General features: G+C 66.5%; 47 protein-coding genes and 1 pseudogene (2 of these 48 cut by a window edge). 30 read left to right on the top strand and 18 right to left on the bottom strand.

The genetic code is table 11. The features are described from left to right. A protein-coding gene (locus C1O66_RS16805) for a helix-turn-helix transcriptional regulator (protein WP_102768940.1) crosses the window boundary here: on the bottom strand, window positions 1-543 show its 5' portion. Its footprint begins 276 nt before the window's first position; the window shows 543 of its 819 coding nt (coding positions 1-543); it begins with the start codon at window positions 541-543; its stop codon lies beyond the left edge, outside the window. Between the two features lie 207 nt (window positions 544-750). Here C1O66_RS16805 and C1O66_RS16795 point away from each other — a divergent pair, with 207 nt between their 5' ends. Then, window positions 751-1,695 (top strand): amino acid ABC transporter substrate-binding protein, encoded by a 945-nt coding sequence (locus C1O66_RS16795; protein WP_243392834.1) that lies wholly within the window; start codon window positions 751-753, stop codon window positions 1,693-1,695. A 48-nt stretch (window positions 1,696-1,743) separates the two neighbouring features. Here the strand turns inward: C1O66_RS16795 and C1O66_RS16790 are convergent, their stop codons facing one another. From C1O66_RS16790 to C1O66_RS16780, 3 genes are all read right to left on the bottom strand, one after another. Further along, on the bottom strand, window positions 1,744-2,754 hold the full coding sequence (locus C1O66_RS16790; protein ID WP_102768937.1) for a PEP-CTERM sorting domain-containing protein: 1,011 nt from the start codon (window positions 2,752-2,754) through the stop codon (window positions 1,744-1,746). A 69-nt stretch (window positions 2,755-2,823) separates the two neighbouring features. After that, on the bottom strand, window positions 2,824-3,876 hold the full coding sequence (locus tag C1O66_RS16785) for a hypothetical protein (protein WP_102768936.1): 1,053 nt from the start codon (window positions 3,874-3,876) through the stop codon (window positions 2,824-2,826). Window positions 3,877-4,179: 303 nt separating this feature from the next. Continuing rightward, window positions 4,180-5,151, bottom strand: coding sequence for an MBL fold metallo-hydrolase (locus C1O66_RS16780; protein WP_102768935.1), 972 nt, complete (start codon window positions 5,149-5,151; stop codon window positions 4,180-4,182). Between the two features lie 178 nt (window positions 5,152-5,329). Here C1O66_RS16780 and C1O66_RS16775 point away from each other — a divergent pair, with 178 nt between their 5' ends. The 6 genes from C1O66_RS16775 to C1O66_RS16750 all read left to right on the top strand — a co-directional run bounded on the left by C1O66_RS16775 (window position 5,330) and on the right by C1O66_RS16750 (window position 11,543). Then, window positions 5,330-5,710 (top strand): SirB2 family protein, encoded by a 381-nt coding sequence (locus C1O66_RS16775; RefSeq protein WP_102768934.1) that lies wholly within the window; start codon window positions 5,330-5,332, stop codon window positions 5,708-5,710. 28 nt (window positions 5,711-5,738) lie between these two features. Next, window positions 5,739-6,725, top strand: coding sequence for a helix-turn-helix transcriptional regulator (locus C1O66_RS16770; protein WP_102768933.1), 987 nt, complete (start codon window positions 5,739-5,741; stop codon window positions 6,723-6,725). 97 nt (window positions 6,726-6,822) lie between these two features. Beyond that, the gene (locus tag C1O66_RS16765; protein WP_133155258.1) at window positions 6,823-7,458 is read left to right on the top strand and encodes a hypothetical protein; all 636 of its coding nucleotides are present in this window, start codon (window positions 6,823-6,825) and stop codon (window positions 7,456-7,458) included. A 141-nt stretch (window positions 7,459-7,599) separates the two neighbouring features. Next, complete coding sequence (gene gbpA, locus C1O66_RS16760) at window positions 7,600-9,006, top strand: N-acetylglucosamine-binding protein GbpA (RefSeq protein WP_102768931.1); 1,407 nt, start codon at window positions 7,600-7,602, stop codon at window positions 9,004-9,006. 129 nt (window positions 9,007-9,135) lie between these two features. After that, a complete protein-coding gene (locus C1O66_RS16755; protein WP_102768930.1) occupies window positions 9,136-10,842 on the top strand; it encodes a phosphoethanolamine transferase in 1,707 nt (568 codons plus the stop codon). Beyond that, window positions 10,839-11,543, top strand: a complete 705-nt coding sequence (locus C1O66_RS16750; RefSeq protein ID WP_102768929.1) for a phosphatase PAP2 family protein — start codon at window positions 10,839-10,841, stop codon at window positions 11,541-11,543. The genes C1O66_RS16755 and C1O66_RS16750 overlap by 4 nt, the downstream gene beginning before the upstream one ends. Before the next feature lie 7 nt (window positions 11,544-11,550). Here the strand turns inward: C1O66_RS16750 and C1O66_RS16745 are convergent, their stop codons facing one another. Both C1O66_RS16745 and C1O66_RS16740 read right to left on the bottom strand, forming a co-directional pair. Continuing rightward, window positions 11,551-12,678: an HD-GYP domain-containing protein gene (locus tag C1O66_RS16745; RefSeq protein ID WP_102768928.1), complete on the bottom strand. Its 1,128-nt coding sequence runs from the start codon at window positions 12,676-12,678 to the stop codon at window positions 11,551-11,553. Between the two features lie 75 nt (window positions 12,679-12,753). After that, window positions 12,754-13,671: a DMT family transporter gene (locus C1O66_RS16740; RefSeq protein ID WP_207795974.1), complete on the bottom strand. Its 918-nt coding sequence runs from the start codon at window positions 13,669-13,671 to the stop codon at window positions 12,754-12,756. A gap of 123 nt (window positions 13,672-13,794) precedes the next feature. Here C1O66_RS16740 and C1O66_RS16735 point away from each other — a divergent pair, with 123 nt between their 5' ends. The 6 genes from C1O66_RS16735 to C1O66_RS16705 all read left to right on the top strand — a co-directional run bounded on the left by C1O66_RS16735 (window position 13,795) and on the right by C1O66_RS16705 (window position 25,357). After that, the gene (locus tag C1O66_RS16735) at window positions 13,795-14,751 is read left to right on the top strand and encodes a helix-turn-helix transcriptional regulator (RefSeq protein WP_102768927.1); all 957 of its coding nucleotides are present in this window, start codon (window positions 13,795-13,797) and stop codon (window positions 14,749-14,751) included. Window positions 14,752-14,863: 112 nt separating this feature from the next. Then, window positions 14,864-15,565, top strand: coding sequence for a hypothetical protein (locus C1O66_RS16730; RefSeq protein ID WP_133155257.1), 702 nt, complete (start codon window positions 14,864-14,866; stop codon window positions 15,563-15,565). A gap of 1,182 nt (window positions 15,566-16,747) precedes the next feature. Continuing rightward, a complete protein-coding gene (locus C1O66_RS16720) occupies window positions 16,748-19,177 on the top strand; it encodes an Ig-like domain-containing protein (RefSeq protein WP_102768924.1) in 2,430 nt (809 codons plus the stop codon). A 473-nt stretch (window positions 19,178-19,650) separates the two neighbouring features. Continuing rightward, complete coding sequence (locus tag C1O66_RS16715) at window positions 19,651-21,312, top strand: hypothetical protein (protein WP_133155256.1); 1,662 nt, start codon at window positions 19,651-19,653, stop codon at window positions 21,310-21,312. A gap of 77 nt (window positions 21,313-21,389) precedes the next feature. Further along, on the top strand, window positions 21,390-22,268 hold the full coding sequence (locus C1O66_RS16710; protein WP_102768922.1) for a hypothetical protein: 879 nt from the start codon (window positions 21,390-21,392) through the stop codon (window positions 22,266-22,268). 401 nt (window positions 22,269-22,669) lie between these two features. Then, on the top strand, window positions 22,670-25,357 hold the full coding sequence (locus C1O66_RS16705) for a TonB-dependent receptor plug domain-containing protein (RefSeq protein WP_102768921.1): 2,688 nt from the start codon (window positions 22,670-22,672) through the stop codon (window positions 25,355-25,357). Between the two features lie 179 nt (window positions 25,358-25,536). Here C1O66_RS16705 and C1O66_RS16700 read toward each other — a convergent pair whose 3' ends face one another. After that, window positions 25,537-26,067 carry an outer membrane beta-barrel protein gene (locus C1O66_RS16700; RefSeq protein ID WP_102768920.1) on the bottom strand — a complete coding sequence of 177 codons (531 nt, stop codon included), beginning with the start codon at window positions 26,065-26,067 and terminating at the stop codon, window positions 25,537-25,539. A gap of 102 nt (window positions 26,068-26,169) precedes the next feature. Beyond that, window positions 26,170-27,042, bottom strand: a complete 873-nt coding sequence (locus C1O66_RS16695; RefSeq protein ID WP_102768919.1) for a helix-turn-helix domain-containing protein — start codon at window positions 27,040-27,042, stop codon at window positions 26,170-26,172. 107 nt (window positions 27,043-27,149) lie between these two features. On the opposite strand from C1O66_RS16695, the gene C1O66_RS16690 reads away from it, so the two are divergent. Beyond that, a complete protein-coding gene (locus C1O66_RS16690; protein ID WP_102768918.1) occupies window positions 27,150-28,598 on the top strand; it encodes a cytochrome P450 in 1,449 nt (482 codons plus the stop codon). A 33-nt stretch (window positions 28,599-28,631) separates the two neighbouring features. On the opposite strand, the gene C1O66_RS16685 is transcribed toward C1O66_RS16690, so the two are convergent. The 7 genes from C1O66_RS16685 to C1O66_RS16655 all read right to left on the bottom strand — a co-directional run bounded on the left by C1O66_RS16685 (window position 28,632) and on the right by C1O66_RS16655 (window position 35,912). Next, a complete protein-coding gene (locus tag C1O66_RS16685; protein ID WP_102768917.1) occupies window positions 28,632-30,437 on the bottom strand; it encodes a serine hydrolase in 1,806 nt (601 codons plus the stop codon). Window positions 30,438-30,440: 3 nt separating this feature from the next. Then, a complete protein-coding gene (locus tag C1O66_RS16680) occupies window positions 30,441-30,932 on the bottom strand; it encodes a hypothetical protein (RefSeq protein WP_102768916.1) in 492 nt (163 codons plus the stop codon). 46 nt (window positions 30,933-30,978) lie between these two features. Next, complete coding sequence (locus tag C1O66_RS16675) at window positions 30,979-32,160, bottom strand: metallophosphoesterase (RefSeq protein ID WP_102768915.1); 1,182 nt, start codon at window positions 32,158-32,160, stop codon at window positions 30,979-30,981. A gap of 157 nt (window positions 32,161-32,317) precedes the next feature. After that, window positions 32,318-32,833 carry an HAAS signaling domain-containing protein gene (locus tag C1O66_RS16670; protein WP_133155255.1) on the bottom strand — a complete coding sequence of 172 codons (516 nt, stop codon included), beginning with the start codon at window positions 32,831-32,833 and terminating at the stop codon, window positions 32,318-32,320. A gap of 40 nt (window positions 32,834-32,873) precedes the next feature. Continuing rightward, on the bottom strand, window positions 32,874-33,248 hold the full coding sequence (locus C1O66_RS16665; protein ID WP_223696618.1) for a PadR family transcriptional regulator: 375 nt from the start codon (window positions 33,246-33,248) through the stop codon (window positions 32,874-32,876). Between the two features lie 306 nt (window positions 33,249-33,554). Next, complete coding sequence (locus C1O66_RS16660) at window positions 33,555-35,219, bottom strand: phosphoethanolamine transferase (RefSeq protein WP_243392833.1); 1,665 nt, start codon at window positions 35,217-35,219, stop codon at window positions 33,555-33,557. Window positions 35,220-35,333: 114 nt separating this feature from the next. Continuing rightward, window positions 35,334-35,912 carry a hypothetical protein gene (locus C1O66_RS16655; protein ID WP_102768912.1) on the bottom strand — a complete coding sequence of 193 codons (579 nt, stop codon included), beginning with the start codon at window positions 35,910-35,912 and terminating at the stop codon, window positions 35,334-35,336. Window positions 35,913-36,090: 178 nt separating this feature from the next. Between C1O66_RS16655 and C1O66_RS23955 the strand changes: the two are divergent. After that, window positions 36,091-36,615: pseudogene (locus tag C1O66_RS23955) on the top strand (ABC transporter substrate-binding protein); the annotation flags it as partial. Between the two features lie 333 nt (window positions 36,616-36,948). Here the strand turns inward: C1O66_RS23955 and C1O66_RS16645 are convergent. After that, on the bottom strand, window positions 36,949-37,887 hold the full coding sequence (locus tag C1O66_RS16645) for an alpha/beta hydrolase (RefSeq protein ID WP_207795973.1): 939 nt from the start codon (window positions 37,885-37,887) through the stop codon (window positions 36,949-36,951). A gap of 212 nt (window positions 37,888-38,099) precedes the next feature. Between C1O66_RS16645 and C1O66_RS16640 the strand changes: the two genes are divergently transcribed. Continuing rightward, entirely contained in the window at window positions 38,100-39,428 is a 1,329-nt protein-coding gene (locus C1O66_RS16640) for an anthrax toxin-like adenylyl cyclase domain-containing protein (RefSeq protein WP_102768909.1), read from the top strand. Window positions 39,429-39,473: 45 nt separating this feature from the next. On the opposite strand, the gene C1O66_RS16635 is transcribed toward C1O66_RS16640, so the two are convergent. Next, a complete protein-coding gene (locus tag C1O66_RS16635) occupies window positions 39,474-40,232 on the bottom strand; it encodes an Lcl domain-containing protein (RefSeq protein WP_165794648.1) in 759 nt (252 codons plus the stop codon). 643 nt (window positions 40,233-40,875) lie between these two features. On the opposite strand from C1O66_RS16635, the gene C1O66_RS16630 reads away from it, so the two are divergent. The 14 genes from C1O66_RS16630 to C1O66_RS16565 all read left to right on the top strand — a co-directional run bounded on the left by C1O66_RS16630 (window position 40,876) and on the right by C1O66_RS16565 (window position 57,239). Continuing rightward, window positions 40,876-43,134, top strand: coding sequence for a TonB-dependent receptor (locus C1O66_RS16630; protein WP_102768907.1), 2,259 nt, complete (start codon window positions 40,876-40,878; stop codon window positions 43,132-43,134). A gap of 195 nt (window positions 43,135-43,329) precedes the next feature. Next, a complete protein-coding gene (locus C1O66_RS16625) occupies window positions 43,330-44,850 on the top strand; it encodes a sigma-54 interaction domain-containing protein (RefSeq protein WP_102769701.1) in 1,521 nt (506 codons plus the stop codon). A gap of 359 nt (window positions 44,851-45,209) precedes the next feature. Continuing rightward, window positions 45,210-46,460, top strand: a complete 1,251-nt coding sequence (locus tag C1O66_RS16620) for a substrate-binding domain-containing protein (RefSeq protein ID WP_102768906.1) — start codon at window positions 45,210-45,212, stop codon at window positions 46,458-46,460. Between the two features lie 476 nt (window positions 46,461-46,936). Further along, window positions 46,937-47,710, top strand: coding sequence for an ABC transporter ATP-binding protein (locus tag C1O66_RS16615; RefSeq protein WP_102768905.1), 774 nt, complete (start codon window positions 46,937-46,939; stop codon window positions 47,708-47,710). Next, on the top strand, window positions 47,707-48,504 hold the full coding sequence (locus C1O66_RS16610) for an ABC transporter ATP-binding protein (protein WP_102768904.1): 798 nt from the start codon (window positions 47,707-47,709) through the stop codon (window positions 48,502-48,504). The genes C1O66_RS16615 and C1O66_RS16610 overlap by 4 nt, the downstream gene beginning before the upstream one ends. A 100-nt stretch (window positions 48,505-48,604) precedes the next feature. Then, window positions 48,605-49,567 (top strand): branched-chain amino acid ABC transporter permease, encoded by a 963-nt coding sequence (locus C1O66_RS16605; protein WP_243392889.1) that lies wholly within the window; start codon window positions 48,605-48,607, stop codon window positions 49,565-49,567. 20 nt (window positions 49,568-49,587) lie between these two features. Next, entirely contained in the window at window positions 49,588-50,712 is a 1,125-nt protein-coding gene (locus C1O66_RS16600) for a branched-chain amino acid ABC transporter permease (protein ID WP_102768902.1), read from the top strand. Beyond that, window positions 50,709-51,560, top strand: coding sequence for an alpha/beta fold hydrolase (locus C1O66_RS16595; RefSeq protein WP_102768901.1), 852 nt, complete (start codon window positions 50,709-50,711; stop codon window positions 51,558-51,560). Before C1O66_RS16600 ends, C1O66_RS16595 begins: the two co-directional genes overlap by 4 nt. Before the next feature lie 120 nt (window positions 51,561-51,680). Then, entirely contained in the window at window positions 51,681-52,451 is a 771-nt protein-coding gene (locus C1O66_RS16590; protein WP_102768900.1) for an ABC transporter ATP-binding protein, read from the top strand. Window positions 52,452-52,554: 103 nt separating this feature from the next. Beyond that, window positions 52,555-53,262, top strand: a complete 708-nt coding sequence (locus C1O66_RS16585; protein ID WP_102768899.1) for an ABC transporter ATP-binding protein — start codon at window positions 52,555-52,557, stop codon at window positions 53,260-53,262. 41 nt (window positions 53,263-53,303) lie between these two features. Beyond that, window positions 53,304-54,512 (top strand): ABC transporter substrate-binding protein, encoded by a 1,209-nt coding sequence (locus C1O66_RS16580; RefSeq protein WP_207795972.1) that lies wholly within the window; start codon window positions 53,304-53,306, stop codon window positions 54,510-54,512. Between the two features lie 42 nt (window positions 54,513-54,554). Beyond that, window positions 54,555-55,442, top strand: a complete 888-nt coding sequence (locus C1O66_RS16575; RefSeq protein WP_102768898.1) for a branched-chain amino acid ABC transporter permease — start codon at window positions 54,555-54,557, stop codon at window positions 55,440-55,442. A 127-nt stretch (window positions 55,443-55,569) separates the two neighbouring features. Next, window positions 55,570-56,562 (top strand): branched-chain amino acid ABC transporter permease, encoded by a 993-nt coding sequence (locus C1O66_RS16570; protein WP_102769699.1) that lies wholly within the window; start codon window positions 55,570-55,572, stop codon window positions 56,560-56,562. Window positions 56,563-56,660: 98 nt separating this feature from the next. Then, window positions 56,661-57,239, top strand: a complete 579-nt coding sequence (locus C1O66_RS16565) for a PEP-CTERM sorting domain-containing protein (protein WP_102768897.1) — start codon at window positions 56,661-56,663, stop codon at window positions 57,237-57,239. Between the two features lie 38 nt (window positions 57,240-57,277). Here the strand turns inward: C1O66_RS16565 and C1O66_RS16560 are convergent, their stop codons facing one another. Further along, window positions 57,278-57,671: the final stretch of a hypothetical protein gene (locus tag C1O66_RS16560; RefSeq protein WP_102768896.1), read on the bottom strand. Its footprint extends 701 nt past the window's final position; the window shows 394 of its 1,095 coding nt (coding positions 702-1,095); its start codon lies beyond the right edge, outside the window — the gene reads right to left on this strand; its stop codon occupies window positions 57,278-57,280.

Below are 57,671 nucleotides of genomic sequence, written 5' to 3'. Positions count from 1 at the left end.
CGCCATGCGCTCACGCAGCGCTTCGACCAAATCTTCCTGCCGACGCTGGCTGCGGCGCGCAGGCGCCCGCTCCGCGGCGGCTGGGCGCTGCAAGCGCAGGATGAGGGCCAGCACACGCCAGCCGGCCTCGTCGCGTGCCAGGGCATCGGGCGCTGCGCCCAGGGCATGCACGGCCAGGGCCAGCTCCGGGCTGCTGGGCAGCAGGCCGCTGACCAGATCGGGAGCCCAGGCCTGCAAGAGCGGGGCCGGCAGTTGCAGGCAGCGGCTGCGGCGCCGCTGTGCCGTGGGTGAGGCCAGTTCAAAGCCCTCGCCCGCGGCCAGCAAAAACACCTGGCTGGGGTCGATGACGCGCGGCCGAGCGCCGGCCAGGCGCCGCAGGTCCATGCCCTCGAGCATGAACTCGATCTGGAAGCGCGGCAGCTGTTCCTCGCGCCAGGCACTGACCCGCCCGGGGCAGTGCCATTCACTCCAGCCCAGGCGCGCCTGATCCTCGGGCATGACCTGGCCCTGGTCTTCGCTCCAATCGGGAAATCTTGCCGCCATGCTGATCTTGATGTCACCGAGCCGCCGCCCGCGGCCGGCATGCTAGCAGTACGGGGTTTGAACCTGGCGCCGCTCTGTTATGGTTTGAGCTCACGCACGATGGGCGGACAGAACCTGAGTCTGGCCTGCCCGTGACCCCACCACCCCGCCTGGGTTCCGCCGCCTTCGGGCCGGATCAGGACATCGTCGCCGCACAGCCTCCACACCATGCCAAGCAATCGCATCTCCTGCCCCCAACCCCTGCGGCGCAAGACCTGGCCCTTGCCGCTGATCCTCGGCGCCATGACTACCGCGGCTCTCACCCTGCCGGCAAAGGCCGGCCAAGGCAGCCTGGACAGCATCCGCAGCAGCGGCGAGCTGGTGATCGGCTACCGCGCCGATGCCGTGCCCTTTTCCTACGACCTGCCCGGCGGCAAGCAGCCGGTCGGTTATGCCATCGAGATCTGCAAGCAGATCGCCGAGGCGATGAAGAAGGAGCTCAAGCTCAAGGAACTGACCCTGCGCTACAAGGCGGTGGACAGCAAGCAGCGCTTCCCGGCCGTGGCCGAGGGCCAGGTGGACCTGGAATGCGCCAACACCACCAACAATCGCGAGCGCCGCGACAAGCTGGGCATGGCCTTCACCATCCCGCACTACATCGCCGGCACGCGCATGCTGGTGCGCAAGGATTCCAAGATCGAACGGGTGGAAGACCTGGGCGGCAAACGCGTCATCACGACCAAGGGCACGACTTCGGCGCCGCTGATCAAGAGCAAGAGTCAAGACCTGGGCCTCAAGCTGACCCTGCTCGAGTGCGACGACGACCAGCAATGCTTCAACGCCGTGGACAAGCGCCAGGCCGATGCCTATCTGATGGACGACATCCTGCTCTACAGCTTCCGCGCCAGCGCGCCCAAGCCCGAGGATTTCGCCGTGGTCGGCAAGCTGCTGTCCATCGAGCCGCTGTCACTGATGATGAGCAAGAAGGACCCGGCGCTGAAGAAGTTTGTCGACGCCGAGATGGGCCGTCTGATCCGCGGCGGCGAGGTGGCCAAGCTCTACAAGCAGTGGTTCGAGTCGCCGATCCCGCCCAAGAACGCCAACCTCAATGTGCCGATGAACTACCTGATGCGGGATTCGCTCAAGTTCCCGACCGACCAGGTCGGGGACTGAACGAAGCCAGCGGCGGCCTCCCGGTCGCCGCTGCCTGCGGCCGAGGGCTCAGCGCTCCTGCTTGCGCATGCTGCGGCGCCACTTGAGGCCGCCGATGGCCAGCAGGCCGAGACCGAGCAAGGCCGCGCGGCCCGGTTCGGGTACCGGGGTGGTGATCACCGGCAAGGCCTGGCCGGGATCGAAGCTGAGGCTGGTGCCTTCGGCCACGCGAATGGCATCGATGGCCAGGCTGTGCGAGAAATCTGCGACACCGCCGTTCTCGGCCGCGGTAAAGAGGAAAAGGTGAAACTGCAGGTAGTAACTGCCGCACAACGGTGAGACCACACCCGCGGGGCAATCGTACCGGGTCGAATCGGCCGTGACACTGAAGTGCTGGTCCACCTCGGCGCTGCGGTTCAGGCTGTTGGTCTGCACGCCCACGGTCTGCAGATTGCGCTGCGCCGTTGTAGGCCAGTGCGCCAGTTGGTTCAGCAGAGCCTCGCCCTCCAGGTTCGGGTCGATGCCGATGTTGGCAAACAGACGCTGATAGCCACCTTCGTTGACATCACTGGGCGAGCCCAGGCCATAGGCTGCCACCACGGCGCGCGAAGGATCGACGCCGGTGGCGGCGCGGTCGCCCAGGGTCTGCAGACTGCCCGTCAGATGCAGGTCCAGCGTCACCGGGGCGGCATTGCTCAAGAACGCGGAGAAGCTGATCATGGAGTAGCCATGAGCCAGGCTGATCGTGGCGTCCGGGTCCAGCGCCTGGAACGCGCCGCTGAAGCTGCCGATGCGGCCGGCGGCCACGGAGTTGCGCGCCTCGGCCGAACGGCCGTCCAGGGTCAGTCGAGCCTGGCTGTCTTCGGCCAGCAGCCCGTCACCGTAAATGTGACGATGGAAATCGTTCTGCAACCGGCCATCGATCAGGGCCACGGCCGAGGTCTTGCTCTCCATCACATACCAGCGATTGAGCTCAGGCGTGCCGCTCGCCAGCACGCTGCTGGCGGCCAGAGCCAGGACACTGGCCACCAGCGCATGGGGGCGGAAAGAGGGGCGATTCAGTACTTCGGAAACAGTCATGGGGGAGGCAGTCAAAGAAACGAAAAATCAGTCATCCATCCGAGCAGCAATGTGAACGCAAGGCCGGCCTCAGGGCACGACCGGCGAACGCTCGAAGCGACGGCCCAGCATGGCCGACCAGCCCCGTGCCAGCAGACCGCCGGCCCCACGCGGCTCAGGCTCGCGCAGCCCGTGCACGGGCAGCTCGGCGCCGGGCTCAAAACTCAGGGCGCAGTCCTCGGGCAGGTGCAGCGCCTCCAGGCTCAAACCCGGTGAAAAATCGGCCACGGCGCCGTTCTGTGCTTCGGCAAACAAAAACAACTCGAAGCACAGGCGGTGGCGGCCGTGAAGCGCCGGGTCCACACCGTCCTCGGGGCCAAGGCAATGGCTGTCAGCCTGCACCGACAGCTGCTGCTCGATCACCAGATCCTGCATGTGCGCGCTGGCGCGGGCACCAAAGGTCTGCAGCTGGGGCTGGCTGCTGCAGGGCCAGGCGCGCAGCTGATCCAGCAAGGCCTCGCCCTCCAGCTCATGCCCCAGACCCAGCTGGCGGAACAAGCGGGCACGCCCGGCTTGCTCGCCATCGGCCGTGGAGCCCAGGGCAAAGGCCGCCACTGCGGCCCGCGAAGGCAAGGGCAGCACCCCCGAGCGCGGACCGCTGACACGCAAAGTGCCGCTCAAATGCAGATCCAGCACGGCCGAGACCGGGCGCTTGAAATCAATGCAGAAACTGAGGCTGCTGTGACTGTGCCCCTGGCTGAGGCTGAGACCGGGATCGGCAGCCTGCTGCGAGGAGGCATAGCAGCCAGCATGATGAGGCGCCACGGTGGCAAAGCTCAACACCGAACGACCTTCGCCAGCCACCGATGCCTCGCTGTCCAGGGCCAGCCCGCTTTCAGAGAAATCGGCCCGATCCTGCTCGCTGAGGGCCGCGCTGTCGATCGCAGCGGCCGCCTGGGTGTGGCTGTGCTGCGGCTGCCAACGCTGCCAGGCCGCCTGAGCCGACAAAGGCATCCAACGCACACCGGCACGACGCGCCAGCTGACGCAAGGACAAGCCCGGCTGCGGCCAGGCCGACCGGGCACCCGCAGCCAGGGCTGCAGGGGCAGACATCAAAAACTGCTCGGCGGCGGACAGGGCCATGACGACAACAACTCCCGGGCTCGTTCGAAGCCGGGGCCGGGCGCCCGCCCATCGAGAGCAGGGCCTGAACAGGGCCAATCCAGAATCGAAACCGACAACAAGGACAACACGCAAGGTTCACGCCCGCGGCGAACGGCCTTCAGGCACGGTCACCGGAGCACTCCAACACACGGCACAGAAGCACCGCGAAACCGCCGGCATTCTGTGCGAGGCCCCGCACCGTTCGTGAATTACTTACGCTTTGTTTCCTCGTCGTCCCTAGAACTTGGGGGGAGGGCGGCCCTGCGCCTCCCCGGTTCAAGTTCAGGGCTTGCTGCTGTAGTTGGTGGGTACCCAGATGTAGCCCTTGCCATCGGCGCGCAAGCGGCCAATGCCGGGGAAGGCCACATGGGCCACACCGACGTAATAGCCATGCTTGGCGGCATCGGCGTAGGCTTTCTCGCGCTGCGGGCGGGCGGCCTTGGAGTCGCTGTCGAACTGGATGGTCACCGAGGGATCGGGGAACTGCACCGCGGCCACATGCATCAGATCGCCCCAGATGGCCAGCTTCTGGCCCTTGCTCTCGGCCACGTACACCGTGTGGCCGGGCGTGTGGCCGTAGGTGGACACCGCGCGGACGCCGGGCACCAGTTCCACACCTTGGACCGAGCCCTCGAAGGGCTTGAAGCGACCGGCCTCCTGGTAGGGCTTGATCGACATCATGGCGCCCTTGAAACCGCCTTGCGCGGCCTCGGGGGCCTTGGCCATATTGGCCTCGCTGAGCCAGTGGTCGGCCTCGCGCTGGTCGATGCGCACCACAGCGTTGGGAAATGCGGGCTTGCCCTCGCTGAGCAGGCCGCCGACATGGTCGCCGTGCAGATGGGTGATGTAGATCTCGTCGACCTGCTCGGGCTGGTAACCGGCCGCCTTGAGATGGCCGAGCAGCTTGCCCAGCGTGGGGCCGAACAGGCTGGCGGCGCCGGTGTCGACCAGCACCAGTTTGCTGCCGGTGTTGATCAGATAGCCATTGACCGAGGTCTCCAAGGGCACGCCGAGGTAGGCATGCTGCAAGGCACGCGCCACCTGGCCCGGCTTGGCGCCGGTGAGCAGCTTGTCCATGGGCAGGTCGACGGTGCCGTCGTTCAGGGCCGTGACTTCGAAATCCCCCAGCATCATGCGGTAGTAGCCCGGCGCCTGGGTTTTGACCTGGGGCGCGGCAGCCTCGGCGCTGAGCGGGAGGGCGCCAGCCAGCAGTGCGGCGGCCAAGGCAAGACTCGTGCGGACATGTGAGGACATGGGGTGTTTCCTTGAGCTGAAGAGGACGCGAAGGGTCTGGCGGTGCCAGGTCTTGCGCAGCATAGCAAGCCGGCCCGCCCCCGTCTGACGCGGGTGACAATGCCCGAGAACGCCAGACTTCTTGACAACAGCCTGCCGTCGGACGACGCTGGCCGCGCGAACGCCAAAGACCCACACCATGTATTCCTTCGACCTGCAGATGAGCGAGATCCATGTGCTGCTGGCCTGGTGCAGCGTGGCGCTGTTTCTGGTGCGCGGCCTGGCCTTCCAGCTGGGCGGTCAGTGGGCGCTGGACAGCCGCTTGAGCGTGCTGGTCTTCGGCATCGATCTGCTGATGACCATCACCGGCCTGAGCCTCTGGGTGCTGCTGTTCATGAACCCCTTTCTGCGCGACAGCTGGCTGCTGGCCAAGCTGATCGCTCTGGTGGTCTACACGGTCTGCGCGCACTGGGCCATGGGCCAGGGCGAGTTCCGCAGCCTGGGCTATCTGCTGGCCTTGCTGGCCCTGGCCTATATGCTGGGCTGCTCGATCACGCGCAGCCCCTGGCTGGGGCTGTGAGCCTTGGCCACGGCGCCGGCCTGAGTCCATGCAATCCAGCCGCCTGCTGGCCATCCTGCTGCGCCTGCAGGCCCAGGGCCGGGTCAGCGCGCAGGCGCTGGCCGAGGCGCTGGAGGTGTCGGTGCGCACCGTTTACCGCGACATCGACGCGCTCAGCGCCGCCGGCGTGCCCGTCTATGCCGAGAAGGGCCGGCGCGGCGGTTTTGTGCTGCGCGAGGGTTACCGCACCCGGCTGACCGGCCTGGACCGGCCCGAGGCCGAAACCCTGTTCTTCGCCGGTGCGCCCTTTGCCGCCGAGCAGCTGGGCCTGGGCGCGGTGCTGGAGACCACGCGGCTCAAGCTGCTGGCCGCCCTGCCCGAGGCCATGCAGCAGGACGCCCAGCGCGTGGCCTCGCGCTTTCACCTCGACCCGGTGGCCTGGTTCCAGGGCCCGGAGGCGCAAGGCCTGCTGCCCGAGCTGGCCACGGCGGTCTGGACCGGGCGCATGCTGCAGCTGCACTACCGGCGCTGGCAGGGCGAGGTCGAGCGCCGCGTGGCACCCCTGGGCCTGGTGCTCAAGGCCGGGCTTTGGTACCTGGTGGCGGCGGCGGGCAGCCAAGTGCGCAGCTACCGCGTCAGCGCGATTCTGGCGATGACGGTGGAGGACGAACTGGCGCCGGCCCTGCCCGGCTTTGAGCTGCAGCGCTACTGGCAGCAGTTCTGCGCCGACTACGAAGCCCGCATGGCCAGTGGCCGGGCCCGCGTGCGGGTGCACCCCGCCGCGCTGCGGCGCCTGTCTGAGCTCAGTCTGGCCGTGGCCCGGGCCGTGGCCGACGCGACACCACCGGCCGCGGCCGAGGCCTGGTGGGAGTTGGAGATCCCGATCGAATCCATCCCGGCCGCCGTGGGCGAGCTGCTGCGCCTGGGCCCCCAGGTGCAAGCCCTGGAGCCACCCGAGCTGCGGCAGGCCCTGGCCGAGGCGGTGCTGCGCCTGCAGGCGATTTACCCGCCGAGGGTCAATTCTGAGAATAGCTGACACGCCTTGTCAGTGTTTGGCACCGAGACTGAAGGTGTCGGTCGGCGCCGTCGCCCACAGCGCGCTGGCCTCCATCCATGAACTTCAGGAGACCCCCATGACCCTGCCTCAAACTCAGCTCCCCAGCGCGACCCGCCACCCCGCACCGCATGAGCTGCAACGCCGACATCTGCTGCAGCTGGGCGCAGGCCTGGCAGCCGCCGGCAGCGGCGGCTGCGCGATGGCCAGCGCCAGCAGCGCCGGCCGCCAGGATCAGGGCGACAGCCCCAAGCCGCCCTCGCCCACCGGCCGCCCCGGCGATTTCGACTTCCTGCGCGGCGAATGGCGCATCCAGAACCGCCAGCTCGACAAGCACGGCGTCTGGCAGCAGTTCGAGGGCGAGGCCACGGTCTACGCCATCCTGGCCGGCATTGGCAGCGTCGAGGAGCTGCGCATCCCCTCGCGCCAGTTCAGCGGCATGGGCCTGCGCCTGCTCGATGTCGAACGCAAGCTCTGGGCCGACCACTGGGTCAATGCCCGAAGCGGCGTGCTGACACCGCCCCCGGCCTGGGGCAGCTTTGTCGACGGCGTGGGTATCTGGGACAGCCAGGAGCAGGACGGCGACTCCCTCATCATCGACCGCGGCATCTGGGACCAGATCACGCCGCAGAGCTGCCGCTGGACACAGACCCGCTCGCGCGATGGCGGGCGCAGCTGGCAGGACAACTGGGTCATGCACTGGCAACGCCGCTGAACACATCGCCTCACCGGCGTACACCGGCGGTTTCATAAGTTACTGCAAACCAATATAAAACCAGATAAACCCCAATCCAAAACCACTTGTGCGCGATGTGCGCACTGCGCAGAATCGTCCGACCCCAACAAGGAGGACGTTATGCGCATCAGAACCCTCGCTCTGGGCCTGCTGGCCGCCACTCTGCCGGCCCTGGCCACCGCCCACGGTTACATCAGCGCGCCCGAGTCGCGCAGCCTGCTTTGCAGCAAGGGCGGCAACAGCAACTGCGGGCCCATCCAGTACGAGCCGCAAAGCCTGGAAGGCCCCTCGGGCTACCCGTCCGGCGGGCCGGCCGATGGTCGGCTTGCCAGCGCCGGCCTGACCCAGTTCGGCAGCATGGACGAACAGACCAGCACCCGCTGGACCAAGCGCGCCATCAAGGCCGGTGCCCAGACCTTCTCCTGGACTTTCACCGCCAACCATGCCACACGCAACTGGCGCTACTACATCACCCGCGCTGACTGGAACCCCAACACCAAGCTCAGCCGGGCCTCCTTCGAGACCCAGCCCTTCTGCACGGTGGACGGCGGCAACAGACAGCCGCCCAAGACCGTCAACCACACGTGCACCGTGCCGGCACGCAGCGGCTACCAGATCATCCTGGGTGTATGGGAGATTGCCGACACGCCCAACAGCTTCTACAACATGGTGGACGTCAGCTTCGACGGCACTCCACCCGTCACCACCTGGAACCCCAAGGGCACCATCTACCCCTCGGTGGACCTGGCCGCCGGTGACAAGGTCGCCACCCGGGTGTTCGACACCAAGGGCGAGCGCCCCGAGTTCCAGACCCGCATCGCCATCGCCAATGCCACGGATGGCCAGCGCAACACCTGGCCCTTCCTGCTGGCCAGCCGCATCAATGCCGAGCAAAGCCAGCTCAAGGCCGGCCAGAAGGCTGCCGACGGCAGCATCAGCCCGGCCTATGGCCAGAACGAGGTCTTCGTGCGCAGCGACAGCGGGCTCGACCGGGTGGAGATCCAGATCGACAAGGCGCCGCCGCCCAATGTCGACCTGCTGGTCAACGGCGTGGCCGCCGAGTACACCGCGCCGACCAGCGGGCCGCTGAACCTCAGCTTCAGCGTGACCGCCGTGGGCGAGCTGGACGTGACCGCCACCTTGTTTGACGCCGCCGGCAACAGCAAGGCCCAGGCCAGTGTCTCGCTGAACAACAGCGGCCAGACCCTGAACCTGGCGCTCAACCCCGCCACCGCCGGCGCCTACAACCTGGTGGTCAAAGGCAGCCCCAAGGCCGGCGGCAATGTGCTGCAGAAGACCTATGCCATCACCGTCAAGCCGGCCGGCACGAGCACCTACGACTATGTGTTCCCGAACAGCCTGGCCAGCTACAAGGGCGGCACCAAGGTGCTGCAGCCCAAGAACGGCAAGGTCTACGAGTGCAAGCCCTTCCCCTACGAGGGCTGGTGCCGGCAGTGGAGCAGCAACGCCACCGCCTACGAGCCCGGCGTGGGCGCCCACTGGAGCGATGCCTGGATCGCGCGCTGATCACGCCCGCCGGCGCTGAGCCTCAGGCTGCCGCCTGAAGGTGCTGAAATCTGCCCCCGTCCTGCCGAAATGGTGGGGCGGGGGCAAGTCCTTAAGGGCGGCTTCATCGGCATCGGTTCCAATGTGGGGATGATCGCCTTTGCCTCCTCCCGGACCTCCACTCCCCCCCCCGCACGACCTCGCTTCACGCTGGCCCTCAGCGTCGAACAGCTGCTGCTGATTTCCAGCCTGTTCTGGCTGTTCAGCGCCAACCGATTGTTCTTTGCCGCGGCGCTCAAGGACCGCCTCGCCAGCGACGCCAGCAGCTGGGGCTTCGGCCTGGCCATCGGCGTGATGGTGCTGGCCCTGCATGTCTTTCTGGTCGGCCTGGTGGCCCACCGCTGGACCATCAAGCCGGTGCTCAGCGTGCTGCTGATCGGCACCGCCTGCGCCACCTTCTACATGCAGACCTACGGCGTCTACCTCGACCCGACCATGCTGCGCAACACCTTGCGCACCGACCCGGCCGAGGCCTCGGAGCTGCTCTCCCTGCGCATGGCCGGCCATGTGCTGCTCTGGGCCGGCCTGCCCCTGCTGGCGCTGTGGCGGGTGGAGATCGTGCGCCGCCGCAGCTGGCAACGTGCGCTGGGGGTGCGCCTGGGCGTGCTGCTGCTGGCCCTGGCCACGGCGGTGGCGGCCATCATGGCGGTGTTCCAGCCCTTCTCCTCGCTGATGCGCAACAACAAGGAGATCCGCTACCTGATCACCCCGGCCAACTACATCTGGTCCCTGGGCTCGGTGATCGCGCAAGACCTGAAAGGTGCGGCCAAGCCGCGCCAGCCTCTGGGCCTGGACGCGAAACCGGGCGCGCAGATGAGCGCCCGCGCCAAGCCCCTGGTGCTGGTGCTGGTGGTGGGTGAAACCGCACGCGCGGCCAACTGGGGCCTGAACGGCTATGCCCGCCAGACCACGCCGCAGCTGGCACAAGTGCCGGAACTGATCAGCCTGCCGCCGGTCGAGGCCTGCGGCACCAACACCGAGACCTCCCTGCCCTGCATGTTCGCGCCCATTGGCCGGCGCGATTACGACGAAGCCCGCATCCGCGGCAGCGAGTCTCTGCTGCACCTGCTGGCCCGCGCCGGCGTGCAAGTGCACTGGCGCGACAACCAGAGCGGCTGCAAAGGCGTCTGCGACGGCCTGCCCAATGACTTTGTCGATGACCAGAACGCCCCCGGCCTGTGCGACGGCAAGCGCTGCCTGGACGAGGGCCTGATCGCCGACCTGGACGCCCGCCTGGCGGCGGCCAAGAGCCAGTCCGCCTCCACCCACCTCTGGGTCATGCATCAGCTGGGCAACCACGGTCCGTCCTATTTCCGTCGCTACCCCGAGGCCTTCGAGCGCTTCAAGCCGGCCTGCCAGAAGGACGATCTGCGCCTGTGCAGCAAGGAAGAGATCGTCAACGCCTACGACAACGCCCTGCTCTACACCGACCATCTGCTGGCCGAGCTGGTCAAGAAGCTCAAGGCCCGCTCGGATGAGGTGGACACGGCCCTGATCTACGTCTCCGACCATGGCGAATCGCTGGGCGAAAACGGTCTGTTCCTGCATGGCATCCCCTACGCCATCGCCCCCAAGCAGCAGACGCAGGTGCCCATGCTGATGTGGGCCAGCCCGGGCTTCGGTGCCAATGCCGGCCTGGACATGGCCTGCCTGCGCCAGCGCGCCAGCCAGACCGAACCCGCGCCTCGCCATGACCACCTCTTCCACACCGTGATGGGCCTGCTCGATGTGCACAGCAGCGTCTTCGCGCCGGAATGGAATCTGGCCCAGAACTGCAAGACCGGGGCGGCCCGATGAACGCCATCCTGCCCGCCGCGGCGCCAGCCTGGCGCCGGGATCTGCTCCTCTCCCTGATTGCCCTGGCCTTGCTGGCCGCCTGGGAGTGGAGCGGCCTGGACCTGAGCATCTCGCGCCTCTACGGTGATGCCAGCGGCTTTCGCTGGCGCGAGGCCTGGCTGACCGCCGGCCTGGGCCACCAGGGCGGCCGCACACTGGCCTGGTTGATCTTCATCGGCCTGATCATCGATGCGATCCGGCCCTGGATCGCCCGCCCCGACCGCTCACCCCTGCCCAGCCCGGCGCGCAGCGAGCGGCGCTTCTGGCTGCTGGTGACCCTGGCCTGCCTGATCGCCATTCCCGCGCTCAAGCAGGTCAGCCAGACCAGCTGCCCCTGGGATCTGCAAGAGTTCGGCGGCAGCGCGCCCTATGTGCCGCATTGGCTGCTGGGTGTGAAGGACGGCGGCGGCGGCCACTGCTTCCCCTCGGGCCATGCGATTGCGGCCTTTGCGTTCTTCAGCCAGTTCTTCCTCTGGCGCCAGGACAGGCCGGCCATCGCCCGGCTCTGGCTGGCCGGCGTGCTGGTCTTCGGCACCTTGTTCGGCTGGGCCCAGCTGGCGCGTGGCGCCCACTATGTGAGCCACACCATGTGGTCGGCCTGGATCTGCTGGGCGATCTGCGTGGCGGCTGCGGCCTGGCGGGCGCGCCGCTCGCAAGCCTGACAAGGCTTCAGTCCGCCAGACGGCGGCGGATGTCGGCGCGCGCGACCTCGGCCGCGGCCAGGGCGGCGACGCAGTCGGCATCCAGCCGCCCCGCCGCCACCTCGCGCTGCAGCTCGGCCAGGCAGTCGGCCTCGCTCCAACGCGGCTTGTAGGGCCGCTCGGTGGAGAGCGCGTCGTAGACATCGGCCACGGCAATGATGCGAGAGACCAGCGGAATCTCCGCCAGGCGCAGTCCCAGGGGATAGCCCGAGCCATCGCCGCGCTCATGGTGGCCGCCCACCACCTCACGCATGACCTGGGCCGCCGGGTCGCCCTGCAGGCCCAGATCGGCCACCATGTGCTCGACCAGATCGAGGCCGATCTGCACATGGCGCTTCATGTGGGCAAATTCCTCGGCGTCCAGCCGGCCCGGCTTGAGCAGGATGCGATCAGGGATGCCGACCTTGCCGATGTCGTGCAAGGGCGCGAACAGGTGCACATACTCGACCTGCTCGTCGCTGAGGCCATGGCTGGGCGCCAGCGCCTTGGCGATCAGGCGCGCGTAAGCCGCCATGCGCTCAAGGTGGCGGCCGGTCTCGACATCGCGGATGCGGGCCAGGCCGGTGGCGATGTCCACCGCACCCACCAAGGTGTTCACCGCCGCCAGGCGCAGCAGATAGAGCTGGCTGACGATGTCGGCAAAGATGTCCAGAAAGCCCGTGACCTCGGGTCCGAAGGCGTTCGCCTCCTTGGCATCGAAGAACAGAAACGCCGCCAGCTCATGGCCGCTGAAGATGGGCAGGGTGTAGCTGCTGCGGTACTGCTGCTCACGCAGCCAGGCCGTGTGGGCGCTGGAGTGGGCAAAGCTGGCCTCGATGTCCTGCACCACCCGTGTGCGGCGCTCGTTCTTCAGCTGCAGCAGCGAGGGCACCTCGGCCAGCACCGCCTCATAACGCTGCAGCGCCTCGCCATCCTCGTTGCTGCTGGCAAAGGTCTTGAGCGCATCGCTGACCGGGTCATACAGCGCCAGCGCCATGCGGCCGATGGCTGGAAAACGCGCCTGGATGATGCTGTGCAGGCTGCGCAAACGCCCGGCCAGGCCGGACTTCTCGACTTCCAGCTGGTGCAGGGCCCAGGTGGACGGTGGCAGGTTCATATCGGGCACTCCCGGGCCGTCTGCCTCCCAGGTCAGCGGCCGCCTGCGACCATCCTAGCCCGCCTTGCCCCGGGCTCAAGCCGCGGATTGGCGGGGATTTGCGGCCGAAATGGGCAGAGGCGGCGCCTTTTTGCGGAACACCAACACATTGCCCGCCATCACGCAGGCCAGGCCCAGCAGGGCCGGCAGCGTCCAGCGGTAGCCTTCGAACAGCGCCGAGACATTCAGCGCCACCACCGGGAAGAGCACCGTGCTGTAAGCCGCCCGCTCGGGGCCGAGGCGGCCGACCAGGGTCAGGTAGGCGGTGAAGCCGATCACCGAGCCCGGGATCGCCAGGTACAGCAGCGCGCTGCTGTAGCGCCAGCCCGGCTCGTAGGCAAAGGGCACACCTTGCAGCAGGCAGTAACTGAGCAGCAGCAGGGTGCCGACCAGCATGCCCCAGGCGTTCGTCTGCGCCGGCTTCAGGCCCTGGCCCTGCAGTGCGGCCGAGAGCAGATTGCCGGTCGAGAAGCACAGCGTGCCGCCCAGCGCCCAGGCGAGGCCTTGCAAGGTGCTGACGCCGGCGCCCTGGGCGCTGCGAATCTCGGGCCAGAAGAGCAGCAGCAAGCCGACCAAGCCCAGCCCGCCGCCGGCCATCACCTGGGGCGCCAGGCGCCGGCCATGGACCAGGCGCGCCAGCAGCGCATTCCAGAGCGTGGCGCTGGAGAACACCACGGCCACCAGGCCGCTGTGGATCAGGGCGCTGGCATTCAGGAAGCAGACGAAGTTGAAGCAAAACAGGCACAGGCCCTGGCCCAGCACCCACAGGCCCGCACGGCCCCGCGGCCGCTGCAGCTGGCCGCGCCAGGCCAGCCAGGCGAACAGGATCAAGGCCGCCAGGCCGAAGCGGTAGGCGATCGACAAGGGGATGGGCACCACGCCCAGCTGCCACTTCAGGGCGATCCAGGTCGTGCCCCAGATCAGCACCACCAGGGCGTACAGCATGGCATTCACAAACACAGCTCCTCGGAATCAGGGCTGCAGCATGCCGGCCCCGCCCTGCCGGAGATTGCACAATCCTGCGCTTTTTGCGCGCCGGCTGGGCCGCGGCAGCTCGGCAGCGCTGAAAATCCGGCCATGTCCACGGCCTCCGCACCGCCCAGCCCCGCCGCCAGCGCCGCCCCAGCACCCCAGGTGTTCGCGGTGCTGAGCCAGTCGCGCGCGCAGCTGGAGCGCCAGGCGGACCTGGGCGGTGCCCTGCGCCTGGCCCAGTGGCGCAACCGTGAAGATCACACCGGCTACGAGCGTCCCGGCCACCACACCCTGTCGGTTTACCTGCACGGCGGCCAGGATGTGCGCGTGGTCGGCGAGCGCAGCCCGCAGGACGCGCCGCATGGCGAGCCGGGCACGTTTTGCATCCTGCCTGCCGAGCATGAATCGCAGTGGCAGATTGCCGGCCCGCTGCGCTTTGTGCACCTGTATCTGTCCGACAGCGCCTGGGCCCAGCGCATCGTCCGCCTGCTCGACGCCGAGCCGCGCGCTTACACCCTGGCCCCGCGCATCTTCGGCCAGGACCCGGCCCTGGCCCGCTGGGGCCGAAAGGTCAGCGCGCTCGACTGGGGCGACACAGCGCAACGCCTGCAGGCCCACGAGCTCAGCGAAGCTGCGCTGGACCACCTGGTGCTGATGGCCGCCCAGCCCCATGCACGAGAACGCGCCCTGCACCTGGCCAAGGGCGGCCTGGCCCCGGCCGCACGCCGCCGCGTGCTGGACCAGATCGAGGCGCAATTGGCCGCCGGCCAGACCGAGGGCCTGAGCCTGGCCGAACTGGCGGCCGAGGCGAACCTGTCCGAGTTCCACTTCGCGCGCATGTTCCGCCACAGCCTGGGCTGCAGCGTGCACGGCTGGATCAGCCAGCGCCGCAGCGCCCGCGCCCTGGCCCTGCTGCGCGAACGCCCCAGCCTGAGCCTGGCCCAGGTCGCCGCCCACTGCGGCTACGCCAGCGCCAGCCACCTGAGCCGCAGCCTGAGGGTGGATCTGGGGGCGACGGCGGGGGAGTGGCGCAGGGCAGCCCCGGCAGCGTCTTCGGCTTGATGCCGGAAGACACGCTGGCGCACGCGGATCGTTGAAGGAACGTCGAGGCTCGATGGCCGCGGCCCCAAGAGATTCGGCGCTTCACCCAAATTCCCCTCCTGGATGTGCTCACATGAAACAACCCATCCGCAATCGGCAAGGCGGCCACTCGCCAAGCCGCCGCGCACTGGTCGTCACAAGCCTGGCCCTGCTTCCTATCGGGATGGGCATTCAGGCCCGTGCGGCCACCAGAGGCGGTGGCGAGATCCACGCCAGCGTCGACGCTTATGCCAAGGCCTGCTTCCAGGGCTCTGAAGTCCAGCACTTGTCCACCGACGAAGACTCCCCATCCTTGCATCGCGTTTTCGGCATTGCTCTCGGGCAGGAAGGCCGTGGCCGTCAGGCCTTGATCTTTGTGCTGGAACGCGACCCTGGCAGCGGGGGCCTGCGGGAACTTGCACGATCCCGGCCCTTCGACTTTTCGGACGCCAGCGGCCGAACCGACTTCGAAATCATCGAGGCCCAGTCGGAGCGCCGCTTTTCGCTGCAGATCAACGCCAGGTCGGCCTGCGGCGTCCATGTCACGATCTACCGCTTCGCGCAGCATGAGAAAGGCACTTGGGTGCTGGCCGGGATGGACACCCGCCAACCCCGCTGTGGCGAGAACGGTGATCTGGAACTGGCAGCCACGAGCTCGACCAATTTCCTGACCGGAAGACGCGTCGACCAGGCCTACCGCAACGACAGGCCGACAAGATCCAGCAGCCGCCAGCTGAGCTTCCCCTCATTCCCTTTGGCCGAGTTCGAACCATTCGATAGCCGGCACCACCCTTAAGGTGCAAGCGGCGCACCGGGACACCGAATGCTGCAGCAGCCAGCAGCGTATACAGTACCCCCCGCGCCCTTGGCATCACCCTGGCAATCATGGCTCGACTGCTCTATGAGGCACTCCAGCAAACGCTCAACCTCAGCGGCACCTCGATGGCCACTGCTCAAGCCAGCAAGCCTTGCCCCTTGCGGAGTGCGCTTGAGCGCTTTGAACAGCACGGTTCGGTCGAGCCTTCTGCACACTTTCGCCCCTCTTTTGGGGCTCGCACCGAATCATCGCCAGGGGGACGATTCCGTGGAACGCCAGGGGGTCAGGTCTTGCCTTCAGGTTTGAGGTCTGACCCTCTTGCCGACCCAGGTCGCCGCCCACTGCGGCTACGCCAGCGCCAGCCACCTGAACCGCAGCCTGAGGGCGGATCTGGAGGCGACGGCGGGGGAGTGGCGTAGGGCGGGGCGGTGACGAGCGAGCCGCTCGTGGGCTAGCTCAGGCTACTGAGGGTGCCCTCGCCGTAGCTGGTGGTGGTCGGTTGATTGATGGGGTCATAGCTATAGCAGAGGGTCAGGTCTTGCCTTCAGGTTTAAGGTCTGACCCTCTTGACCCTCCTCTTGACCCTCCTCTTGACCCTCCTGTTGACCCTCCTCTTGACCCGACCCTCTTGACCCTGGTCTTGCATCACCCCGGCATCGCGGTTCACCAGGGGCAGGCCGCGCAGGTTTTGCGTCTGGCTGTGAATGATGCCGTTACCCAGGGCATTGGGCAGGAGGGTACGTTCCAGCTTCGATGCCAGAGAAAGGGCCAGGACTTTGTGCAGAGCTTGCATGCAACCGGGCAAAGGCATGGCCACAGGAACGCTGTAGCACCTGTCCGGGTTTGCTGAGATGACGCTCGAAGCCATGTTCCTTGGCGCTCATGGCAGCGCAGATATTGCATTGGCGCCGCCATCTTTGGATGCCGGACTGGTGTGCGCGCCACTGCAGACCTCAGAAGCCAGGACAACAGATGCTGACCCCAGGGCTTTCCCTCCCCCGCACTTCAGTGCCTGAGGTTTCTCCGGCCGCCCACTCTCACCTCATAAGCCCGCCACAGCGGTGGGCAGCCTTTCAGGCATGGGTCCATGCCGAGCCTTGTTTGTAAGTTGAGCTGCACATGCATCCGAAACTGTCGCCCCGTCTTTCTCAACGTCCTCTCGTGGCCCCGCCGCGACCGGCCCGCCTGGGCCTGTCGGCGGCGCTGTCGCCGCTATCGCTGCTGTTGCTTTCCGCCTGTGGCGGCGGTGGAGGCGAGAGCCCCACGCCTGCCCCAGCGCCCGCACCGATTGCGCTGTCCCTGAGCGCCGACGAGGCCAGCCTGCCCTGGAACAAGGCGTTTGTGCTCAAGCCCCTGGCCAATGACAGTGCCAGCAAGGGCAGCCTGAGCTTGGCGGCGGTGGGCACGCCCAGCCATGGCACGGTGAAGATCGTCGGCAACGAGCTGGAGTACACGCCGGTGGCCGGTTATGTGGGCCCTGACAGCTTCAGCTACACCGCCCAGGCCGAGGACGGCGGCAAGGCCAGCATCAACGTCAACCTCAAGGTGCAGGCGGCGCTGACCTTGCAAGGCTTGGTCAGCGACGGGCCGATCGCGAATGCGCAGGTCAGCGCCAGCGTGGGCGGCAAGAGCTTCAGCGCCGCGGCCGATGGCAATGGCGCCTATCGCCTGACCGTGCTCAGTGACAGCGTCAGCGAGCCCATCCAGCTCAGCGCCAGCGGCGCCGGAGCGCAAAGCCATGTCAGGCTGAGCAGCAGCCTGGGCGACCTGGCCAGCCTGGCCAGGCTGGCGGACAAGGCCGGGGTGCTGGGTGCGAGCCAGGCCGCCGGCACCACGATCAGCCACTACAGCACGGCGCTGCAGGTCTTGATGCGCGAGGCCAACCAGAACCAGCTGCCCACCACCCTGGCCCAGATCAAGAGCCTGAGCCGCCAGGTCTCGGGCGAGCGCCTGCAGGACATGGCCCTGGCCATCAAGCTGGTGGTGGACAAGGGCGCCGCACTGCCCGCCGGCATTGTCGACACCGCCGCCCTGGTCGGCCAGGCCTCTGGCGCCGTGAGCGCTTTCCTCAACCAGCAAGCCAGCAGCAACAGCAGCGCGTATCAGGCAGCGCTGCGCGAGGTCAGCGCGGGCGAGGGCCTTGGCGCCGCCGCGCCAAGCTTTGCGCCCAGCCAGGCCTTCCGCCTGGTGCAATCGGTGCAGACGCTGAACACCTCGGGAGGCTTCGTCATCGACTTCCAGCCGGACGGCAAGGCGCGCGTACTCAACAGCCAGTTCGGTGAATCGGCCAGCTGGGTTGCCGATGCCGAGGGCGTCACGCTGACGCTGGACCAGCCCTACGGCCGCACCAGCGTCACCAGCGAGCTCGACCCCGGCACCGGCCAGCAGGTGCAAGTGCAGCTGCGCTACGAGATCACCGGCCTGCGCTTTCGCCAGCTGACCGGTGACCTCGACGGCGGCACCCAGGCGCTGAGCCTGCGCACCCGCGAGAAGGTGCTCAGCGGCCCGCAAACGGGCCAGATCCGCAAGGAACAGTGGACGGCCTCAGGCCTGGTCAAGGCCAGCGATGCCAAACAGCTGACGCCGCTGGCTGGGGGCTTCCAAGTGGGCGAGCGCATCGCTGGCGTGCAGTCCATCGACGATGGCCATGGCGCCGACATCCTCGAGTTCACCGGCGCAGACACCGCGCGCCTGCTGCGCAGCGGCACGCAGTTCAAATGGCGCCTCAGCGAGGGCCGATTCATCCTCAGCACGCCGGTGTTCGAACGCAGCTATGCCGAGCTGGCCAATGACGACAGCCTGGGCATGAAGTACCTGATCGCCGTGGACACCCAGGACGGCGCCACGCGGCGCGCCCATGAGGTGGCGGCCGTGGGCGTGGAAGGCCAGGTCTTCAGCGACAGCCCCTGGATCTACAGCCGATGGCAGCATGGCTTTGCGCCCGAAATTTCCTTCGAGATCGGCAGCCGCGGGGTGGGCAACCAGGTGCAGCGCAACCCGGACGGCAGCGAAACCCGCTTCCCGCTGAGCTGGAGCCTCACGGCGGACGGCGCCCTGCGCCTGCAGCGCGGCAGCACGGTGCGCGAATGGAAGCTGCTTCAGAACCGCCAGGGCCGCATGGTCGTGCTGGAAGGAGTGGGCAGCACCGCGCGGGTGAGCGGCTGGCGCGTCAACGTCTACACCAGCAATATGGCGCCCGCCGGCCCCGGCAGCAACTTGCTGATCGGCAGCGATGGCGAGAGCTATCCCCTGCGCGTCAACCTGACGCTCAGCAGCACCGGCCAGCTGACCGGCGGCGGCTATGACTTCCACAAGCTCAAGGGCACGATGACGCCCTGCACCTTCAGCGGCGACATCAGCTGCATCGGCGCCAGCAACAGCTTTGGCACGGCCACGCAAAGCGGCCCGCTGAACAAGAACGGCAGCAACGCCGAGGTGACGCTGAACATGGCGGCCGATTCCTACGGCTACAGCTTCAACGGCCGGGTGCAGGGCATGGTGTGGAGCGGAACCTGGACCAAGGTGGCCACGCCCAACTCCAGCCTGACCGGCTCAGGCAGCTTCAGCGTCAACCTGATCCTCGGCCCTTGACCCACTGCTCATGGGCCTCGGCCCCCCGGCGCCCTGCCCCCCTTGACGCCTGGTAGGCAGCCGCAAGACCTGACCCCCGTGCTTTCCCGCCCCCGCACTTCAGGGGCTGAGCTTTTGGCGGCTTGTGACTCTCACCTCACAAGCCTGCCAGAGCGGCGGGCAACCTTCCAGGCATGGGCCCATGCCGCAAAGCCACGCTAGATATGAAGCACCCGACCAAGCCCACACAAAGCTCGCTGAGCACAAGCTGCCCTCGACCCGCCGCGAGGCCGCTGCCGCACCGGGCTGCGGCAAGAAGGGAGCGCACAGCGGCTTGGACCGCTGGGCTGGCGGCAGCCTCGCTGCTCTGTCTGCTGTCCGCTTGCGGCGGAGGCGGAGGGAGCGGCGACAGTGCCTCGCCCACACCCGCTCCGGTCCCCTCGCCCTCGCCTGCACCCGCACCGGCACCCACGCCGGTGCCGGTCAAGACCGGCGTGTTCACGGACTCTGCCGTGCAGGGCCTGGAGGTGTGGGTCGAAGGCACCAAGGTCGGCGTCACCGATGCGCAAGGTCAGTTCAGCTACCCCGAGGGCAAGACCGTCAGCTTCAAGATCGGCGCGTTGACGCTGGGCAGCTCCAGCGCCCCCGCCGTCGTCACTCCGGCGGACCTGAGCACCGACCCGGCTGCAGTCCAGAACATACTGGTGGCCCTGCAGTCGCTGGACAGCGATCGCAACCCCGCCAACGGCATCACCATCGCGGCCGACACTGCCGCCAAGCTGGTGAGCGCCGCCGATCTGTCCAAGCCAGGCAGCAGCTTGAGCAGCAGCCTCAGCAAAGACCTGCCGGCACTCACCCTGGTTTCCAACAGCGCCGCGCTGACCCATTTCTGGAGCCAGGCCTCGAGCCTGAACGCCAACCCGCTGGTGCTGATCGCCACCGACACCCTGACCGGTTTCTGGCAGATGCCCTGCGATGGTCAGGGCCGGCTCAAGGTGTGGGACATTCAGAAGGTCAGCGCCAATCGCGTGCAGTTCGCGCGCTCCATCGTGCGTGAGCACAGCGATGCCAACTGCAGCAGCACGAGCTTTGTCGAGCGAACCGACAGCAACAACCATCCGCGAGACTTCGCCACGGTGATGGGCGCCAGCCGCGCCGCCGACGGCACGATCACGCTCCAAGGCCTGGCCCTGAACAGCGCCGACCAGCCCGGCAGCTTCAGCGCCACCCTGTCGGCCGACGGCCGCAGCGTCAAAGGCATCGACCCCGACGGCCACGCCTTCTCCCTCACACGCTTGAGCAACTTTGCCTTCCCCAGCGGCGGCGGCTCCAGCGCCCCGGCTGCCCTGCCTGCCGTGGGTACCTTGTCGGTCAACGGGGGCGAGAGCTACCCGCTGCGCGTCAGCTTCAGCCTGGATGCCCAGGGCCTCATCAGCGGCGGCACCTACGACTTTCACAAGGTCAAGGGCAGCCTGCAAACGCTCTGCACCTACGGCGCGGCCAATGCCGAGAACTGCGTGGGCGCGTCCAGCCGCATCACCCAGAGCTCACAGCACGGCATGTTCACTGCGCAGGGTGCAAGCACGCCCACCCTGCTGATGACCGGTCCGGACGCCCAGGGCTACACCTTCAGCGGCATGCTGAGCGGCCTGAGCTGGACCGGCACCTGGGCCAAGGTCGCCACCGCCACATCCAGCGGCACCGGTGCGGGCAGCTTTGCCGTGCCCGTGTTGTTCGGCGACGGCAATGTGCCCGGGCAAGCGCCCGGCTCCAGCTGGAGCGGCCCGCCGGCCGACAACCCGGCCGCCCTGCGCGTCTGGCTGGCCCTGGATGCCGCCGGCAAGATCGAGGTGAAGAGCAACAAAAGCCGCTACTCGACCCACTTTGACAAGACCAGCAACACCGTCTGCACGCCCAGCGAGGCCAACAAGCTCACGTGCAACGGCCGCAGCGATGTGTTCCTGATCGCCCAGGTCGGCGGCCCGCTCAGCGCTTCCGGCACCGCCACGCCAACCGCGCTGCAGCTGATCGATGGCAACGGTTCGGTCTGGACCGGCACCGTCACAGGCAAGACCTGGGCGGGCGTCTGGACCTCGGCGCCGGGTGTGCTGCCGGCACTGACGGCCAACTTCAGCGTCGAGCTGCAGTTCGAATAGACACGTCGACGTCTCGGCCCGGGGCAGGCCAAGGCGGGGGCCTAAAATTCGCGGCGCCTCGCCACTCCCGCTCCCTCATGTCTGCATCCTCCATCCTCGATTTCGCCGGCCGCCGCTGGCGCGTGCGCCGGCCCAAGCCTTTCGTGCTGGTGATCGAAGGCCTGGAGCCCGAGGCCGCGGATGCGGCGATCGCGCCCAGCGACTATCTGCACGAGATCCTGTTGCAGCCCGAATGGCGCGAGCCCTTTTTCCAGCTGGCCGATGCCACCGGCCTGGTCGTCTGCCTGAACCTGGACAGCCGGCACCCGAGCTACCGCGATGTGCGCGGCCGCTCCAGCAAGGGCCGGCTGAGCCAGGGCGAGTACTACCACCACGACGGCTGCTCGGGCCCGACCAAGCCGCGTTTTGTCGAGATCCGCTGCCCTTATCAGCCGCAAACCCGCTCCATCGCCACCGCCGTGGCGCCTCACCATGCCGTGGTGTCGGCCATGGTGCTGGCCTTGTCCGCAGAGCTGAAAGCGGCGCCGGCGCTTCAGGCACTGATGCAGGGCCGCGATCTCTCGCCGGCCGCCGTGCAGGCCATGAGCTATGAAGCGCTGGACCAGCTGCAAGGCCAGATCACCCGCACCGTGCGCCGCAAGCTCGATGCCGAGGGCGCGCGCGCTTACTTCCGCGAGGTCGACCGCCTGGCCGACGCCTACTTCGAACCCTGGCAGCTGGGCGAGAGCCGCATCATCGCCAATGCCAACGCCGGCGTGACCATGCAGCACCGCCGCGCCTACCAAGCGCTCCATGCTGGCGGCGTGGCCAACGGCCATCTGGTCAAACGCTGGCCCAACGAAGAGCTGCCCCTGCCGGGCCAGGCCCTGGACACGGCCCTGCTGGCGTCCTTCTGCAGCGAGGAAGACGGCAGCTGTTGGCGTGCGGAGACCGGCAAGCCCCTCGCGCCCGCGTGAGCACAGCCTCCTTGCTTGCTTCGGACCCCGGCTCCCCGCATCCGCCTTTGCGAGCGCGGCCCGTGAGCGCAGCCAGTTCAGGCTTGTGCGTATCGCAAGCGCCCGCATGACTCAAACAATTGCCTTTGCAACTTTCGGGTCAAACGTTTCACATGACCAACAGGGGCAGGGTCGACGCCTCAGTGTTTCCACTGAGTCCCACCGTCCGATAGGTGACATCCAGGGGACAAAGCCCCGTTTGTGAACGAAACCTAGCAGTAACACTAGGTTTTCATTCAAGCAGGCTGGGCACACTCGCGCGGTCTGGCAAGTACAGGCGTCCCACCACCCGGTTCAGGGGGCGATTCGACCAGTACATCGGCCGAGCAGATCCCCGACCTATTCGACGGAGGAGTTGATTCATGTTTAAACCTCATGCCCTACATGCCGCCATCGCCGCGGCTCTGTGCAGTCTTGCCGCGCCGGCGCTGGCACAACAAACGCTGGAACGCGTGGAGATCACCGGTTCCGCCATCAAGCGGATTGCCTCGGAAGGCGCGCTGCCGGTGCAGGTGATTTCTCGCAAGGAAATCGACCGCAGCGGTGTCACATCCACCGTGGATCTGTTGCAGAACCTGGCGGCCGTTCAGGGCGGCACGGTCGAGTCCGCCTCCATTGGCGGCGGCGGCGGCGGCTTGGCCACCGTCTCGCTGCACAACCTCGGTGAAGACCGCACCCTGGTGCTGCTCAACGGCCGCCGTCTGGTGGGCGAAGGCGGCGGCGCGGTGGACCTGAGCATGGTCCCGCTATCCATCATCGAACGCGTGGAAGTGCTGACCGACGGCGCTTCGGCCATCTACGGCTCGGACGCCGTGGCCGGCGTGGTGAACTTCATCACCAAGCGCAACTACAGCGACGGCAACATCACCCTGTCGGCCTCGCGCCCGCAGAAAGAAGGCGGCGCTGAACAGAATTTCTATCTCTCCAAGGGTTTTGGCGATCTGGACAAGAACGGCTTCAACATCATGGCCGGCCTGTCGGTGGACAAGCGCGAGGCCTTGGTAGCCAATCAGCGCGACTTCTCCAAGACCGGTGACATCAGGTTCCAGCACAACGGCAAGAGCTACCGCTTTTTCAATGGCTCGCCCTCGGCGATTCCGGGCAATGTGGACGTGGCCGGTGAGTCGCGCAGCGCTTACCTGGTCGAAAAGGGTGTCTGCCCGCCCATGCATGTGCAGGAAGGTCCGACCTGCTACTTCGACTACGCCTCTACCGTGGAGGCCTGGCCGGACCGCAAGCGCGCCAATGTGTTTGCCTCGGCCGCCGTCAAACTGGGTGACGCTCACACCCTGACGGTCGATCTGCTCGGTGGCAGCACCTTCACCAGCGGCAAGATCGCCGCCGCACCCGGCGCCGTGCTGGTGGACCCGGCCGGCCCCTTCGGCAACTACCTGAAGATGGTCGGTTACACCGACACCACGCCGGCCGTGGTGCGCTACCGCGCCATCGACCTGGGAAACCGTGACGCCGAGTACGACCGCAAGAACCAGGCCCTGTGGATGTCGCTGGAAGGCCAGTTGCAAGGCTGGGATTACACGGCCAACCTGGGGCTCCAAAAGACCAAGATGGAAGAAAGCAACTCCGGCTATCCGCTGGGCAAGGCTTTCGGCGCCCTGCTGCGCAGCGGCCTGTGGAACCCCTTCGTACTGCCGGGCAATCAAAGCGACGCGGCCAAGGCTGCCGCTGCCAAGATCATGCTCAGCGGGCTCTACCAAACTGAAACCAGCGAGTTGCGCAGCGCCGATGTGCGCGCCTCGCGGGAACTGTTCAAGCTGGATGGCGGCAATGCCGCCCTGGCACTGGGTGCGAGCTATCTGGTCGACAAGCTGATCAGTGAGCCGGGCGAAGTGGCCCAAGGCAAGGGTGGCCCAGACAAGAACGACTCTCGCTTCGGGGATGCCGGTGCTCTGATCCCCTACAGCGCCACCCGCAAGGCCTACGGCGTGTTCGGAGAACTGTCTGCCCCACTGACCAAGCAATTGGAGATCACCACCGCCCTGCGCTATGACAACTACCAGGAGATTGCCAGCGCCACCAACGGCAAGCTGGGCCTGCGCTACCAGCCGACCAAGGAGATCCTGGTGCGCGCCTCGGTGGGCAGCGGCTTCCGCGCGCCGACCCTGCGTCAGCGCTTCCGCCCCCTGATGACCTTTGGCGTGACCAACTCGCCCTACCGCTGCTCGGCCGATATGGCCAAGATGGCGGCCAGCCTGGGCGCCGAGTGCCGCCCCGGCAATCTGCAGTACGACGCCTACATCGCAGGTGACGAGAAGATCAAGCCGGAAGAGTCGCGCCAGGCCACCTTGGGCGTTCGCTTCGAGCCCTCGGCCAACTTCACTGCGGGTGCTGACCTGTGGTGGGTGGGTGTGGACGGCGTGTTCGGTGAAGTGGACCAGAACGAGGCCTTCGCCAATGTCTACAAGTACCCGGACCGCTGGCTGGCCCATACCGACCCGGTGACCGGCCGTAAATACCTGGCCTACAACCGCAAGACCAGCAACCTGGGCAAGCGCTTCGTGACGGGTATCGACATGGACATGAGCGGCCGTGCGCAGCTGCCCATGGGGCGCCTGACCTCGAGCTTCAAGGTCACCTACATGATCCGCGATTCGTTCCAGCTGATCCCCAACGGCCAGTACTACTCGATCATCGGCGACAACAACCCGGCCATCGGCAACCAGACCTTCCGCTGGAAGGGCAACTTCGTGAACACCTTGCAGCACGGCGCCTGGGCCCACACTTTGTCGGTGAACTTCCAGTCTGGCTACAAGGACATCAACAAGTCGGTCACCCCGCTGGACGCCAACGGCAAGCCCGCCGGTGCCAACGAAACGGTGCGCCTGGACATCCCCAACCAGTTCACCTTCGACCTGCAGACGGAGTACCAGTTCAACAAGGCCCTGAAGTTCTCGCTCGGCGTGATCAACGTCCTGGACGAGAAGCCGCCGCTGTCGCTGCGCACCAATGGCAGCCACATGCTGGGCTTTGACTACCGCTACTTCAACCCGCTGGGCCGCACGGTGCAAGCCCGCGCCAGCTGGAATTTCTGATGCACTGAAGTTGCACTTCAGGCCGACGCTGCCGGCGTCGGCCTGAGATGAGTTCGGCCAGCCAGTCCGCGATTCCATCGCCGACTGGCTGTTTTCTCTGTCCCCGCTCCCCAACGCGGCAGCGATCACCCCCAGATGCAGAGAGGCCTGATTGCCGCATTCGCGCCCGAATCGACGCCTCAGATTGAGAAATTCAGGCCCAGGCTGTACTGGCTCACGGTCGCCCTGGCTTGGCCCAAGCTGTAGCTGATGGGCTGGTCACCTTGATGGTTGAGTTCAAAGCGAGCACTCCACCGGGGGCCGAACTGATAACTGATCCCTGCACCCACAAGCAGCTGGCTCCTGCTCAGCGAGCTCTTGGACGAAGCGGCGGATGCCTCCAAGGTGTTGCGCCCATAGCCGATGCGGCCATAAAGGTGGGCGTTCTGGCTGACCGGCAAGATGCCCAGTACCGAGGCTTTCAAGGCACCGGCTCGGTAGTTCGCTCCATCCAGACTCCAGTTGCCCAGACGTTGCGCCTTCAGTTCGACGGCAAGGTACTCGTTGAATCGGTAGCCGAGGGTGGCACCAAAGCTGCTTGTGGTCTCAGATTGCTGATTCAGTTCAAGTTTGCTGGACCCAAAATCTCCGCCTAGGTAAGTTGATACTTCGGCGGCTGACACTCCCCCGCAGATCATGGCCATTGCAGCCATGGCGATTGCTTTCTTCATTCGTTTTACTTCTCGATGACAAATGCCTCCCCGTGAGGCCGCCGCATGCTAGCAGCGGGTTATTACCAATCCGTCATACCCCCAAAAGGGTGTGCGCTGAGCTCAGGCCCAGATCCGATACGGCCAGAACGCCTCTTCCTCGTCGATGCGCCGGCGCAGCTCCTCGGGGCTGAAGCCGGTGACGCGGCGGGTTTCGCGGCAGAGGTGGGCCTGGTCGGTGTAGCCGGCGTCCTGGGCCAGGGCGCTCCAGACCACCTCGCCGGCCTCCATCTCGCGGCGCACCTGGAAGAAAGTGGCCTCGGCCCGGCTGATGCCGCGCAGGGCGCGCAGGCTCTGGCCGCTCCATTGCTTGATGCGCCGCTCCATCTGGCGCAGGCTGGCGCCATGGCCGCCGGCGATGGCGCGCAGGGCCAGGTGTTGCATCCAGTCGCGGTAGCGGCCGCGCTCGGGGGCGGCGGTCCGCTCCTGCTGCAGCGCCCGCCAGCGCGGCAGGAAAAAGGCCTCCAGCAGCGCCATGCATTCCTGCTCGTCGCGCGCGGCCAGCATCTGGGTGTTGAGCTGGCGCCAGTCCTCGCCGGGCAGCAGCTGCTCGATCGCCACATAACGATCCAGCAAGGCGGACAAATCCAGGCCGGTCAGCGCATGCAAGGCCTCGGGTTGCAAGGCCACCATGAAGCTGCGGACACCGCCGTCCGAGCGGAAATGCACCGGCCGGCTGCGCGGGCCGCCGAGCAGGGCGCGGTGTTCGATAGTCAGCAGCGCGCCACCCTCCAGCACCTCCCAGCCGCCGCCCTGCAGGGTCCAGGTCAGGCCGCACAGCGGGGTGGCGGCGAAGTGACTCTCGCGCTGTGCCTCACTGAGCGTGCCGCTCGCCCGCGTGGTGTCGCGCCACAGGCAGGCCCGCAGGCAGCCGGACAGGGTCAGGCTGGGCACCAGCAGGCGGGCAACGGTGTCGGGGTGGCGATCGGCGGGCATGGCGGAAGTGTAGGCAGGTGCGGGACAAGCTCGCGCGGCCGAGAGCGCTGGGCCCAGACGGTGGCACCCTGCGGGGTCGATGGCGCTCTGCGCACAAGCCCAGGGCCATGTCGAATTCGTTCAAGACGGGGGCCTGCCGCCTGCGCATCATGCGCGCCATGGACAAGAGCAAGCAGCCCGAAACGACTTTTGCGGCCACCCAGGCCACCTCCACATCAAGCGCGGCGCGGCCGCCCGGCCCGGCCGGCATCGGTTTTCAGCAGATGCGCGCCATGCGCCGGGACTACCTCGGCACGGTGGGTGGCTGGCACCAGCGTTGGGGCGATGTGGTGCAGCAGCGCCTTATGGTCTACCGCGACTACAGCTTTCTGCACCCCGAGCATGTGCGCGAGCTGCTGGTAGCCTCGCACGAGCAGCTGATCCGCTGGCCGCGCGCGACCGAGATCTTTGCCTCGGCCCATGGCCAGAGCGTGCTGGTGGCTGAAGGAAGCGCCTGGAAGCGCCAGCGCCAGATGCTGCAGCCAGGCTTTGCGCCCAAGCGGGTGGACGCCCTGCTGCCGCTGATGGTGGCGGCCGGACAGCAGGCCCTGCAGCGCTGGCAAGGCGCCGGCCGCGAGGCCTTCGGTTTCGAAGCCGCCATGACCCAGCTGACCATGGAGGTGATTCTGCGCAGCCTGTTCTCACGCAGCGACGAGGCCCAGGGCCGCGCTGCCGCCGAGGCCGTGCATGTGCTCAGCTTGGTGGCCATGGGCGAGTTCTACTGGCCCGTCAGCAGCCCCCTGTGGGCGCCCTGGAAAGCACCCAAACGGCGTGCCCTGGCAACGCTCGATGGCTTCATCCGCCGCGAGTTGGCGCGCCGCCGCGAGGACGACACGCCGCACGACGACCTGCTGGACATGATGATCCGGGCCCGCGACCCCGAGGGCCGCGGCTTTGACGAAGGCGGCCTGCGCGACGAATGCATGACCACCTTTCTGGCCGGCCACGAAACCACGGCCGCCGCGCTCACCTGGTGGGGCTGGTGCATGGCCAGCCATCCGCAGGAGCAGCAGGCGATTGCCGAGGAGCTGGACCAGGTGCTGGCCGGGCGTGCGCCCACGGCGGCCGATCTGCCCCAATTGCCGCGCCTGAGCCGCAGCATCAAGGAGACCTTACGCCTCTACCCGCCCGGCGCCGCCCTGCTCACGCGCATTGCCAGCACGCCGGTACGCGTGGCCGGCTTCGAGATCCCGCCCGGGGCCATGATCCGCCTGACCCCGGCGCTGACACAGCGCGACCCACGCTGGTTCCAGGAGCCCGAGGCCTTCCGCCCCGAGCGCTTCGATCCCGGCAGCGGCCACGGCGAGATCCCGCGCGGCGCCTACCTGCCCTTCGGCGCCGGCCCGCGCGTCTGCCTGGGCAGCCATTTCGCCACGACCGAGATGATGGTGATCGGCGCCCTGATCCTGCAGCACCACCGCTTGGCGCCGGTGCCGGGCTTGGCGCCACCCACGCCGCGCCTGGACATCACCCTGCGGCCCAGCCAGGCCCTGCAGCTGCGGCTGGAGCGGCGCTGAATGCGAGCACCGCTGCTGCCCTGATGCCCTCGATCACTTGCGGGTCGCCCATGAGCTGCTGCCGGGTCGCGCGATTTCAGCTTGATTGAACAGGCCATCCTTGCCGGGCTTGAATTCAATGCTGAAGCCGCTCAAGCCCTGCAGCTCAAAGCGATACCCGCGCACCGGCTGCAGGACGTAGCGCGGGCGGCCCGCCATCTCCGCATACAGCGCGTCGTCCTGCAAGCCAATGCTGAACTCGCGCTGGCCGTCGAACACGAAGGTGCCGGTGAGCTTCTTCAGGAATGCCGGATCTCTCAGATGCGTTTCCTTTTTTCGCTGGAACACGATGTCCTTGACGGCCGGCTCCAGCGCCATCTGCAGCGCCCCGGGCTCGCCATCGCGGTCCGTGAGGAACTGCAAACGCTGCCTGGCCAGCACCGCATCTTCCGCTGCATCGGCGGACTCACCGACAAAGCTGTCGTGGTGCCAATGCACCAGATTTGCACCATTGCCGTTCAGGCTCATGCGAAGGCCACCCGCTCGTTCGGTGATGGAGACCGTGCCGTAAGCCGGATGCTCATAATCTCCAAGGTAAGCAGACAGTGGATGGCTGGCCTGGGTACCGACCTTGCGAACGCCTGGCGCTTGGGAACTGTCCTTCTTCATTTCCGACTTTTGTGCGACTCGCGCTTGCAGAGCTCGCGCACTGCCGTCACGCACCTCCAGCTTCAACAGGCGATCGATGGCGTTGCGTGCGATGAAGTCGCGAACCGGCGAACCCTCCAGATTGCTGAGCACCGCCAGACCGACGCCCGCCTGCGGCAACCACATCACCATCGCGGAGAAGCCGTCGATCTTGCCGCCATGATGCAGGCGCAAATGCCCGCGATACACATCACTGAACCAGCCGGGTGTGTAGCCGCGTTCAATCACATCCGGGCTGCTTTCGGCACCGGTGCTGATGTGGGCTTGCTGCAGCGCGCTGATGCTAGCGGCGCTCAGAACTTGCCGGCCTTCAAACCGCCCCTTGTTCAGATGCAGGCGCAGCCAGGCTGCCAACTCATTCGCCGACGTGATGAGACCCCCGGCCGGATTCATGGCATCCAGCGCGCGAAACGCCACTTGCTGCGGCTCACCGTTTTTGGCAAGACGGTAGGGCTGCGAGAAATCGGCATCCTCACGGGTCTGTTCGACACTGAAGTTGCTGCGCCTCATGCCGAGCGGCTGCAGCAGGCGCTGGGTGACATGGGTTTCCCAGGACTGCCCACTCACACGCTCCGTCAGATGACCGGCGACCATGAACAGCAGGTTGTTGTACTGGAATGCCGCGCGCAAATCCTTGCTGGGCTCCAGGTACTGCAAACGATGCAGCAAGTCTTGGCGCGAGCGCTGGGCGTTGTACCAAAGCGCGTCATGCCGCGGCAGTCCGCTGCGATGGGTGACCAGGTCCAACGGGGTCAGCCGCTCGCCCGCCACCCGGTCATGCAGCTTGAACTCCGGCAGCCAGCGCTGCACCGGCTGATCCCAGGCGAGCTTGCCTTCTTCCACCAAGCCAGCCATCAGCGCCGTCGTGAACGCCTTGCTGGCGCTGCCGATGGGCATCAAGGTGTCGGCCGTCACGGGCAGGCGCCGCGCCACGTCGCGCCAGCCAAAGCCCTTGGCGTACAGGGTTTGATCGCCTTGGACGATCACGACCGCCACGCCCGGAACCTGCCAGTCCTGGCGGATTTTCTCCACGTCTTGCTCGAAGCCGGCCAAGGCACTCGGTACGGTGGTGGGTGCGGATGCTTTCGTCCCACTGGGCGCAGCGCCAATCAGGGCCAGACTCAAGGCCCATGCGAGATGCTTGCTTGCCATGGCCTACTCGCGCGAGGGGTTGGATGTGCCGGCCGGGGCCAGCTCCGTCACCGGTGTGGAGGCCTGGCTATCGGCTGCACCGTGGTCCTGCTTCAGCTCGAAGGGCATCTTGGCCGGCCCCTGAGAAAACTCACCCTTCACCGTCCGGCCGGCTGCATCGAAACGCCCGACGAAGGTCGGGTTTCCTTTCACGTCCGCGATGCTGAAGCGCAGGTCTTGGCCTTCGATCTGGATGTCCTTGAGGGACAGGTCTTTGGCGCCCTGCTGAGGAATGGCGATGCTGCCTTGCCATTGCGCGTTGACCTGCTGCAGACGCAGCTCGACCCTGAGTTCCTTCTGGTTCGGCAGCGTCACCGCCCCTTTCCATGAACTCGTCGTTGGGAACGCAGCCTGCACGGCTGCGTCTGGGGTGGCTTGCGGCGAAGCCTGGGCCAGGATCGGCTGGGCACAAATCAGCAGGGCGCTCAGCGCCAGGGTCAATTTCAGTGGGTTCATGAGTGGCTCCGTGAAAAGAGGGCTTGAGAATGAGTCGCGGACGGATTCACAGGGGCTGACGCTCACCGTCGTCATGTACACGCCAGGCTTGGTCCGCTTCCAGCCTCAGGGCCTGAGAGCGGCGCGCAGGAAGGGTCCAGCGGTAGTCCAGTGGATGCCGCACGTCGACGGCGTAGACCTTGCCGTCAAACAAGGTTTTGATGTTCCACACCGGGGTGTGGCCGACTGCGATCGCCCGGGCCTGGAACTTGTTCAGCAGCTTTTCAACATCTTCCTGACGCAGGTCGCCTTCGAAGTAGCCGCGGTACCAGGCGACGCCTTTCGAGGTGTCACTCAGCACATCCCCCCGTGATGCGGCCTTCTTCGGATAGAACATCTGCCGGTACTGCTGACGAACCTGGGCATTGATGTCTTCCAGCGTGTAGGGCAGCTCGGCCAGGATCGGATGCAAGCCTCCGTGTGCAAACAAGACCCCGTTGATCAGCTCGACGCTGTTCTTGCTCATCAGCCATTGGCCGATGAAGGACTGGTCACCAAACAACTCGTGCTGCTGCTTGCCGAGCATGCCAGCGATGTTGAAGTACTTCTTGTGGGCCGCCTGAAAATTGCCTTGCAGGTTCTTGATCTCGTGGTTGCCGAGGATGTAGTGAACCCGGCCACCGTGCCGAGCCGCCGCTTGCTCGAGCTTGTAGATCAGCCAAAGCACTTGCGTCGTCGAGGCGCCGCGGTCGACAAAGTCACCGATCAGCACCAGATGGCCACGGCCAAACTTCCAATCCAGATTGGCGTCGATGACCTGCGCTGCGATCAGCAAATCGCGAAAGGTCTTGTAGTTCCCCTCGATGTCTGACACCGCCAACACCGGTGCCCCGTCCTGATAGTGCACGGGCGGTGAGACAAAGCCCGCTGCGGGCTCCGGCGGCTCCACATGGACGGTGAATCGGCTGTTGTCGAGCGGGAACCGCACGTCGATTGCAAAGGGCCCATGCCGCGGATGGCCTTCTTCTTCCACATGAAAGCCCTCGTCACGGCTGCCACGCAGGGTTTTCTGCGCCCAGAGATCGCCTTCCAGAAACACATGCGGGCCCTCATCGCCCACTTTGTAGGCCGTCATGTTGTCACCGAGATGGACATCGGCGCCATGCCAGATGCCGACGGCGGCCGCAAGGCTTGCTAGCGCCAAGCCCACGACCATGAAGTGCCACATCAATGTCCAGAGTTTTTTCATGCGGATTCCCCGTTTCTGGCTTGCTCCGCCTTTTTGCGGGCGAGCGAAACCCCAACGGCCATGCCCGGCCGCCGATTCGTTCAGTGGAGTGGCTGAGGCAGGGTCCGAGTGATTCAGGCGGAGCGTCCTGCCGGCCAGGAGGGTGGCCTTACGCCGTCTACATCAGCCCGCGTCGCAGAACGCGCATCACCCGCCGGGTCAGTTCGGCACAGCCCAATGCCAATGCCAGCGCCACAGGCAGCAGCCACCAGCCCAGCAGTTCCGGCTCCGCCGGAGGCTGAGCGGCCCAAGCCACCACAATGGATTGGCCACCGGCCACCGACCAGACGCCTGTGGAGTCGGGTGACCAGAGCTTGGCCAGCGCCAGAAAGAGCAAGCCGGCCGCGATGGAGTAACCGAAAACACCCATAGACCAATACAGGCTGCGGCTGACACCCTGTTTGACCCGCCTCAGCACACGGAAGCCGGCCGGAGGTGGCGTGCCCTGACGCAGATGTTCGATGTACTGGGCGGCAAGTGCTTGCGGCGGGCCGAAGCCCTCCAGCAGTGCCGCCAGATCGAGCGCCTCGCCGCGCTCTTCGGCGTTGTCCACCACCTCGTGTAGATGGCCTTCGATTTCCCGGATGACTTCGTCCGCATCGACTTTGTCGAGGCTGTGGAGATGCCCGGCCAAGGCACGGACATAGGCTCGGATCGGTTGACGGGAAATCATGTCAAGTTCCTTTTCTTGGATCTGCGGCCGGAGTCGGCGTCGTCAGCAAGGCGTTGATGTCGGCCACCGACTGTTGCCAAGCGGCAGCGAGGGTCTGGAGTCGCTGTTCACCTTTGGCGGTGAGCTGGTAGTACTTGCGCGGGCGGGTGGAGCCTTCCTGAATCCAGTCGGCGCTGACCAGCTCGTCGCGTTTGAGGCGATCGAGCAGGGGATACAAGGTGCCTTCTGTGATGGCCGTGGTGGGGAACTGCTGCAGATGTCGCAGCAGCGCGAGGCCATAGACCGGCGGACCGCGCAAAGCGGCAAGGATCACCAGCTCCAGCGCGCCTTTGCGGATCTGGATCTGCCATTTGTCCTGGGAGTCTTCGTTTTCCACGGCTTTACCTTGTTCAACAACATACCTTGTAGTGCAATGTATGAGGCAAAACATAAACCGTCAAGAACCTGGCGCTGAACCGGATTCAGAAGCTCGTCTGGATCTCAAGCATTGCCGTCGCGGCCTCGGTCAAGGCCTTGCGCTGCGCCCCGTCGGTGTACGAGTCGTCGCATGCCTTGCAGCTGCGGCTGGAGCGGCGCTGCTGCGCACCCTCTTCGTCAGCTTTGGGGAAGGCAGCGCGCTCCGGGAACTGCAAGGCACCCCGAAGCGTTAGGCCGGCCGGCGGGCCGCCAAAGGCAGCTGCCGTCAGCGGGCGAAGTCCACCTCGCCGATCGGCAGCTGCGGCGCCTCCCAGCGATAGCGCGGGTCGAGCACATTGCGTGCCGGCTCCATGCCGGGCCATTCGATGCGCAGGAGCTCGGCCAGCGTCCAGCCCGTCCAATCGGCCCGAAACGGCTGCTGGCCGCTGCCCGGGGCAAAGGCTTGCGGCGTACGCCACAGCATGGCCGGGATCCGATAGCCCGCCTCGGTGCCTGGGCTGTGGCCAGCGTGATCGATGCGGTGGCCGACCTCCTGCCCATGGTCCGACAAATACATCCAGGCGGCCTCGCCGCCTACCGGCACATGGCGCCTGAGCATTCGCAAGGTCTCGGCAACCACCCCGTCGTGGTAGTGAATGACTGCGTCATAGTCCTGCCGCTGCTCGCGCAACCAGACGGGACGCTGCTGACGCTGCATCTCGCGCTCCACCGCATCGCCTCCCTGCTCGAAAGGCCGAAGCGCCTCGGGCGCTCGCAAGCGGTAATGCGGGTGCGCGCCGAGCAGATGGAGCACGATCAGCTTGCGCGGCGCGGAGCGATCGGCCAAAGCCACCTCCAGGGAGTCCAGCAGCTCGCCGTCCAGCATGGATGAGGAACGCCCCGGCTCGCGATTGATCATCTCGACGGTGTCCGCCAGCTGGGCATGCTGCTGCTCGATGGCGAGGTCGTCATGGTTGCTCATCCACCAGACGCGGTAGCCGGCCGCGCGAGCCAAAGCCAGGATGTGACCCGGCGCAGGCGCCGCCGAGCCTGGCTGTGCCGCCATGCTGCCGCCGAGGCTGAACAGGCCGTCGAGCGCCGCCACCGTCGTGGCCTGCACCGACCAGGCGTGAGGCAGCACCAGCAATCGTGCGCCCTCTTCGCGGCTCAAGGCCTGCAACTGCGGGGTGGTCTCGCGTGGATAGCCATACAAGCTCATATTGTCTCGGTTGACACTGTCGGTCAGCACCAGCACCACCGTCGAAGACTCAGCGCCCAAGGCGCGCACGCCGGACGCCCGGGCCTGTTCCAGCAGGAGCTCACGCTGCTGGCTCTGGTCAGACCAGTTCATGCGCAAGGTCTCGACCGACACCGCCCAATGGGGCCAGAAGGCCGCCGGGTGATGGCGCCGCCAGGGCTTGCTGGCATGGGCCACACAGCACAGCAGCAGCAGGCCCAGCCACAGCCAACGCGAGCCGGTCCCCAGCGGGCGGGGCGGCTGCTGGCTGGCCAGGCGCACCAGGCCGAGCAGCAGGCCCAGCGCCAGCAAAAGCGCCACCAGACCCGGCCACCATTGAGCCCCCTGAGCCATCAGGTACTCCAGGGCCTCGCGCGGGCTGGTATTGGCTGCAGCAGTGAGCACCAGGGTGCTGTCCGGCACGGCCGCATAACGCTGGCGCAGATAGGCACGCAAGAAGCCATCGAGCAGAAAAGCCCCGAGCAGCATCGCCACACCGAACAGGCGCAACCGCCGCCACGACGGGCTGCGCACCGGCCAGCGCAGCCAGATCAGGCCGGGCAGGGCCAGCAGCAGCATCTGCGGCACGCGCAGGCCTTCATGCCCGAGGCTGGCCGACAGCAAGAGCAAGGCGGCCAGAGCGGCAATGCCGAATGACGGCCGGCGCAGAAACAGTTCAGCGAGCCAGGCTCGCATCGAAGAAATGATGTTCATGGCATCGGAGCTGGGCCTTCGGAGTCGTGGATGACCAGGCGTCTGGTCGGCGCCGGGCGGCTGCATCAGACCTGCCGCTGCGCGGCGACGCGGCAGCTGGCTTGCCGAGGCCGCTCATCGGCGCGGATTCTGCCAAGCGCAGCCCGGCTGCCTGAGCTCGGCAAGCGTCGCCGAGAGCTCGGCGAGCAAGGCCTGGTAAGCCGGACTCGTCGTCGAGAAGCCTCGCACCAGCGCACCCAGGGCCTCGGAATTCGAGCTCCGGCCTGCGCTGGCGGCGGCTTGCCTCTCGGCGCGACTCTGCGCGCTCAGTTCGGCATAGCGCGAGCTGCTGGCGAGCAGAGCCGCCTGCTCCTTGCGGTCCAGCAGGTCCGGCCACTCGTTGGTGGGTCGAGCGTCCAGCATCAAGACTGCGGTCTTGCGATTCAGCAGATGCTCGACGACCAGCTGGTTGATCTCGATATTGCGCAGCTGCTGCCTCAGTTGTTCGGCGGCCAGGTCCTTGTATTGGCCATCGGTCCGCACGATCAGCGCCGCCAGGCCGTGCTGCCATTGCTGCTGGGCGCGCACATGGCGCTGGTACTTTGCGCGTGCGCACTCAATGGCCTGCGGGGCGACTCCACTGACAGACTCCGAGGCGGCGGAACTCAGAGCCCAGGCCAGTGAAGACAGGGCAGCAAGGTGACGCAGCAACATGAGCGGAGATTGGCAGATGAGGATGGGTGGCGATTGTGAATCAATGTATCCCAGTCCCCTCGGCTGCCTGCTCCACGTACAAGCCCTTTCCGTCCAATCCGTTTCAAGGGCAGCAGCCTTGGCAGGCTGGTCGGCAACCGGGGCGTGATTTACGCGAGCAAGGACGGCGGTCACCGACCTGCCGCCGGCCGACTTTCTCAAGCTCAAGAAAGAGGGCAAGGTCAAGCTGATCGAAGGCCCTGAGGTGCAGACCATCTTCTTCGTCATGGACCAGGGCAGCGACGAGCTGCGGGACTCCTCGGTCAAGTGCAAGAACCCCTTCAAGGACCGGCGCGTGCGCGAGGCGCTCAACCTGGCCCTGGACCGCGAAGCCATCAAGCGCAGCATCATGCGCGGCCTGTCGGTGCCCGCGGCCCTGATGATTCCGCCGGGCGTGAACGGCCACGACACCGCACTCGATGCGCCCCTCAAGCCCAATGTCGAGCGCGCGCGCAAGCTGCTGGCCGAGGCTGGCTATCCGCAGGGCTTCGAGGTGCCGCTGAACTGCCCGAACAAGCGCTATGTCAACGACGAACAGATCTGCCAGGCAGCGGTGGCCATGTGGGCCAGGATCGGCGTCAAGGTGCGCCTGATCACCCTGCCCTTTGTCACCCACAGCCAGACCTTCCAGCGCTTCGAGTCGCCCTTCTTCATGCTGGGCTGGGGCATCTCCACCTACGACGCGCTCTACGGCATGCAGGCCTGGGGCCACACGCGCACCAGCGGCGCCGACGGCAACTTCAATTTCGGCAAGGTCAGCGACGCCAAGCTCGATGCCCTGATCCAGCAGATCAAGTTCGAGCCCGATGTGGCCAAGCGCAATGCCCAAATCCGCGCGGCCCTGCTGCGCCTGCGCGATGAGCACCTGTTCGTCCCCCTGCACCACCAGGTGCGCCCCTGGGCCATGAAGCCCGGCGTCGAGACGCTGCACCGCTCGAACGATCAGTTTGAGGGCGCTTCACGTCCATCAAATAAGGCGCGCAGACTGGCGCCGCGCCTAGCGGCCCTTCTTCTTCTGCGCAGCGAAAAAGTGCGCGAAGGCGCTCAAGGCCGCCGGGTGAAGAATGCTGCCGTGGTTCTCTCGGGGCAAGTACTCGAAGACCAGCTCTTGCTGCGCGGATCGCTGCTGGTGAATGAGCGCGGCCAGGGCCCGCGTGTCGCGCTCCATCTCCGGGCCTTCCTTGCCCACAGCCAGGTAGACCTTGCGAACGCCGCCGCTGCCTGAGCCCTGGCCCTGCAGCTTCAGCCACTGCGGCGTCTGCTTGAGCAGGGAGCCCTGATCCCACCACAGGCTGGGGCTCATGATCACGTAGTGATTGAACAGGGCCGGCTTCTTGAGCAGCACCTCGGTGGCCAGCAGGCCGGCCAATGACTGGCCAATCAAGATGCGGTCGGGCCCGGCGCGAAAGTTCTGGGCCACGAAGGGCTGCACCTCGGTTTCCAGGAAACGGATGAACTGATCAGAACCACCTGCGGTCTTGTAGGCCTCGCTGTAGGCCTGCAGCCACTTCGGCAGGGCATAGCCAGGCGCAGGCTTGAAGGTCATGTCCCGCTTGCGGTCGGTGTTGGCGATGCCCACCAGGATGGCCGGCGGCAGGCGCTCCACCCAGGGAAAGCTGGCGAACTGCACCGCGCCGGCCATGTGGGTGAAGTCTTCCTGCTGGCCGCCATCGAGCAGATAGATCACCGGGTAGCGCTGCTCCGGGTGCTCGGCATAGCCCTCGGGCAACATGATGTTGAGCTCGCGCGTCTCGTTCAAAACCTGGGATTGCAGCCGGTAGGTTTGGGCAATGACGTAGGGCTGGCTGGCAGGTGCAGCCTGGGTCTCAGGCTCGCTGGGGCGCTCCGCCGGCGCGGTCGCACCGGCCGCGCCCGGTGCGAGCAAGGCCAGCGCGAGCCACCCCGCGCAGAGAGGGCCTGGGTTCCACATCGTCATTGCACTGTCTCCTTTGGCTGGGTTGAGTCCGGGCAGTTGCGGCCGGTGAGGCCGGTGAGGCCGCCCCACGGTCGCAGGGGCGCCGCGGCAAAATTCCCGCGCCACGAAGCGATGCGCCCCCATGGCTTGAACGTAGAGTTCCGGCTCTCGACTTGTTGAATGCACACCGGGCCGGATTTTGGCCCCTCGCTGCAGAGCTGCTGGAGTTTGCAATGTTGGTCGGTCTGAACGCTTCTTTTGCTCATGACCAGAATGGCATGACGCTGAACGATATGGAGGCCGCCAAGCGGGTGGCGACGCGGCTCAACGAGGTCATCATCTTCCGATCGACCGGGCCCTGGTCCAAACGCTGGCTGGAGCGCGGCTACCCGAGCAAGAACTTCCACGTCAAAGGCAAGAGCTCCGACTGGGGCCCGCATGCCGGCCTGGTGCCCTACAACGGCCTCTACAGCAAAGTCGGCTACGACGCCGAGAAGGCCTTGCGTGGCACGCAGGCCAATGACGACGGCCTGGACTCCCGCTTTGCCATCAAACGGCCGCTGCTGCTGAGCCTGGCGCAGATCGAAGAGCAGCTGACCCGCGCCGAGGGCCGGCCGGCCCGCACCGCCATCGACGTTCGCACCCCGATCCCTGGCAGCCGCGACTTCCTGCTGACGGCTCGCCGCAGCGGTGACGGCAAGCCCGTGGTCTTCCGCGCCTTTGCCATCGGCCAGTCCGACCAGTACGAAATCCGCGTCTACCCACCCGTGGGTCTGGCCAACACCAACAGCTTCATGATCCTGGACAAGGACCCGCAAGGCCTGCGCGCCGAGGTCTTCGAGGTGATGTGCTCCAACGAGATGGGTGCCGGCCAGCCCATGACGGGCGACTACGATCTGTTCGCCGTCTGCCCCAGCTGGGGCCAGTACGGCAGCCGGGCCGAAGCCGACATCATCAAGCCTGGGATCCAGCTGCAGGACGGCACCCTGCACAAGGGCGTGGCTTTCCGCGCCGGCCAGGGCATGGACAACGTCCTGGACCCCAGCCTGCACACCCAGAGCCGCGCAGGCGACTTCCATCTGCGCCGCCGTGCGGCCCTGCACAGCCTTCGCAACGGGGTCTCCGCCGAAAAGTTCCAGGTCTATTTCGGCGTCAGCGATCGCGCCGAGCACGCCGATATGGGCAATCTGACGCCGCGCATCCTGCGCTGCATCAACCAGCTCAATGTGGCCATGGGCGCGGTGGGCGAGCTGGCGCCCATGCGCCGCGTGCACCACAACGCCGAATCCCATCGCAATCGTGCCTTCGGCGCCTTGAGCGCCCATGACATGCTCACCGTCAAGCCAGGCGAGAGCTATGGCGACGGCTTCCCCCTCACCGTCTTCCAACCCAGCAGCCTGTACAGCGGCAATGCCGCCGCCGACGAGCGCATCCAGGTGGCCCGCTACCGCGACGTCTGCACCCTGGAATCGCTGACCGAGTTCGAGGCCTACGCCGCCGCGCTCAAGGAATCGGGCTTTTATGTGCCCAAGAACTGGATCTGGGCGCGGGCAGCAGCCTGAATCAGTCGACCGGGGCAGGTGGCGTAGCCCCGCTCCGACCTACGCTCAGCGTGCGCCCGTCTTGCGCCGCACCACGGCCGCCAGCGCCAGCAGGCCGCCGAACATCAGCAGCGCGCCTTTCGGCTCGGGCACCGGCTGCGCCAGCACATCGCCGTCACGCACGGCCAGGGCCGAGTACTGCTGGTCCTTGCTTTGGTAGTACTGATTGCCGTAGTAGGCATAGAAGTACCAGGCCTGGTTCGAACGATTCGGCACTTCGGTGCCGGACCAGAACACATAGGTCGACAGGCCGGTGAAGGGGCCAAAGTTCTTCTCTTCCCAACCCGGCTGGATGACGCAGGCATCGTTGCCGGCGGCCGTGGGCGTGCAATAGCCCTTGTTGCCCAGGGTCACGTAATAGAGGTGGCCCATTTCCGAGGCCTTGCCCCAGCCCTGTCCGGTGGCGGCCACGCCGTAGTCGGTGCTGCCGTTGTTGCTGTTGCCATACCGGAAAGCCTTGCCGTTGACCGGCGTGACCTTGGGCAAGCGCCAGTTGTTGAAACCGTACAGCGATTGGCTGTTGAGCTGGGCGATCCAGCTCTGCGCACCCTCCCAGCTCATGCGGCCATCGGGATCGAAGCTGCGCACCGCGCCGAAATCGGCCAGCCAGCTGATGTTCAGCTCAGTGTCGTAATAGGCCTCGAAACCGGCCTTGGCCGGATCCAGGTCTCGGCCCTGCAGCGCCGCTTGTGCGCTCGGCAACGCGGCCACGGCCAGACCCAACGCCAGGCCCAAACCGGCCAGCGATCGCTTGTTCGTCTTCATTTTCCTTGACTCCCTCTTCATGGCCTCGGCACCCCCTGGTGCGAGCCGTCCTCATGGACCCTTGTTCCGTGGCGTGAGCCACAGGATCTTGTTGTCGCTGGCGGAATTGTAGAAGGCCGGCATTTGGGGTTTGTGAAGGTCGGAGCACTGCAACAGGGGGGTCGGCGCGGCCCGCCGATCGTCCAGACAGCAGTCACTGCCTGTTTTTCAAACAAATTACCGCGAATCGTCGACTGAAAATCAGACAGTCGCCACGTCCTACATGGCTGTTTGCGCAAAACGACACGCCATCCGCCGCGTTTGCGCCCCTGCCCTCGCCCCGCTTGGCCCCAAAACCATGCGCCGCACCTCCCATCCAGGAGGTGGAAGCTCCGGCTGCCTAGTGGTTTGCACCAGTCTGGGTCGCAGCGGGTCATCGCGGGCACAGCTATTGCAGAAGCCGGAGGTCGCTGCGTGCGCGAGTTCGACCGGTCCATCCAGGAGAGATGGCAGCCCAGGTCGAGCCAGGCCAGCCGCGCCACGCCAAGCGCCAGAAAGAGCACGGCGGCCAGCCAGTCTGCAGCAGGCAGCAACGAGCCGACAGAACATCAAGCAAGCCAGCAAACAAGCAAGCAAACCAACAAGCCACCCCGGAGACAAACCGATGCGCTTCACCCCACGCCCCACCGCCCGGACGACCCCCGCCCGCCTCTCACCGCTGAGCCTGGCCTTGGCCGCGCTGTTCGCGCTGCCGCTGAGCAGCCAGGCGCAAACCAACAGCGCAGCACCCGCCCAGCCCGCCGCCAGCGCCGAAGAGAGCAGCGCCGCCAAAGCGGCCACGGCCGAGGCCACGGGTGGCACCAACAAGCTCGAAGCCGTGAAGGTGACCGCCCGCCGCCGCGAGGAAACCCTGCGCGATGTGCCGGTGGCCGTGACCGCCCTCAGCGCCACCGCACTGGAAGCGCTGAATGTGAAGAACCTCGGCGACCTGCAAGGCCAGGTGCCCAACCTGACCGTGTATGCCGCGCGCGGCAGCAACTCCACCATCACCACCTTCATCCGCGGCGTCGGCCAGGCCGACCCGCTCTGGGGCGTGGACCCGGGCGTGGGCATCTATCTGGACGATGTCTATATGGCCCGGCCGCAGGGCGCGCTGCTGGAAGTGTTCGATGTGCAGCGCATCGAAGTGCTGCGCGGCCCGCAGGGCACGCTGTACGGCAAGAACACTATCGGCGGCGCCATCAAATACGTGTCGCGCCCGCTGGGCACGGCGACCGAAGGCTCGCTGAGCTTCTCGACCGGCAACTACGGCCAGGCCAACTTCAAGGGCTCGGTCGGCGGCTCCACCGCCGACGGCCAGATCCGTGCCCGCTTTGCCGTGGCCAGCCTGAACCGCGAAGGCTATGGCAAGAACCTGACCGATGGCAGCGATGTCAGCAACCAGGACACCACGGCCGCTCGCGCCACGGTGGGCTATTTCGCCAAGGACATGCCGCTGACCGTGGTCTTCAGCGCCGACCGGGCGCTCGATGACTCGAACATGCGAGGCTTCAAGCGCCTGAATGCCAACCCGCCGGTGGAGAGCAATTACGACATCGCCACCGGCATGGCCAACAAGAACAGCACCGACACCCGCGGCCACTCGCTGACGGCGACGCTCAACCTGTCCAACGCGTGGACGGCCAAGTTCGTCCACGCCAATCGCCGCGGCCTGACCAACACTGGCATCGATTTCGACGGCCTGCCCGCCAAGACCGCCGATGTGTTGGCCCGTTATGCCGACAAGCAGACCAGCAACGAATTGCAGTTCAGCTACGACAGTGGCAGCGGGCATGCCGGTGTGCTGGGCCTCTACCAGTTCGACGGCGAGGCCGGCGGCACGGTGCTGAACAACTTTTTCAACCTGCTTTTCGGCAGCACCAACGGCACCGTCTACACCAAGGGCAAGGCCGTCTACGGAGACTGGAGCTGGCGCCTGAGCCCGAGCTTCAGCCTCAGCACCGGCCTGCGCTACACCAAGGAAAGCAAGCACGCGCGCGTGCTGAACCAGGGCTTCAAGGACGCCACCTTCAGCCAGGTGACCGGCGTGACGGCGGACTTTGACAAGACCCGCGAAGTCAGCAACACCGCGCCCAAGCTGTCCCTGGACTACAAGCTCAGCGGCACCACCAATCTTTACGCCAGCGCCTCGCGCGGCTTCAAGTCGGGCGGCTACAACGTGCGCGCCCAGGCCGTGGCGGTGCCGCGCTCGGCCGAGCCCTTCAACGACGAAACCCTGGATTCGCTGGAGCTGGGCGCCAAGACCGTGCTCGATGGCGGCCGCCTGGAGATCAACAGCGCCGTCTTCCACAACAAGTACAAAAACGTGCAGCTGTCCATCTTCACGTCCTACATCGCGGCCAACGGCACGCCCAGCTTCTTCGGCGACTTCACCAACGCCGGCAAGGCCACGGTGCAGGGCGCGGAAGTGGAATTCGCCTGGCGGCCCGACTCGGCCTGGTCGCTCAGCGGCAATGTGGCTTACGTGAACGCCAAGTACGACGAGTACATCGACCGCGGCGTCAATGTGGCGGCCGACAAGAAGTTCAGCAACACCCCCAAGTTCCAGGGCGCGCTGAACATCGAATACCGCACCGGCGTGCCCCTGGGCGGCGTGCTCAAGACCCGGCTGGGCCTGAACTACCGCACCAAGGTCTACCCGACCACCGACCTCAGCGAGGTGATCGCGCAGAACGCCTACGGCCTGATCTCGGCCGGCCTGATCTGGGAGAAGACCGAGCGCCTGAGTTTCTCGCTGCAAGGCAGCAATCTGGCCAACAAGGCCTACCGCACGGACGGCTACAACATCCCCTCGCTGACGGTGCTGAGCGGCTTCTACGGTGCGCCGCGGACCTTCACCGCAGGCGTCGGCTACAAGTTCTAAACACGCCGATGCGTCGCGGCCTCGCGCAGGCCGCTGGCCAAGCGGGGGTGCCGGACCGGGCTGCTACATTGACGCAGGCCCGTCGATCGGGCCCTCGCTTTTTCCGTTCTTTCTTGGCCTCTGCCTCACTGTCCTGTGCCCGCTTCCAGCCTCCTGATCCCCGAACTGCCCGCCGATGCCGACGGCGTGCTGCGCATGGCTGCGCAGTCCTTGTTCGATGTGCTGGCCCAGGCCACCGAGGGCATGATGGTGGTGGACCGTTCGCACCGCATCGTCTGGATCAGCGAGGGCTACAAGCGCTTTCTGCCGGCCCTGGGTTTTGGTGACGAGACGGAGTTCGTCGGCCGGCCGGTCGAGGAGGTGGTGCCCAACACCTTGATCCCGCAAGTGATCGCCTCGGGCAAGCCAATGCTGATCGACCTGCTGACCAACCGGGCCGGCACCTTTCTGGTGACCCGCCTGCCGCTGCGCAACGAGGCCGGTGAAGTGATTGGCGCGCTCGGCCTGGTGCTGCTGGATCACCCCGAGACCACCATGCAGCCGCTGATCTCCAAGTTCGGCCGGCTGCAGCAGGAGCTGGACGACACCCGCCGCCAGCTGGCCGCCGAGCAGAGCAAGAACCGCCGCTCCAAGCACACCATCGCCAGCTTCATCGGCAGCAGCGCCCCGGCGCTGGAAGTCAAGCGGCAGGCCCGCCGCGCCGCATTGACCAGCTCCACCGTTCTGCTGCTGGGCGAAACCGGCACCGGCAAGGAGCTGCTGGCCCATGCCATCCACGCTGCCTCGCGGCGCGCGCACAAGCCCCTGGTCAGCATCAATATCGCGGCCGTGCCCGACACCTTGCTGGAGGCCGAGTTCTTCGGCGTCGCCCCTGGCGCCTACACCGGCGCCGACCGCAAGGGCCGCGAGGGCAAGTTCAAGCTGGCCGACGGCGGCACGCTCTTCCTGGACGAAATCGGCGACATGCCGACCACGCTGCAAAGCAAGCTGCTGCGCGTGCTGCAGGAGCAGGAAGTGGAGCCGCTGGGCAGCAACACCGTGATCCCGGTCGACGTGCGCGTGATCGCGGCCACCAGCCGCGACCTCGGCGCCATGGTCGCCGCCGGCCAGTTCCGTGCCGACCTGTACTACCGGCTCAATGTCCTGCCGATTCGTGTACCCGCCCTGCGTGAACGGCGGGAAGACATCGAGGCCCTGGTCGAAGCACTGGGTGAAGACATCGCCCGGCGCAGCGGCATGCCGCAAAAGCTGCTCAGCACCGGCGCCCTCGATTGGCTGCAACAGCAACGCTGGCCGGGCAATATCCGCGAACTGCGCAATGTGCTGGAACAAGCCAGCTTGATGAGCGATGAGTTGCAGCTCAACGAACACAGCTTTGCGGCGGCCATGCCGAGCCCTGTGAACGCGGACGAAGCCAATGCCTTGCCGAAGCTGCTGCCGAGCAGCTTGTCGGCCATCCAGCCCCAAGAGGCAACGCACGAGCCCGCAGCCCCAACCAGCGGCCCGGCCACTGCGGTCCGCCTCGACACCTTGCGCCCTCTGCCCGAACGCATCGAGGCCGTGGAACGCGATGCGATCGCCGAGGCCCTGCGCCTGACCGGCGGCAACCGCATGGCCACGGCCCGCCTGCTGCAGATCTCGCGCGCCTCGCTCTACGAGCGCCTGGCCCGCTGGCCGGATCTGATGGCGACCCATGCCGAAGGCAGTCCGAGCTGAGTCATCGGCCGTCTGAATTTCAGGCAACGCCTGATTTCAAGACATCGCCGAGCACCGATTGTCCGGCTTCCAAACAGTGCGCTGGGTCCCTCCCACAGAAGCGAAGTCAGGACCCGGCCCCAAACACCCCGTCAACGGGTGCCGCTAGGCCTGTCTTCTCGGGGTTTGCACCAGTTTGGTGAGGCTACAGCCCCAGCCGGCACAAGCTTTGCGTACGCTGCAAGCCAGCAAGAGCCAAGCACACGACGGTGGACAGCTTCTGCGCTGGAGCGATCCGACCAAAGCGCCGCCACCGTCCAAACGCCACCCCGACCACCACGCATGCCGACGCACGATCGGCTCACGGAGACAAGCAGACCATGAAGCAGACTCAGCAGCAGACCTCGACGGCCCGGCGGCGCAGCGCGCTCGCCCTGTGCACTCAACTTGCCGCAGGCGGCCTGCTGGGCCTGCTCGGGCTGGCACCCAGCCTCAGCCATGCCCAGGCCGGCGCTGGCAAGGAGGTTCGCGTTGCCCTGATCTACAGCAAGACCGGCCCGCTGGAGGCCTACGGCAAGCAGACCCAGACCGGCTTCATGATGGGCCTGAACTACGCCACCGGCGGCACCATGACGGTGGGCGGCAAGAAGATCGTGGTGATCGAGAAAGACGACCAGGGCAAGCCCGATGTGGGCAAGAACCTGCTGGCCACGGCCTATGGCGACGACAAGGCCGATCTGGCCGTGGGCCCCACCGCCTCGGGCGTGGCCCTGGCCATGCTGCCGGTGGCCGAGGAGTACAAAAAGATCCTGCTGGTCGAGCCGGCCGTGGCCGACTCCATCACCGGCGACAAGTGGAACAAATACATCTTCCGCACCGGCCGCAATTCCTCGCAAGATGCGATCTCCAATGCCGTGGCCCTGGACAAAGCCGGCGTCACGATTGCCACGCTGGCGCAGGACTACGCCTTCGGCCGCGACGGCGTGAAGGCCTTCCGCGATGCGATCAAAAAGGCCCGCATCGTCCACGAGGAATACCTGCCCACGACGACCACCGATTTCACCGCCGGTGCCCAGCGCCTGATCGACAAGCTCAAGAACGAGCCCGGCCGCAAGGTCGTCTTCATCCTCTGGGCTGGCGCCGGCAACCCCTTCAAGATCGCTGACCTGGACTTGAAGCGTTATGGCATCGAGATCGCCACCGGCGGCAACATCCTGCCGGCCATGACGGCCTACAAGCAGTTTCCAGGCATGGAGGGCGCTGCGTACTACTACTTCGGCATCCCCAAGAACCCGGTCAACGAGTGGCTGGTCGCCAACCACTACAAGCAGTTCAAGACGCCGCCCGACTTCTTCACCGCCGGCGGCATGACGGCCGCAATCGCCGTGGTGGAGGCGCTCAAGAAGACCGGCGGTGAGACCAACACCAACAAGCTGATCAAGACCATGGAAGGCATGAGTTTTGAAACGCCCAAGGGGAAGATGAGCTTTCGCCCCGAGGATCATCAGGCGATGCAGGCGATGTATCACTTCAAGATCAAGGTGGATCCGGCGTTTGCGTGGGGTGTCCCAGAACTCGTACGAGAGATCAAGGCCGAAGAGATGAATGTGCCGATCAGGAATCAGCGGTGAGTCTTGAAAGGTGTGGAAGCTAGAGCGCCGGATGCTCGGCTACTGCGCGACTCCAGTCCGTCGTTGCGGGTCCCCCCGCGAATCCTCACGTAGCGCTGCTACGTTCCGGTTCTCGGGTCCTCCCGCGCCTAGTCCTGAAGCCGCTCGCTACGCCTCGGGCGCTAACGATGGGCGCTCCGAACCCGGTTGTTCCTAACGGGCCGCCATCGCAAGTCAGTACAACAAGCTTTTGGCGTCCGCCACGCCACTCACCGAGAACGATCCTTGGGCTAGGCGCTGAGGCCGGACACCAACAGTCCTGAGGACTGTTGGTGCCTGCCGAAGGACGAGGCCTCTGGCCGAGGCGGGGGGACCCACAGACCGGGACGTAGCAGCGCTACGTGAGGATCTGTGGGAGGACCCGCAACGACGTCCAAGGGCCGCGCAGTAGCCGAGCTTCCAGCGCTCTAACTCAAAAGAATTCCCGGAGCACCACCGTGCTTGAAACAAAGAACCTCTCCATCCACTTCGGCGGACACAAGGCCGTCGACGCGGTCTCTTGCACCTTCCAGCCCGGCACCCTGACCGCCATCGTCGGCCCCAACGGCGCCGGGAAGACCACGTATTTCAACTTGATCTCCGGCCAGCTGAAAGCCAGCAGCGGCAGCGTCTGGCTGGACGGCCTCGACCTGACCAACCTGCCCGCACCGGCCCGCACCCGACTGGGCCTGGGTCGAGCCTTTCAGCTGACCCAGCTGTTCCCGCATCTGAGCGTGCTGGAGAACGTGCGCCTGGCCGTGCAGGCGCGGCGGGGCTTGGGCCTGCGCATGTTCTCGGTCTGGCTGCAGCACCAGGACCTGATCGACGAAGCCATGGCCATCGTCGAGCGCGTGCGGCTGCAAACGCGCGCCCAGGCCACGGCCGCCAGCCTGCCGCACGGCGACCAGCGCAAGCTCGAAGTGGCCCTGCTGATCGCCCTGCAACCCAAGGTCTATATGTTTGACGAACCGACCGCCGGCATGAGCGTGGACGAAGTGCCCGTGGTGCTGGACCTGATCCGCGAGCTGAAAGCCCAGGGCCAGCACACCATCCTGCTGGTCGAGCACAAGATGGATGTGGTGCGCGAGCTGGCCGACCGCATCATCGTCTTGCACAACGGCCAGCTGGTGGCCGACGGCGAACCGGCCGCCGTGATCGCCTCGCCCGTGGTGCAGAACGCCTACCTGGGCGCGGCGCTGCCTGCGGATGAGATGGAGGATGCCCGCACATGAATGCAAATACGACAATCCATAGCGCTCCATCGCTGCTGACCTTGCAGGGCGTGCACACCCACATCGGCGCGTATCACATCCTCCACGGCGTGGACCTGGAGGTGCCGGCCGGCCAGGTCACCATGCTGCTGGGCCGCAATGGCGCGGGCAAGAGCACCACCCTGCGCACCATCATGGGCTTGTGGCAGGCCAGCCTGGGACGCATCGCTTTCGACGGCCAGCAAATCAGCGCCAGCAGCCCGCGCGAGCCGGCGCAAACACCCGAGATCGCCCAGCGCGGCATTGCCTATGTGCCCGAGAACATGGGCATCTTTGCCGACCTCAGCGTGGCCGAGAACCTGCTGCTGGCCGCGCGCGGCGCGCGCCGCCTGAGCGAGCTGGATGGGCAGCGCCTGGACTGGCTGTTCGGCCACTTCCCGGCGCTCAAGAAGTTCTGGCTCTACCCGGCCGGCAAGCTCAGCGGCGGGCAAAAGCAGATGCTGGCCATCGCCCGCGCTCTGATCGAACCGCGCCGCCTGCTGCTGATCGACGAGCCCAGCAAGGGCCTGGCGCCCGCCATCATCCTGAACCTGATCGAGGCGCTGCGTGAACTCAAGCGCGGCGGCGCGCAAGGCCAGGCCCCCACCACCGTGCTGCTGGTCGAGCAGAACTTCATGGTGGCCCGCGCCCTGGGCGACCGGGTCGCGGTGATGGACAACGGCCGCGTGGTCCACGCCGGCGCCATGCAGGCCCTGGCCGAGGACGAGACCCTGCAGCAGCGCCTGCTGGGCCTGAGCCTGGCGGCTCATCAGTAAAAGAAAAATGAGGACCGGCCGAATGAGCACACAAGCTGAGACCCTGAGCACCCTCCCTGCCGCGGCGGATGCCGCCGCCATCCCCAAGGCCCGCTTCGACATGCGGCCGCTCTGGCTGCTGGCCGCCCTGCCCTTGCTGGCCCTGCCCCTGATCGGCAGCGGCAGCACCTGGCTGACGCTGACCATCGCCGGCCTGGCCATGGGCCTGATCATCTTCATCATCGCCTCGGGCCTGACCCTGGTGTTCGGGCTGATGGATGTGCTGAACTTCGGCCACGGCGTCTTCATCGCCCTCGGGGCCTTCATGGCCACCACAGTGCTGGGCGCCATGAGCAGCTTCACCGAGACGCCTCACCTGGGGGCCAATCTCTTCGCTGTGGCCGTGGCCTGCAGCGCCGGCATGGCGGTGGCGGGCGCGGTGGGCCTGCTGTTCGAGCGCGTGCTGGTGCGGCCGGCCTACGGCCTGCACCTCAAGCAGATCCTCATCACCATGGGCGGCATGATCATCGGCGAGGAGCTGCTCAAGGTGGTCTGGGGCGCGCAGATGATTCCTCTGCCCCTGCCCGAGGGTTTGCGCGGCTCCCTGCTGCTGGGCGAGGCGGCGGTGGAGAAGTTCCGCATCGTCGCCGTGCTGACTGGCCTGGCCGTGCTGCTGGCCCTGCTCTGGCTGCTCAACCGCACCAAGCTGGGCCTCTTGATCCGCGCCGGCGTGCAGGACCGCGAGATGGTCGAGAGCCTGGGCTACCGCGTGCGGCGCCTCTTTGTGGCGGTCTTCGTCGGCGGCTCGGCCCTGGCCGGCCTGGGCGGCGTGATGTGGGGCCTGTACCAGCAAGGCGTAACGCCGCAGATCGGCGCACAGGTCAATGTATTGATCTTCATCGTCATCATCATCGGCGGCCTGGGCTCCACCGTGGGCTGCCTGGTCGGCGCCCTGCTGGTGGGCCTGCTGGCCAACTACACCGGTTTCCTCGCGCCCAAGCTGGCCCTGTTCTCCAACATCGGCCTGATGGTGGCGGTGCTGATGTGGCGGCCGCAAGGCCTGTATCCGCTGGGTCAGCGTTGAACAGCCAGGGACCTCAAGCCATGCATTCCTCCTTCTCCCTCAAGAACCTCCTGTCCCACGACCTGCCGCGCAGCCGCTGGCTGGCCCTGCTGCTGAGCCTGAGCGTGCTGGGCCTGGCCCTGCTGCCCTTCATCTTCCCCTCGACCAAGGCTCTCAATGTCGCGGCGAAGGTGCTGGTCTTCATCGTGCTGGTGGCCAGCTACGACCTGCTGCTGGGCTACACCGGCATCGTCAGCTTTGCCCACACCATGTTCTTCGGCATCGGCGCTTACGGCATTGCCATCGCCAGCAGCCGCATGGGCGCGGGCTGGCCGGCGCTGGCCACGGGCTGGGCGGCCGGCCTGGCCTTGTCCCTGCTGCTGAGCCTAGTGATCGGGCTCTTCAGCCTGCGCGTGAAGGCGATCTTCTTTGCCATGATCACCCTTGCGGTGGCCTCGGCCTTTCTGACCCTGGCCTCGCAGCTGTCCGACTTCACCGGCGGCGAGGACGGCCTGAACTTCAAGCTGCCCGCCGCGCTGCAAGCTTCGACCGAGTACCTGGAAGAGCCGCTGCTGGGCGTGACGATTGACGGCCGCCTGCTCAGCTACTACCTGCTGTTCTTCGCCGTGCTGGGCCTGGTGCTGCTGTTGCTGCGCATCGTCAACTCGCCGTTTGGCCGCGTGCTGCAAGCCATCCGCGAGAACGAGTTCCGGGCCGAGGCCATCGGCTACCGCACCGTCGTCTACCGCACCTTGTCGAATGTGCTGGCCGCCCTGTTCGCCAGCAGCGCCGGCGCCTTGCTCGCCATCTGGCTGCGCTACGCCGGGCCGGACACGGCCATGTCCTTCGAGATCATGCTGGACATCCTGCTCATCGTCGTCATCGGCGGCATGGGCACCATCTACGGCGCGGTGCTGGGCAGCCTGGTGTTTGTGCTGGCGCAGAACTATCTGCAAGACCTGCTGCGCCTGGGCGAAGGCGCGCTGCAGGGCGTGCCTGTGCTCTCGCAGCTGGTGTCGCCGGACCGCTGGCTGCTCTGGCTGGGCATTCTGTTCGTGCTGGCCGTGTACCACTTCCCCAGCGGCATCGTCGGGCGCCTGCGCCTGGCGGCGGCACTGCGGGCTCACCAGCAGACAGCCACATCGGCGGAGGTGTCCTCATCATGAACCCCAGCTCCCACTACCTGCGCTGCGAAGGCCGCGAGCTGCACTACACCGAATGGGGCAGCGAGCACCGCGAATGCGTGATCGCCTGGCACGGCCTGGCCCGCACCGGCCGCGACATGGACGAGCTGGCCCGCCACTTGTCCACGCATTACCGCGTCATTTGCCCGGATACCCTGGGCCGCGGCCTCTCCGAGTGGAGCCCGGCGCCGGCCACCGAGTATTGCCTGGCGTTCTATGTGCAGCAGGCCACGGCCCTGGTGGACCAGCTGGGCCTGAAGGACTTCCACTGGGTTGGCACCTCCATGGGCGGCGCCATCGGCACGCTGGCGGCGGCCACGCGCTTGCGCGGCCGCATCCGCCGCCTGGTGCTCAATGACAACGGCCCGCAGCTGGCCGAGGAAGCGCTGCAGCGCATCCGCAGCTACGCCGGCCAGCCTGCGGCCTTTGCCACCGTCAGCGAGCTGGAGCAGTACTTCCGCAAGGTCTACGAACCCTATGGCTGGCTCAGCGATGCGCAGTGGCGGCAGCTGACCGAGACCTCGGTACGCCGCCTGCCCGATGGCCGTGTCACCCCGCACTACGACCCGGCCATGGCCCTGCAGTTCACCCACCACCCGGATGACTACCTGCTCTGGGACGCCTGGGACAGCCTGGCCCTGCCCGTGCTGTGCCTGCGCGGCGAGCATTCCGACCTGCTGCTGGAAAGCACGGTGCAGGCCATGCGCGAACGCGGCCCGGCCGCGGCCGTGGTCACCATCCCCGGCTGCGGTCATGCGCCGGCCCTCAATGTGCCGGAGCAACTGAATCTCGTGGAGCGCTTCCTGCGCGCTGACGGGATACAGGCATGAGCGCAGTCGGACATGCGGGTATCTACGCAGCAGAGCAGCACCGGCCGATGCACCAGCGGACATGCGCTGCTGCTACGCTCGAATCGACCCCACCCTGAATGAACCGGCGAACGTCTGACGATGAGCGAACTGATTCTTGAAACGCGAGGTCTGGGCAAGGACTTCAAAGGCTTCACCGCCGTGGACGGGGTGAACCTGCAAGTCGCGCGCGGCGCCATCCATGCCTTGATCGGCCCCAACGGGGCGGGCAAGACCACCTGCTTCAATCTGCTGACCAAGTTCCTGGAACCGACGCGCGGCCAGATCCTGTTCAACGGGGTGGACATCACCGGCGAGCGGCCGGCCGAGATCGCCCGGCGCGGCGTGATCCGAAGCTTCCAGATCTCGGCGGTGTTCCCGCATCTGACGGTGCTGGAGAACGTGCGCATCGGCCTGCAGCGCTTCACCGGCACCAGCTTCCATTTCTGGAAGGGCCTGACGGGCCTGAAGCAGCTGGACGCGCGCGTGCTCGCCCTGCTGGAGCTGGTGGACCTGCGCGAGATGGCCAGCCTCAAAGCCGGCGACCTGCCTTACGGCCGCAAGCGCGCGCTCGAGATCGCCACCACCATGGCCATGGAGCCGGCGCTGATGCTCCTGGACGAACCAACCCAGGGCATGGGCCACGAGGATGTGGACCGTGTCACCGCCCTGATCAAACGCGTGGCCGAGGGCCGCACCGTGCTGATGGTTGAACACAATATGAAGGTCGTCAGCACCATTGCCGACCGCATCACCGTGCTGGCGCGCGGCTCGGTGCTGGCCGAGGGCGACTACGCCGAAGTCTCGCGCCACCCCGCCGTGCTGGAGGCGTATATGGGCACCGAGGCGACCGAGTTGCAGGGAGCACATTGATGACGATGTCTAGCAACTTTTCGGGCCCAGCGCCGGGCCGCCCCAAGCGGGCCCGCATCCCCTCGGGGGATCGGCCGATGGTCTCATCGGACGAGGGGCTGACATGAATGCATTGGAGATCCGCGACCTGCATGCCTGGTACGGCGAGAGCCACATCCTGCACGGCATCAACATGTCCGTGCAGCGGGGTCAGGTCTTGACTCTGCTGGGCCGCAACGGCGCCGGCCGCACCACCACCTTGCGCGCCATCATGGGCCTGACCGGGCGGCGCCAGGGTTCGATCCGCGTGCACGGCGAGGAAACCATCGCCCTGCCCACCCACCGCATCGCCCACCTGGGCCTGGGCTACTGCCCGGAGGAGCGCGGCATTTTCGCCTCGCTGACGACCGAGGAAAACCTGCGCCTGCCGCCGCGCCTCAGCGGTGGACGGGCCACGCCCATGACCGAGGCGCAGATCTACGAGATGTTCCCCAACTTGGCCGAGCGCCGGAACAGCCCCGGCACCCGGCTCTCGGGCGGCGAGCAGCAGATGCTGGCCGTGGCCCGCATCCTGCGCACCGGCGCCGACATCCTGCTGCTGGACGAGATCTCCGAAGGCCTGGCCCCGGTGATCGTGCAGGCCCTGGCCCGCATGATCACCACGCTCAAGGCCCAGGGCTTCACCATCGTCATGGTGGAGCAGAACTTCCGCTTTGCCGCGCCGCTGGCTGACCACTTCATCGTCGTCGAGCATGGCGAGGTGGTGGCGTCCTTCCCCGCTTCCGAGCTGGCCGCACAGCAGGCCAAGCTGGACGAATTGTTGAGTGTGTGAGCTTTTGATCGATTGATCGATTCCAACGAAGGAGACCGTCCATGAACACCATCCGCATCAAGCATCTCGCCCTGGCCAGCCTGCTGGCCTGCACCGGCGCCGCCCAGGCCCAGATCTCCGGCGATGTGATCAAGATCGGCATCATCACCGACATGTCCAGCGTCTACGCCGACATCGACGGCGCCGGTGGCGTCGAGGCGATCAAGATGGCCGTGGCCGATATGAAGGGCATGGTCGCGGGCAAGAAGATCGAGGTGATCTTTGCCGACCACCAGAACAAGGCCGATGTGGCCGCCAGCAAGGCCCGCGAGTGGATCGACACCCAAGGCCTGGACCTGCTGATCGGCGGCACCAACTCGGGCGCCAGCCTGGCCATGGCCAAGATCGCGGCCGAGAAGAAAAAGCCCTTCATCGTCATCGGCGCCGGCTCCGCCCGCCTGACCAATGAGGACTGCTCGCCCTACACCATCCACTACGCCTACGACACCGTGGCCCTGGCCAACGGCACGGGCGCGGCCGTGACCAAGGGTGGCGGCAAGAGCTGGTACTTCCTGACCGCAGACTATGCCTTCGGCGCCTCGCTGCAGGCCGACACGGCCGCGGTGGTGGCCAAGAGCGGCGGCAAGGTGGTGGGCAGCGTCAAGCACCCGCTCAATGCCAGCGATTTTTCCTCCTTCCTGCTGCAAGCCCAGGGCTCGGGCGCACAGATCCTGGGCCTGGCCAATGCCGGCGGCGACACCATCAATGCCGTCAAGGCCGCCAACGAGTTCGGCGTCACCAAGACCATGAAGCTGGCCGGTCTGCTGATGTTCATCAACGACATCCACTCGCTGGGCCTGAAGACCACCGAAGGCATGTACCTGACCGACAGCTGGTACTGGAACCAGACGCCCGAGGCGCGCGCCTGGAGCCGCCGCTTCTTCGAGAAGATGAAGCGCATGCCCTCCTCGCTGCAGGCGGCCGACTACTCGGCCACCTGGAACTACCTCAAGGCCGTGGAAGCCACCAAGACCGACGACGCCGACAAGGTGATCGCGCAGATGAAGGCCACGCCCATCAACGACTTCTTCTCCAAGGGCCAGATCCGCAAGGAAGACGGCCGCTTCGTCCACGACATGTTCCTGCTGCAGGTCAAGTCGCAGAAGGACTCCGTGGAGCCCTGGGATTACTTCAAGGTCGTGACGCGCATCCCCGGTGAGGAAGCTTTTACCAAGCTGGCCGACTCGAAGTGCCCGGCGGTGAAGAAATAAGGCACGCGAGTTGTTGAGCATGAGCGCAGACAGGCCCAGAACATGACGGACTTTTTCGGTATCCCCCTGCCCGCCCTCCTGGGCCAGCTGCTGCTGGGCCTGGTGAACGGCTCGTTCTACGCGATGCTGTCCCTGGGCCTGGCCGTGATCTTCGGCATGCTCAACATCATCAACTTCGCCCACGGCGCGCTCTACATGATGGGCGCCTTCCTGGCCTGGATGGGGCTGGAGTACCTGGGCCTCAATTACTGGGTGATGCTGTTGCTGGCGCCGCTGCTCGTCGGTGTGCTGGGCATCTTGATCGAGCGCCTGCTGCTGCAATGGCTGTACAAGCTCGACCACATCTACGGCCTGCTGCTGACCTTCGGCATCACCCTGGTGATGGAGGGTATCTTCCGCAGCTTCTACGGCGTCTCGGGCCAGCAGTACGCGGTGCCCGAGGCCTTGCAGGGCGCCACCAACCTGGGCTTCATGGTGCTGCCCAATTACCGCGCCTGGGTGGTGGTGGCCTCCATCACCGTCTGCCTGGCGGTCTGGGCCCTGATCGAGAAAACCAGCCTGGGCGCCACCCTGCGCGCCGGCACCGAGAACCCCAAGCTGGTGCAGGCCTTTGGCATCAATGTGCCGCGCATGATCACCCTGACCTATGCCGGCGGCGTGGCCCTGGCCGCCTTTGCCGGCGTGCTGGCCGCACCCATCCTGCAGGTGACGGCGCTGATGGGCAGCAACCTCATCATCGTCGTCTTCGCCGTGGTGGTGATCGGCGGCATGGGTTCCATCCTCGGCTCCATCCTCACGGGCCTGGGCCTGGGCCTGGTCGAGGGTCTGACCAAGGTCTTCTACCCCGAGGCGTCCAGCACCGTGGTGTTCGTCGTCATGGCCCTGGTCCTGCTGGTCCGCCCCGCCGGTCTCTTCGGAAAAGAGAAATGACCCACCCCGTACGCGCTTCGCGCGCCCCCTCAAGGGGGCAAGCCCGTGGGACCGGCAAAGCCGGATCCCCGGCCTTCGCTGGGCTCGTCCCGTTTCTCTCGGAAAGCGCCACGAGTTCCCCATGAGCATGAACCGACACCACCACCCTCTTCTGGGCTACGGCCTGCTGTTCGGCGCCATCGCCCTGCTGCCGGCCCTGGGCGTGTACCCCATCTTCGTGATGAAAGTGCTGTGCTTCGCCCTGTTCGCCTGCGCTTTCAATCTGCTGGTGGGCTTCACCGGCCTGCTGAGCTTTGGCCATGCGGCGTTTCTCGGCACGGCCGCCTACGGCGCCGGCCATGCACTCAAGGTCTGGGGCCTGCCCACGCCGCTGGGCCTGCTGTTCGGCATGCTGGCGGCCGGCGGCGTGGGCCTGGTCTTCGGCCTGCTGGCGATTCGCCGCACCGGCATCTACTTTTCGATGATCACCCTGGCCCTGAGCCAGATGCTGTTCTTCTTCTTTCTGCAAGCGCCCTTCACCGGCGGCGAGGACGGTTTGCAATCGGTGCCGCGCGGCCATTTCCTGGGCATAGAACTGGCGAACGACCTGAGCCTCTACTACGTGGTGCTGGGACTCTTCATCGCCGGCTTCTGGGTGATCTACCGCACCGTGCACTCGCCCTTCGGCCAGGTGCTGACCTCGATCCGCGAGAACGAGCCGCGCGCGATTTCGCTGGGCTACGACGTCGACCGCTTCAAGCTGCTGGCCTTTGTGCTCTCGGCCATGCTGGCCGGCCTGGCCGGCGCCACCAAGACCCTGGTGCTGGGCTTCGCCACCCTGACCGACGCGGTCTGGACCACCTCGGGCCTGGTCATCCTGATGACCCTGGTTGGCGGCATGGGCACCCTGGTCGGGCCCATGCTGGGTGCCCTGGTCATCATCGCGCTGGAGAACAAGATCGGCGATCTGGGCAAGGCCCTGGCCGATGTCTCGGGCATTTCCTGGTTCAACGGTCTGGGTGAATCGGTCAGCCTGGTGACGGGCCTGATCTTCATCGTCTGCGTGCTGGCCTTCCGCCGCGGCCTGGTCGGCGAGGCCCTGGCCTGGTGGGAGCGGCGGCAGGCACCAGCCGGGCGCTGACCGAAGATCGCTCCCCCCGCGAACAGGGGGCTGAGCTTCTGTGCCGCGGCAGCATCCCATCAGTGGGGCACACCGCCCCGCCACACAGGAGCTGCTTCATGTTCTTCACCACCCACCAAGTTCTTGGTTCTGATCGCGCACTTCGCCGCGCCCGCCAGCTGGGCTGCGCACTCACGCTGGGCCTGGCCGCCCTGGGTGCAGCCCAGGCCGGCGTGGTGCAGCTGTCCAACTGGGCGCTGTACTTCGGCCAGGTCGACCCGCGACAGGGCGGCATCGTCACCCTGCAAGACCTCGGCGATGGCAGTGGCACGCCCCCGATCGCCGCCTTCCAGGTGCAGCTGGCCGGCTTCGGTGATGGCTTGAACCCGGTCGCGGGCTGGCTGCGCGCAATCGAGGGCAGTGACTACCAGTTCGACGCAGTCGACCTTGCGGAAGCCATCGCCTGGCCTGATGGCAGCCTGACCTACTACAGCTCCATCGGCAAAGGCGCGAGCATCAGCGCACCCACCTTGGCCGGCACGCCGGACTTTGGCATTGGCATCGGCTTCTACGGCACCGGCCTGCTGCTGCAAACGCCCTACACCGGCAACCCGGTACCCGAGCCCGGCAGCGCCCAGCTGATCCTGCTGGCCTTGCTCGCCGCAGCGGCGGCAAGCGCAGGCCTGCGCCGACGCTGAGCACCGCAGACCCCTCCGGGGGCCGGATCGGTGCCGGCTCAGTCTGCCGGCGCTTGCTGTGGCAAGGCGCGCACCAGGGCCTCCACCGCATCCGCAAAGGCCGGCCGGCCTTCGCGCAGCCAGGGCAGCCAATGCGCTTGGATGGCCGGTAAGGCATGCTGCCAGCGGGCGAGGCGGTAGAGATCGGCCCGCTCGGCATAGCTCGTGTACTCGCGCCCACCGTCCTGGCGCAGCACCTCCTGCACCGCCAGGCCGACGGTGTAGAACTGCAGGGCATGCCAGAGCTGCTGGGCGTTCGGGCGCGGCGTGGTCTTCAGGGCCTCCGCCATGCTGAGGAACAGGGGGCGCATCACCCCGACATGGCTGGCCTCGTGGTACAGCATCTCCAGCGCCGCATCGCCCTGGTAATCGCTGCGCCCGCTGGGCATGACC

The organism is Paucibacter aquatile (genome assembly GCF_002885975.1).
In the GTDB taxonomy this organism is placed as follows: domain Bacteria; phylum Pseudomonadota; class Gammaproteobacteria; order Burkholderiales; family Burkholderiaceae_C; genus Paucibacter_A; species Paucibacter_A aquatilis.
The sequence above is the reverse complement of the archived record's forward strand: the minus strand, read 5'-3'. Positions and strand labels throughout refer to the sequence as shown.

Bases quoted from the DNA above. Each gene is read 5' to 3' on its own strand.
- C1O66_RS16610 (WP_102768904.1), top strand. From the start codon at position 47,707: ATGAATGCAAATACGACAATCCATAGCGCTCCATCGCTGCTGACCTTG.
- C1O66_RS16770 (WP_102768933.1), top strand. From the start codon at position 5,739: ATGCAATCCAGCCGCCTGCTGGCCATCCTGCTGCGCCTGCAGGCCCAG.
- C1O66_RS16710 (WP_102768922.1), top strand. From the start codon at position 21,390: ATGTCTGCATCCTCCATCCTCGATTTCGCCGGCCGCCGCTGGCGCGTG.
- C1O66_RS16655 (WP_102768912.1), bottom strand. From the start codon at position 35,912: ATGTTGCTGCGTCACCTTGCTGCCCTGTCTTCACTGGCCTGGGCTCTG.
- C1O66_RS16790 (WP_102768937.1), bottom strand. From the start codon at position 2,754: ATGACTGTTTCCGAAGTACTGAATCGCCCCTCTTTCCGCCCCCATGCG.
- C1O66_RS16645 (WP_207795973.1), bottom strand. From the start codon at position 37,887: ATGACGATGTGGAACCCAGGCCCTCTCTGCGCGGGGTGGCTCGCGCTG.
- C1O66_RS16690 (WP_102768918.1), top strand. From the start codon at position 27,150: ATGTCGAATTCGTTCAAGACGGGGGCCTGCCGCCTGCGCATCATGCGC.
- C1O66_RS16600 (WP_102768902.1), top strand. From the start codon at position 49,588: ATGCATTCCTCCTTCTCCCTCAAGAACCTCCTGTCCCACGACCTGCCG.
- C1O66_RS16580 (WP_207795972.1), top strand. From the start codon at position 53,304: ATGAACACCATCCGCATCAAGCATCTCGCCCTGGCCAGCCTGCTGGCC.
- C1O66_RS16775 (WP_102768934.1), top strand. From the start codon at position 5,330: ATGTATTCCTTCGACCTGCAGATGAGCGAGATCCATGTGCTGCTGGCC.
- C1O66_RS16750 (WP_102768929.1), top strand. From the start codon at position 10,839: ATGAACGCCATCCTGCCCGCCGCGGCGCCAGCCTGGCGCCGGGATCTG.
- C1O66_RS16745 (WP_102768928.1), bottom strand. From the start codon at position 12,678: ATGAACCTGCCACCGTCCACCTGGGCCCTGCACCAGCTGGAAGTCGAG.
- C1O66_RS16570 (WP_102769699.1), top strand. From the start codon at position 55,570: ATGAACCGACACCACCACCCTCTTCTGGGCTACGGCCTGCTGTTCGGC.
- C1O66_RS16795 (WP_243392834.1), top strand. From the start codon at position 751: ATGCCAAGCAATCGCATCTCCTGCCCCCAACCCCTGCGGCGCAAGACC.
- C1O66_RS16735 (WP_102768927.1), top strand. From the start codon at position 13,795: ATGTCCACGGCCTCCGCACCGCCCAGCCCCGCCGCCAGCGCCGCCCCA.
- C1O66_RS16700 (WP_102768920.1), bottom strand. From the start codon at position 26,067: ATGAAGAAAGCAATCGCCATGGCTGCAATGGCCATGATCTGCGGGGGA.
- C1O66_RS16680 (WP_102768916.1), bottom strand. From the start codon at position 30,932: ATGAACCCACTGAAATTGACCCTGGCGCTGAGCGCCCTGCTGATTTGT.
- C1O66_RS16755 (WP_102768930.1), top strand. From the start codon at position 9,136: ATGATCGCCTTTGCCTCCTCCCGGACCTCCACTCCCCCCCCCGCACGA.
- C1O66_RS16585 (WP_102768899.1), top strand. From the start codon at position 52,555: ATGAATGCATTGGAGATCCGCGACCTGCATGCCTGGTACGGCGAGAGC.
- C1O66_RS16595 (WP_102768901.1), top strand. From the start codon at position 50,709: ATGAACCCCAGCTCCCACTACCTGCGCTGCGAAGGCCGCGAGCTGCAC.
- C1O66_RS16765 (WP_133155258.1), top strand. From the start codon at position 6,823: ATGACCCTGCCTCAAACTCAGCTCCCCAGCGCGACCCGCCACCCCGCA.
- C1O66_RS16605 (WP_243392889.1), top strand. From the start codon at position 48,605: ATGCGGCCGCTCTGGCTGCTGGCCGCCCTGCCCTTGCTGGCCCTGCCC.
- C1O66_RS16695 (WP_102768919.1), bottom strand. From the start codon at position 27,042: ATGCCCGCCGATCGCCACCCCGACACCGTTGCCCGCCTGCTGGTGCCC.
- C1O66_RS16640 (WP_102768909.1), top strand. From the start codon at position 38,100: ATGTTGGTCGGTCTGAACGCTTCTTTTGCTCATGACCAGAATGGCATG.
- C1O66_RS16565 (WP_102768897.1), top strand. From the start codon at position 56,661: ATGTTCTTCACCACCCACCAAGTTCTTGGTTCTGATCGCGCACTTCGC.
- C1O66_RS16780 (WP_102768935.1), bottom strand. From the start codon at position 5,151: ATGTCCTCACATGTCCGCACGAGTCTTGCCTTGGCCGCCGCACTGCTG.
- C1O66_RS16785 (WP_102768936.1), bottom strand. From the start codon at position 3,876: ATGGCCCTGTCCGCCGCCGAGCAGTTTTTGATGTCTGCCCCTGCAGCC.
- C1O66_RS16660 (WP_243392833.1), bottom strand. From the start codon at position 35,219: ATGAACATCATTTCTTCGATGCGAGCCTGGCTCGCTGAACTGTTTCTG.
- C1O66_RS16635 (WP_165794648.1), bottom strand. From the start codon at position 40,232: ATGAAGACGAACAAGCGATCGCTGGCCGGTTTGGGCCTGGCGTTGGGT.
- C1O66_RS16590 (WP_102768900.1), top strand. From the start codon at position 51,681: ATGAGCGAACTGATTCTTGAAACGCGAGGTCTGGGCAAGGACTTCAAA.
- C1O66_RS16620 (WP_102768906.1), top strand. From the start codon at position 45,210: ATGAAGCAGACTCAGCAGCAGACCTCGACGGCCCGGCGGCGCAGCGCG.
- gbpA (WP_102768931.1), top strand. From the start codon at position 7,600: ATGCGCATCAGAACCCTCGCTCTGGGCCTGCTGGCCGCCACTCTGCCG.
- C1O66_RS16705 (WP_102768921.1), top strand. From the start codon at position 22,670: ATGTTTAAACCTCATGCCCTACATGCCGCCATCGCCGCGGCTCTGTGC.
- C1O66_RS16730 (WP_133155257.1), top strand. From the start codon at position 14,864: ATGAAACAACCCATCCGCAATCGGCAAGGCGGCCACTCGCCAAGCCGC.
- C1O66_RS16630 (WP_102768907.1), top strand. From the start codon at position 40,876: ATGCGCTTCACCCCACGCCCCACCGCCCGGACGACCCCCGCCCGCCTC.
- C1O66_RS16685 (WP_102768917.1), bottom strand. From the start codon at position 30,437: ATGGCAAGCAAGCATCTCGCATGGGCCTTGAGTCTGGCCCTGATTGGC.
- C1O66_RS16575 (WP_102768898.1), top strand. From the start codon at position 54,555: ATGACGGACTTTTTCGGTATCCCCCTGCCCGCCCTCCTGGGCCAGCTG.
- C1O66_RS16625 (WP_102769701.1), top strand. From the start codon at position 43,330: ATGGCTGCGCAGTCCTTGTTCGATGTGCTGGCCCAGGCCACCGAGGGC.
- C1O66_RS16675 (WP_102768915.1), bottom strand. From the start codon at position 32,160: ATGAAAAAACTCTGGACATTGATGTGGCACTTCATGGTCGTGGGCTTG.